General features: G+C 45.6%; 50 protein-coding genes and 1 pseudogene (1 of these 51 running past the window's edge). 7 read left to right on the plus strand and 44 right to left on the minus strand.

The annotated features are described in order from the left end of the window. The 24 genes from sigE to H532_RS0115035 form a co-directional block, all read right to left on the minus strand. On the minus strand, positions 1-701 hold the 5' portion of the coding sequence (sigE, locus tag H532_RS0114920) for an RNA polymerase sporulation sigma factor SigE (protein ID WP_027726127.1). 19 nt of this gene lie to the left of the window's left edge; only the first 701 of its 720 coding nucleotides appear in the window; its start codon is at positions 699-701; its stop codon lies beyond the left edge, outside the window. Between the two features lie 18 nt (positions 702-719). Next, positions 720-1,634, minus strand: coding sequence for a sigma-E processing peptidase SpoIIGA (gene spoIIGA, locus H532_RS0114925; protein WP_027726128.1), 915 nt, complete (start codon positions 1,632-1,634; stop codon positions 720-722). 325 nt (positions 1,635-1,959) lie between these two features. After that, positions 1,960-3,087, minus strand: coding sequence for a cell division protein FtsZ (gene ftsZ, locus H532_RS0114930; RefSeq protein WP_027726129.1), 1,128 nt, complete (start codon positions 3,085-3,087; stop codon positions 1,960-1,962). A gap of 35 nt (positions 3,088-3,122) precedes the next feature. Then, positions 3,123-4,409, minus strand: coding sequence for a cell division protein FtsA (ftsA, locus tag H532_RS0114935; protein ID WP_027726130.1), 1,287 nt, complete (start codon positions 4,407-4,409; stop codon positions 3,123-3,125). 254 nt (positions 4,410-4,663) lie between these two features. Beyond that, positions 4,664-5,446, minus strand: a complete 783-nt coding sequence (locus tag H532_RS0114940) for a cell division protein FtsQ/DivIB (RefSeq protein WP_027726131.1) — start codon at positions 5,444-5,446, stop codon at positions 4,664-4,666. Between the two features lie 91 nt (positions 5,447-5,537). After that, complete coding sequence (gene murG, locus H532_RS0114945; protein WP_027726132.1) at positions 5,538-6,632, minus strand: undecaprenyldiphospho-muramoylpentapeptide beta-N-acetylglucosaminyltransferase; 1,095 nt, start codon at positions 6,630-6,632, stop codon at positions 5,538-5,540. Positions 6,633-6,859: 227 nt separating this feature from the next. Then, positions 6,860-7,960: a stage V sporulation protein E gene (gene spoVE / locus H532_RS0114950; protein ID WP_027726133.1), complete on the minus strand. Its 1,101-nt coding sequence runs from the start codon at positions 7,958-7,960 to the stop codon at positions 6,860-6,862. A 33-nt stretch (positions 7,961-7,993) separates the two neighbouring features. Then, positions 7,994-9,346: a UDP-N-acetylmuramoyl-L-alanine--D-glutamate ligase gene (gene murD, locus H532_RS0114955; RefSeq protein ID WP_027726134.1), complete on the minus strand. Its 1,353-nt coding sequence runs from the start codon at positions 9,344-9,346 to the stop codon at positions 7,994-7,996. A gap of 28 nt (positions 9,347-9,374) precedes the next feature. Further along, positions 9,375-10,337 carry a phospho-N-acetylmuramoyl-pentapeptide-transferase gene (gene mraY, locus H532_RS0114960; protein ID WP_038112689.1) on the minus strand — a complete coding sequence of 321 codons (963 nt, stop codon included), beginning with the start codon at positions 10,335-10,337 and terminating at the stop codon, positions 9,375-9,377. A gap of 8 nt (positions 10,338-10,345) precedes the next feature. Next, positions 10,346-11,722 (minus strand): UDP-N-acetylmuramoyl-tripeptide--D-alanyl-D-alanine ligase, encoded by a 1,377-nt coding sequence (locus H532_RS0114965; RefSeq protein WP_027726136.1) that lies wholly within the window; start codon positions 11,720-11,722, stop codon positions 10,346-10,348. Then, on the minus strand, positions 11,706-13,187 hold the full coding sequence (locus tag H532_RS0114970) for a UDP-N-acetylmuramoyl-L-alanyl-D-glutamate--2,6-diaminopimelate ligase (protein WP_027726137.1): 1,482 nt from the start codon (positions 13,185-13,187) through the stop codon (positions 11,706-11,708). Before H532_RS0114970 ends, H532_RS0114965 begins: the two co-directional genes overlap by 17 nt. A 135-nt stretch (positions 13,188-13,322) precedes the next feature. Continuing rightward, the gene (locus H532_RS0114975) at positions 13,323-15,257 is read right to left on the minus strand and encodes a stage V sporulation protein D (protein ID WP_027726138.1); all 1,935 of its coding nucleotides are present in this window, start codon (positions 15,255-15,257) and stop codon (positions 13,323-13,325) included. A 115-nt stretch (positions 15,258-15,372) separates the two neighbouring features. Continuing rightward, on the minus strand, positions 15,373-17,544 hold the full coding sequence (locus H532_RS0114980; RefSeq protein ID WP_027726139.1) for a penicillin-binding protein: 2,172 nt from the start codon (positions 17,542-17,544) through the stop codon (positions 15,373-15,375). A 15-nt stretch (positions 17,545-17,559) separates the two neighbouring features. Continuing rightward, complete coding sequence (ftsL, locus tag H532_RS0114985) at positions 17,560-17,913, minus strand: cell division protein FtsL (RefSeq protein ID WP_027726140.1); 354 nt, start codon at positions 17,911-17,913, stop codon at positions 17,560-17,562. Between the two features lie 15 nt (positions 17,914-17,928). Next, complete coding sequence (rsmH, locus tag H532_RS0114990) at positions 17,929-18,864, minus strand: 16S rRNA (cytosine(1402)-N(4))-methyltransferase RsmH (protein ID WP_027726141.1); 936 nt, start codon at positions 18,862-18,864, stop codon at positions 17,929-17,931. A 28-nt stretch (positions 18,865-18,892) separates the two neighbouring features. Beyond that, positions 18,893-19,324, minus strand: coding sequence for a division/cell wall cluster transcriptional repressor MraZ (gene mraZ, locus H532_RS0114995; RefSeq protein ID WP_027726142.1), 432 nt, complete (start codon positions 19,322-19,324; stop codon positions 18,893-18,895). 176 nt (positions 19,325-19,500) lie between these two features. Next, on the minus strand, positions 19,501-21,135 hold the full coding sequence (gene bshC / locus H532_RS0115000) for a bacillithiol biosynthesis cysteine-adding enzyme BshC (protein WP_027726143.1): 1,635 nt from the start codon (positions 21,133-21,135) through the stop codon (positions 19,501-19,503). A gap of 72 nt (positions 21,136-21,207) precedes the next feature. Further along, a complete protein-coding gene (locus H532_RS0115005; protein WP_027726144.1) occupies positions 21,208-22,098 on the minus strand; it encodes a 2-dehydropantoate 2-reductase in 891 nt (296 codons plus the stop codon). Positions 22,099-22,332: 234 nt separating this feature from the next. Beyond that, a complete protein-coding gene (locus tag H532_RS0115010) occupies positions 22,333-23,862 on the minus strand; it encodes an acyl-CoA carboxylase subunit beta (RefSeq protein WP_038112691.1) in 1,530 nt (509 codons plus the stop codon). A 76-nt stretch (positions 23,863-23,938) separates the two neighbouring features. Further along, on the minus strand, positions 23,939-24,151 hold the full coding sequence (locus H532_RS20880; protein ID WP_027726146.1) for a biotin/lipoyl-binding carrier protein: 213 nt from the start codon (positions 24,149-24,151) through the stop codon (positions 23,939-23,941). Between the two features lie 27 nt (positions 24,152-24,178). Continuing rightward, positions 24,179-25,507 carry an acetyl-CoA carboxylase biotin carboxylase subunit gene (locus H532_RS0115020; RefSeq protein WP_027726147.1) on the minus strand — a complete coding sequence of 443 codons (1,329 nt, stop codon included), beginning with the start codon at positions 25,505-25,507 and terminating at the stop codon, positions 24,179-24,181. Between the two features lie 306 nt (positions 25,508-25,813). Beyond that, positions 25,814-26,386, minus strand: coding sequence for an RsfA family transcriptional regulator (locus H532_RS0115030; protein WP_027726149.1), 573 nt, complete (start codon positions 26,384-26,386; stop codon positions 25,814-25,816). Between the two features lie 264 nt (positions 26,387-26,650). Continuing rightward, a complete protein-coding gene (gene rpmF / locus H532_RS20060; protein ID WP_081412489.1) occupies positions 26,651-26,824 on the minus strand; it encodes a 50S ribosomal protein L32 in 174 nt (57 codons plus the stop codon). A gap of 22 nt (positions 26,825-26,846) precedes the next feature. Then, positions 26,847-27,365 (minus strand): YceD family protein, encoded by a 519-nt coding sequence (locus H532_RS0115035; RefSeq protein ID WP_027726150.1) that lies wholly within the window; start codon positions 27,363-27,365, stop codon positions 26,847-26,849. Between the two features lie 185 nt (positions 27,366-27,550). Here H532_RS0115035 and H532_RS0115040 point away from each other — a divergent pair, with 185 nt between their 5' ends. Continuing rightward, entirely contained in the window at positions 27,551-28,777 is a 1,227-nt protein-coding gene (locus H532_RS0115040) for a nucleotidyltransferase (protein ID WP_027726151.1), read from the plus strand. Between the two features lie 51 nt (positions 28,778-28,828). Here the strand turns inward: H532_RS0115040 and H532_RS0115045 are convergent, their stop codons facing one another. Beyond that, positions 28,829-29,872 (minus strand): SepM family pheromone-processing serine protease, encoded by a 1,044-nt coding sequence (locus H532_RS0115045; protein WP_051263367.1) that lies wholly within the window; start codon positions 29,870-29,872, stop codon positions 28,829-28,831. A 1-nt stretch (position 29,873) separates the two neighbouring features. Continuing rightward, the gene (locus tag H532_RS0115050; protein ID WP_027726153.1) at positions 29,874-30,659 is read right to left on the minus strand and encodes a patatin-like phospholipase family protein; all 786 of its coding nucleotides are present in this window, start codon (positions 30,657-30,659) and stop codon (positions 29,874-29,876) included. Positions 30,660-30,797: 138 nt separating this feature from the next. Here H532_RS0115050 and ylbJ point away from each other — a divergent pair, with 138 nt between their 5' ends. Then, a complete protein-coding gene (gene ylbJ, locus H532_RS0115055) occupies positions 30,798-32,024 on the plus strand; it encodes a sporulation integral membrane protein YlbJ (protein ID WP_027726154.1) in 1,227 nt (408 codons plus the stop codon). 49 nt (positions 32,025-32,073) lie between these two features. On the opposite strand, the gene coaD is transcribed toward ylbJ, so the two are convergent. From coaD to ylbD, 6 genes are all read right to left on the minus strand, one after another. Then, entirely contained in the window at positions 32,074-32,562 is a 489-nt protein-coding gene (gene coaD / locus H532_RS0115060) for a pantetheine-phosphate adenylyltransferase (protein ID WP_027726155.1), read from the minus strand. Between the two features lie 53 nt (positions 32,563-32,615). Continuing rightward, a complete protein-coding gene (gene rsmD, locus H532_RS0115065) occupies positions 32,616-33,179 on the minus strand; it encodes a 16S rRNA (guanine(966)-N(2))-methyltransferase RsmD (RefSeq protein WP_027726156.1) in 564 nt (187 codons plus the stop codon). Positions 33,180-33,488: 309 nt separating this feature from the next. After that, complete coding sequence (locus tag H532_RS0115075; protein WP_038112666.1) at positions 33,489-33,758, minus strand: YlbG family protein; 270 nt, start codon at positions 33,756-33,758, stop codon at positions 33,489-33,491. Between the two features lie 99 nt (positions 33,759-33,857). Continuing rightward, entirely contained in the window at positions 33,858-34,295 is a 438-nt protein-coding gene (locus tag H532_RS0115080; protein WP_027726159.1) for a YlbF/YmcA family competence regulator, read from the minus strand. A 275-nt stretch (positions 34,296-34,570) separates the two neighbouring features. Continuing rightward, positions 34,571-34,834 carry a YlbE-like family protein gene (locus tag H532_RS19115; protein ID WP_051263368.1) on the minus strand — a complete coding sequence of 88 codons (264 nt, stop codon included), beginning with the start codon at positions 34,832-34,834 and terminating at the stop codon, positions 34,571-34,573. A 5-nt stretch (positions 34,835-34,839) separates the two neighbouring features. Then, positions 34,840-35,274 (minus strand): spore coat protein YlbD, encoded by a 435-nt coding sequence (ylbD, locus tag H532_RS19120; protein WP_051263369.1) that lies wholly within the window; start codon positions 35,272-35,274, stop codon positions 34,840-34,842. Between the two features lie 131 nt (positions 35,275-35,405). On the opposite strand from ylbD, the gene H532_RS19695 reads away from it, so the two are divergent. Next, positions 35,406-35,906, plus strand: a complete 501-nt coding sequence (locus H532_RS19695) for a PaaI family thioesterase (protein ID WP_027726160.1) — start codon at positions 35,406-35,408, stop codon at positions 35,904-35,906. Positions 35,907-35,979: 73 nt separating this feature from the next. On the opposite strand, the gene H532_RS0115100 is transcribed toward H532_RS19695, so the two are convergent. Beyond that, the gene (locus tag H532_RS0115100) at positions 35,980-37,161 is read right to left on the minus strand and encodes a M20 family metallopeptidase (protein ID WP_027726161.1); all 1,182 of its coding nucleotides are present in this window, start codon (positions 37,159-37,161) and stop codon (positions 35,980-35,982) included. Positions 37,162-37,180: 19 nt separating this feature from the next. Further along, positions 37,181-38,206 carry a CAP domain-containing protein gene (locus H532_RS19130; RefSeq protein ID WP_051263370.1) on the minus strand — a complete coding sequence of 342 codons (1,026 nt, stop codon included), beginning with the start codon at positions 38,204-38,206 and terminating at the stop codon, positions 37,181-37,183. 225 nt (positions 38,207-38,431) lie between these two features. On the opposite strand from H532_RS19130, the gene H532_RS0115110 reads away from it, so the two are divergent. Continuing rightward, positions 38,432-38,806: a YugN family protein gene (locus H532_RS0115110; protein ID WP_027726162.1), complete on the plus strand. Its 375-nt coding sequence runs from the start codon at positions 38,432-38,434 to the stop codon at positions 38,804-38,806. A gap of 128 nt (positions 38,807-38,934) precedes the next feature. Here the strand turns inward: H532_RS0115110 and H532_RS0115115 are convergent, their stop codons facing one another. From H532_RS0115115 to H532_RS0115160, 10 genes are all read right to left on the minus strand, one after another. Then, positions 38,935-39,429 carry a GNAT family N-acetyltransferase gene (locus H532_RS0115115; protein WP_027726163.1) on the minus strand — a complete coding sequence of 165 codons (495 nt, stop codon included), beginning with the start codon at positions 39,427-39,429 and terminating at the stop codon, positions 38,935-38,937. Between the two features lie 67 nt (positions 39,430-39,496). Then, positions 39,497-39,961, minus strand: a complete 465-nt coding sequence (locus H532_RS0115120; protein WP_027726164.1) for a DUF420 domain-containing protein — start codon at positions 39,959-39,961, stop codon at positions 39,497-39,499. Positions 39,962-40,323: 362 nt separating this feature from the next. Beyond that, positions 40,324-40,656 carry a cytochrome C oxidase subunit IV family protein gene (locus H532_RS0115125; RefSeq protein WP_027726165.1) on the minus strand — a complete coding sequence of 111 codons (333 nt, stop codon included), beginning with the start codon at positions 40,654-40,656 and terminating at the stop codon, positions 40,324-40,326. Between the two features lie 2 nt (positions 40,657-40,658). Next, positions 40,659-41,279: a cytochrome (ubi)quinol oxidase subunit III gene (locus H532_RS0115130; RefSeq protein WP_038112668.1), complete on the minus strand. Its 621-nt coding sequence runs from the start codon at positions 41,277-41,279 to the stop codon at positions 40,659-40,661. Continuing rightward, the gene (ctaD, locus tag H532_RS0115135; protein WP_027726167.1) at positions 41,280-43,154 is read right to left on the minus strand and encodes a cytochrome c oxidase subunit I; all 1,875 of its coding nucleotides are present in this window, start codon (positions 43,152-43,154) and stop codon (positions 41,280-41,282) included. Between the two features lie 52 nt (positions 43,155-43,206). Beyond that, positions 43,207-44,238, minus strand: a complete 1,032-nt coding sequence (gene coxB / locus H532_RS0115140; RefSeq protein ID WP_027726168.1) for a cytochrome c oxidase subunit II — start codon at positions 44,236-44,238, stop codon at positions 43,207-43,209. A 113-nt stretch (positions 44,239-44,351) separates the two neighbouring features. Next, complete coding sequence (cyoE, locus tag H532_RS0115145; protein ID WP_027726169.1) at positions 44,352-45,290, minus strand: heme o synthase; 939 nt, start codon at positions 45,288-45,290, stop codon at positions 44,352-44,354. Between the two features lie 389 nt (positions 45,291-45,679). Continuing rightward, positions 45,680-49,138 carry a pyruvate carboxylase gene (gene pyc, locus H532_RS0115150; protein WP_027726170.1) on the minus strand — a complete coding sequence of 1,153 codons (3,459 nt, stop codon included), beginning with the start codon at positions 49,136-49,138 and terminating at the stop codon, positions 45,680-45,682. Beyond that, positions 49,138-50,268, minus strand: a complete 1,131-nt coding sequence (gene ftsW / locus H532_RS0115155; protein ID WP_027726171.1) for a putative lipid II flippase FtsW — start codon at positions 50,266-50,268, stop codon at positions 49,138-49,140. Before ftsW ends, pyc begins: the two co-directional genes overlap by 1 nt. A 143-nt stretch (positions 50,269-50,411) precedes the next feature. Then, positions 50,412-50,723, minus strand: a complete 312-nt coding sequence (locus H532_RS0115160; protein WP_425426308.1) for an Fpa/YlaN family protein — start codon at positions 50,721-50,723, stop codon at positions 50,412-50,414. Between the two features lie 264 nt (positions 50,724-50,987). Between H532_RS0115160 and H532_RS0115165 the strand changes: the two genes are divergently transcribed. The 3 genes and pseudogenes from H532_RS0115165 to H532_RS0115175 form a co-directional block, all read left to right on the plus strand. Then, positions 50,988-51,452, plus strand: coding sequence for a hypothetical protein (locus tag H532_RS0115165; RefSeq protein WP_027726173.1), 465 nt, complete (start codon positions 50,988-50,990; stop codon positions 51,450-51,452). Positions 51,453-51,615: 163 nt separating this feature from the next. Beyond that, positions 51,616-52,167: a YhcN/YlaJ family sporulation lipoprotein gene (locus tag H532_RS0115170; RefSeq protein ID WP_027726174.1), complete on the plus strand. Its 552-nt coding sequence runs from the start codon at positions 51,616-51,618 to the stop codon at positions 52,165-52,167. Positions 52,168-52,393: 226 nt separating this feature from the next. Next, positions 52,394-52,590: pseudogene (locus H532_RS0115175) on the plus strand (ISLre2 family transposase); the annotation flags it as partial.

The raw sequence follows: 52,590 nt of genomic DNA on the forward strand, positions 1-52,590 counted from the left end.
TCCTTTTGGAGACGGCGAATGATCCGTTTTTCTAACCTCGAAATATACGACTGAGAAATGCCAAGTTGGTCGGCGACATCTTTCTGTGTTTTTTCTTTTCCGCCTGATAGGCCGAAGCGTAGTTCCATAATTTCTTTTTCGCGATCATTGAGCATGAGAATGGCCCGCTTAAGAAGCGTCCGGTCGACTTGCCGTTCCATATCCCTCGTGATGATATCTTCATCCGTTCCGAGAACATCGGATAAAAGCAATTCATTACCGTCCCAATCAACATTCAGCGGCTCATCAAATGACACCTCCGCGCGCGTTTTATTATTGCGCCGTAAATACATTAAAATTTCATTCTCAATGCACCGGGAGGCATACGTCGCTAGTTTAATCTTTTTCTCTGGATTGAAGGTGTTCACGGCTTTAATTAAACCAATCGTTCCGATGCTGATTAAGTCTTCGATATTAATTTTCGTGTTTTCAAATTTACGAGCGATGTAGACGACCAATCTTAAATTCCGCTCAATGAGCGTGGAACGCGCCTCTTTGTCCCCCTGTGCTAATTTTTCCAACAGCGCCTTTTCTTCTTCCTTTGTTAACGGAGGGGGGAGGGCTTCACTTCCCCCTATGTAATAAATTTCCTTGGGTTTTAGGCCGATTTTTTCAAGCAGACGGTACCATTTTGTTTGAAGCAGAATCCAAATGCGTCTCATATTTACCCCTCCATTCAATTATGATGCCGGCAAGGCGGTACCTTGTTGGATGAGATCTGGGTGCAGGATGCAGTTAAAGTCGTCTTCCTCGGAAAGCTTCTGATTGGTAAAAGCCACGAGCACTTTCTGACACGAAAGCCGTCCTTCGGGATGTTCAATCACCACTTCATCGGGCCTGAAAGCGACGGTCAATTCGCTATGTCCGCTAACTCCCCGATATGGGAGAATGGAAACCCTCTTTACCCACGCTTCCGGGATTTGGCCGGTTGTTACGGCGGAGATTACATCCCCTGTTATTAAGGGTTCCGGTATAACCCCCAGAGCGGCTTTGTTTTCCACAAAAACAACGGGGAGTTGACGGGCGGGGTCATTGACTCCGTTTCCGGTATCAATCAATCCTTTGGCTTCAATCGTTTGATCATTAAAACGAATGGAGACAGGGAATATCCCATCGGTTTTCCATTTTCGTAGAGCGACATCCTCCATTCTTTTTCTAGAAAACCACCATAAAACCGGAAAACCGATGACAACAAGCGCCCAGCTGATCGGATCACCAAAACGCAGAGTACTGAAAGAAAGAAACGCCTCATATGATGCACTAGACTGAATGAAATAATGGATGGCAAATAGCGAGCCGCCCAGCATAAACGCGGTAAAATAAAACATAAAAAAATTCTTGATGAAAAAGGAAAAACGCCGGTAACCGAAAACGATCCAGACGATGATGGCGGAATAAACCAGCTTTCCGACCGGGTGATAAAAAACCGGAGACAGCGGTGTAAATAAAAATAAGACGATAAGAGAGCTAAACAATGTTCCAGCGGCTAAACGCCATGGCCGGACGTTCCGTTTCAGTACGATGGCTGTTAATTTTAATAACAAAAAATCAATAAAAACATTTAACAACCATACGACATCCAAGTAGACTATCAACCGCCTCACCCGCCGAATGTTGTTTGTCCTTAGTATAAACACGCGAACGGGAGAAGTCTGTCATTTTGGGGCGCGCATCAATTGTTATTTTGTAAAAATCGAAGGGGTTTTGTCGGTGGTTAGTTAGGTGAAGAAAATTGGTCTTTGAAAGGGAGAATTCTAAAAAATTTCCTCTGCCAAAATGCTAGCTCCGAAAAACCTTCTGAGCAAAGGTCAAGATCAATACTTTTTAGCTGGATTGAAAAATGATCGACATGCTTAACCGTACAAAAATAAATCACCCTTTCAAACCAAGGAGTTTGAAAGGGTGATCAATATCTTTTAATTAAGGACGGCGTCGGTTGCGATTGCGCAAGAAAGCCGGAATATCCAGCGCGTCCTCTTCATCATTTAAAGAAGGCGTGGTACGCGGCGCCTCATAATCATTGCGATATACTGGCGTTTTGTTGCTATTTACGGAGAGGTTTGGTCGTTCACGGCGGATCGGCTGTGGGCGCTCGGGAGACTCTTCGAACCCGGTCGCGATGACGGTAACGACGATTTCATCCTTTAAGTCTTCACTGATGACTGACCCGAAAATCATATTCACTTCCTGGTCAGCGGCATTCATGACGATGTCAGCCGCTTCATTTACTTCATAAAGACTCAGATTCGTACCGCCAGTGATGTTCATGATGACACCTTTTGCGCCGTCAATGGATTTTTCCAACAAAGGACTGGAAATCGCCTTTTTCGCAGCGTCAACGGCACGGTTTTCCCCACTGGCAACTCCGATCGCCATTAACGCCGAGCCACCTTCTGTCATGATTGTTTTGACATCAGCAAAATCCAAATTAATCAAACCAGGAACGGCAATTAAGTCAGAAATCCCTTGGACGCCTTGTCGCAGGACATTATCAGCTTCGCGAAAGGCTTCTAGCATCGGCGTGTTGCGGTCAACGATTTCAAGCAGACGGTCATTTGGGATGACGATCAGCGTATCGACTTTTTCTTTCAGATTGCTGATACCGGTTGCTGCTTGCATGCTCCGCTTACGCCCTTCAAAGGTGAAAGGCCGGGTGCAAACGCCGACGGTAAGCGCTCCAAGGTCTTTAGCAATTTCAGCGATGACGGGAGCCGCACCAGTGCCTGTTCCCCCACCCATCCCCGCCGTAACAAAGACCATATCTGCTCCGGCGAGCACAGCTTCGATTTGTTCACGGCTTTCTTCAGCCGCTTTTTTACCTATATCAGGATTAGCCCCGGCTCCGAGACCGCGGGTCAATTTTTCACCTAATTGCAATTTCGTTGGTGCTTTAGATAATTTTAAGGCTTGGGCGTCGGTGTTAACGCATATGAATTCCACGCCTTGAACACCGCTTTCGATCATGCGATTGATGGCGTTCGAACCACCGCCTCCGACCCCGATCACCTTTATATTTGCGAGTTGATCCATCTCCATATACTCCAACATGCTATTTCCTCCTATATAATAATTCCCTCGCAAGATTAATCGAAGAATGATTCATAGAGACTTTTCATTCTGGAAAGGACGCCGGCTTTTTGCTTTTTCGGCTCGGATTGTCCAGACCGTTTCGCGTTAAACCGCTTATGAGGCGTTTCACTACTATGCGGTGAAACGGCTTTGGCGACATCTTTTCCTTGTATTTTCACATTATGATAGGCAAATTTGATCAATCCAACGGAGACGGTATATTGTGGCTCACGAACCCCGATATAATCCGGGATCGCCACTCGTACATTGTGATCGAGTTCGTGTTGTGCTAACTCGAGAACGCCGGGCATAGCCGTCGTGCCCCCTGTCAATATGTAACCTCCGGGTAAATCATAAAAACCCATGCGCCGAATTTCTTCTTGGACCATATCTAGAATCTCTGCCATGCGCGGTTCAATGATATAGGCGAGATCCAGTTGCGTGCGAATTTCTTCGGCTGATGAACCAATTTTGGACACTTTCACCTTTTCATCAACAGACGCTAATCCGTAAAAGGCATGTCCATGTTTAATTTTTATTTTTTCGGCTTCTTCCATCGGTGTTCTTAATCCGATCGACAAGTCCTTTGTCACGTGATTACCGCCAACCGGCAGGACCGAAGTGGCCATCAAGATGCCTTGATCGAAAACGGAAATCGTCGTGGAACCACCGCCGATATCCACCAATGCGACGCCGATGTTTTTTTCGTCTTTTGATAACGCCACGGAACCGAGTGCAAGCGGTGAAAGACAAATATCCGCAATCTCGAGACCAGCCTTTTCCACGCAGCGCAATAAATTGTGGAGAATCGTCTTGGATCCGGTGATAATCGTTCCTTCCATCTCCAAACGCACACCGATCATGCCGCGCGGATCATTGATCTCCTCCAGTCCATCGACGATAAACTGGTGGGGAATGCAGTCGATGATTTCTTGTTCGGGTGGGATCGGGATGACCTGTGCTGCCTCAATAACACGCGCGATGTCTTCATCACCGATTTCCCTTGTCTCACTTGATACAGCCACGACACCGTGACAAGGTTGCAGATGAACGTGATTCCCACTCACGCCGACAATGACACTTTGAATTTTAAGACCTACCATTCTTTCAGCTTGTTCAACGGCATTCTGTATGGAACGCACGGTTTCATCAATATCGACAATCGAGCCTTTCTTTATTCCGCTTGATGGTGCCTTACCTATGCCAATGACATTGAGCGCATCTCCTGCCATTTCACCAATGATGACTTTAACTGTGGATGTACCGATGTCCAAGCTCACATAAATATCCTTGTTGTTCAATTCCCGGCACCTCCCTTGCCCTTTCGCTCATTTATATTCATGAGTCTTAAAACATCGAAATAGAGTCATAGAAAAATATTCAACATAGAGTCACGCGAATCCTTTTTTCTTTTATTATTTTTCTCATTGTTTCTCTATTATTTAAATGGATGTTCACTTCAGTTCCGTCATTGGGCACGATTTTCCATCCGCAGCTAAATACTAGTCTATACGAAGTTCATCACTGAGAAAATATGTCATTTGGTCATTTATTGTTATTTGCCACTAGTCTTTTTGTCCTTAGACTCAGAAAGCGGCCGCCAAGAAGCCCCCATCGTTAAATCGATCACGCCTCGACCCTTTTTATCTTCGGATAAAATGGTCATAATCCCCGGGTAAAGCTTCATTTTATCAGCCAAAGTTCCGATCTCTGCCAAAACTTGCTGACCACCATTCATATAAAGCACAATCAAATCTTCACCTTTCGCTTCATCGGCTGGTAAGATTTCCGATATCGTATGTACTAAGGCCGGCGGCATCCGGGTTAGCTGCTTCGCTAAACTTTCGAGGGCCGCACCTTCTTTAAATCCGTGTATAATCGGCGCATCCGTTGGTAAAATTTGTTCGGGATCCTGCTTGACAATCGCCCCATTTTCCAAAATAGGAATATAAACATCCCCATTTTTAAGATAGGCGATGCGGCGGTATTCCGTAATTCGGATATCAACGGTTGCCGGAAACTGTTTTCGAACGTCAGCCTCTTTGACCATGATTAATTTTTTTATATCCGCTTCCGCCTTTGCCGCGTTAACATCCCAAATTTTACTTTTTTCGGAGAGGTGGGCAGCTTTTTTCACCGCATCCGCCGAAATATGGTGATTGCCCTTAACGACGAGATGGCGGACATTGCTTATGGGAGAAACGAGGTAAACCAACACAGCGATAAGCAGAAAAAAAATCGTGGAATAAATGATGAGTCGGCGGTTGGCCTTTTGGCGGCGTCGTTCCTTTAATTTCGGTATCCGATCATCAAGGTGAATCACTTTTTTATCGGTCATAATTACCCCGTCCAAAAATCGTCAACATGTATATAGACTATTATAACATTTATTTCGGATCGCTTCTTGCATTTCTTGATCCATTTTTCCCCTAACTGTTCATAACGGTTTGAACAACCTGGTAAAGCCGCTCTGCCGCATCTGGGATGCCAACTTTACGCGCAGCGGTTTTCATTGCGGTTAATCGCTCTTCGTCTGTCAATATACGGCCTATCTCGCTTAAAAGGCGCTCGCCGCTTAATTCCTGTTCCGTGATTACTAACGCTGCCCCGCTCTTCTCGAGAGCTCTTGCGTTTTTCTCTTGATGATTATTCGTCACATAAGGGCTTGGAATGAGAATGCTTGGTAACCCGAGTGCTGTTAACTCGGCGATCGTTGTTGCTCCTGCTCTTGAGACAACAAGATCTGTCACCGCCAAAACGTCAGCCATATTGTGTAAAAACGGTTTAATGATGACGTTCGGCGCAAGACCGATTCTTTTTGCTTCTTCTATCACTTTATCATAATGAACATCACCGGTCACATATAAAATTTGGTAAGCTTTATCCTTTATTTTTCCGAGAAGTGCAAGGACTGCATCGTTAATCGGCCTTGCCCCGCGGCTACCACCAAAAATTAAGACAGTCTTTTTGCCTGGGACAAGCCCTGTGGCGTCATAGGCTTTTTTTCGGTCACCGTTCAAAATTTCAGATGCTCGCGGATTACCGGTGACAACGGTTTTTTCTTGCGGAAAATATGCCGCCGCTTCCTTCATCGATACAGCTATTTTATCGACATATTTACTTAAAAATTTATTCGTTAATCCCGGAACGCTATTTTGCTCATGGATGACAGTTGGCACACCGCTTTTGGCCGCTGCATAAAGAACAGGGCCGCAAACATATCCCCCGGTGCCAATCACCACATCGGGATTAAATTTATGAATAAGCCGCTTGGCTTTCGCCTGAGCGCGAATAAAGTTGATCACCGTCTTCACGTTTTCCAATGAAAGTTTTCGTTTAAACCCGGTAATGGCAAGCGATGTAAACGGGATATTATCGCGAATGACTAACTTTTGTTCGAGTCCATTACGCGCACCGATGTATAAAAACGATGCGTCGGGGTGGTGTTTTTGAATCTCGTGAATAAGTGCCAATGCGGGGTAAATATGACCGCCGGTACCCCCGCCTGAAACAATGATATTCATGTTCATCCTCCAAATTCTTAAGTCATGTCCTATATGTACATTCGTACGTACTAACTTTTTATTGTCTCAGATATCATCAAAATAGAAAAAACTTGGCTCTGTCGAGTCTTAAAGGCGATGGCAGAGCTATGCCCTAATGCTCGCCCAAAAAAATTATATACTTTTCTTACCAGAATAAACAAACCCTGTCCATCAACAGGGTTTGTCACATTAATATTACATATGTATTACAGCTTTGAAAAACGACTAATATTTAATAAAACACCGATCGAGACAAGAATGAGTGTGAGCGATGACCCGCCATAACTTAAAAACGGCAACGTAATCCCCGTCACAGGCATCAATCCAGTGACGACCGCGATATTGATCATCACTTGAATGGCGATCATGCCGATGATCCCCACGGCGAGCAGGCTTCCAAAAAGATCGGGAGCACCCATCGCAATGCGGATGCCGCGCCATAAAAGCAAACAGAACAAAAGCAGAACGAAAACGGCGCCGATAAAACCTAACTCTTCCGAAACGATCGAAAAAATAAAATCTGTCTGCGGTTCAGGCAAGTATTGGAATTTTTGCCGACTTTGCCCGAGCCCGAACCCTAGGAGGCCGCCCGGGCCAATCGCATAAAGCGACTGGATGATTTGAAAGCCGCTTCCGAGTGGATCCTGCCATGGATCCATAAAAGAAGTAATGCGTTGAATGCGGTACGGCGCCGATATAATTAAACCTGCAAAACCGATAAGACCCATGATCCCTATAAAAACGAAATGTTTGATTCGGCCGCCGGCAACAAAAATCATCATCATACACGTGACCACGAGCACCGTTCCGGTTCCCAGATCCGGCTGTAGCATTATCAATCCAAAAGCGAGAAAAACGATGCTTAAGGTGGGAACCAACCCTTTTTTTATGGTCGTCACATACTTCTGGTTTTCAGATAAATATTTTGCGAGAAAGATGATCAAACCCATCTTCATAAACTCAGAAGGTTGTATGGAAAAAGCACCGACGCCGAGCCAGCTACTCGCGCCACCTCGGACGCGCCCCACTCCGGGGATGAGAACAAGAATCAGCAATATAAAACAAGCGAGAAGCAAAACTTTCGACCACGACCGCCATGTCCAATAGTGGATATTCATCACGATAAACATCGCACCGATGCCAAGGCCGGCAAACAACAACTGCCGTTTGGCAAAATAGAAGGCATCATCAAATTTATATGACGCCCACACGGCGCTAGCACTATAAACCATAATCAGTCCGATGGACAAAAGCGTCAAAGTGACCGCAATCAGGAGAAAATCCGGTGCCGCTTTCGAATTCGGCATTTCGTACACCTCTTTACTGTAGAAATAGCCTGTCTACTTTAGCGTATGCACGGATTTTATAAACATGTCTCCTCGTTCTTCAAAGGAACGGTATTGATCCCAACTCGCACACGCCGGTGATAAGAGAATGATATCACCCGGATCGGACAGTTCAAAGGCGCATGGGACCGCCTCCGTTACATTATTGACAAATCGGATGGTTTTCACACCCGCTTCCTTTGCGGCCATGGCGATTTTTTCCTTCGTCTCGCCAAAGGCGATCAATGCTTTCACGCGGCGAAGATAAGGGACGAGCGCATCAAAGCTGTTTCCTCGATCCAATCCACCGGCAAGAAGAATGACGGGTTCCTTGAAAGCTTCAAGCGCTTTTGTCGTCGCCAGAATATTTGTCGCCTTTGAATCGTTATAAAACTTGCGCCCTGCAATCGTCTCAATAAATTGCAAGCGATGCCGAACCCCAGTAAAGGTGCGGAGCACGTTTTGAATAAATGGCGTAACCACCCCCAGGGTCTTAGCAACGGCGAGCGCCGCTAAGGCATTGGCGACATTATGAAGAACCGGCGGCATCGCCAGCTCCTCCCGCTTCAAGATGGGCTCATCTTTATAAAACAGCGTATCGCCCAATAAATAAGCGCCATCGACTTTTTCTTTAATCGAAAATGGCACTTTCTTTGCTTTCGTCGAACGAATAAAATGGATGACTCTTTCATCATCGGCATTGTAGACAAGATAGTCATCAGCCGTTTGATTCATCGTGATGCGCGCTTTCGCCTCGCCGTAGGCTTCCAACGTACCGTGATAATCCAAATGGGCTTCGAATATATTCAAAAACGCCGCCACCTTTGGGTGAAAGCGTTCCGTGCCTAATAATTGAAAGCTCGACAATTCGCTGACGATGATGTCATTCTCCCCAGCCTCTTGAACCACTTCGCAAAGGGCGGTTCCGATGTTTCCGGCAACAATGGGGGTTTTCTGTGAACCTTTGAGCATTTCTCCAGTTAGCATCGTTGTGGTTGTCTTCCCATTCGAGCCGGTAATGCCAACGAATGGACTTTCAGAAAGGCGGTAGGCAAGTTCCACCTCCGTCCATATCGGTATGCCGTAAGCGATCGCCTTTTGGACTAAAGGATTGGTATACGGTATACCGGGGTTTTTAATCATTAGATCCGTCGCATCTGTAATGATGTCATCCGGATGGCCGCCGCCATACACTTCAGCCCCGAGCGCTTCGAGTTCTTGCGCCTCTTTGGAATGATCAAGCGGCATCCGATCGTTGACCGTTACGGATGCCCCTAAGCGAAGCAGCGTCTTGGCAGCCGCATAACCACTTTTCGCCAAGCCCAGGACGACCACTTGTTTGTTTTGAAAAAGATCCGTTTGCTTCATCATTGACTCCCCGATTCTTTTCAGTCACTTACAGCCAAATTTTAACATAAATGCCAAGTGCGGCAAAAAGCAGTCCAACAAGCCAAAAGGTCGAAACGATTCGCCATTCATTCCAGCCGGATAAAACATAATGGTTGTGAAGCGGGCTCATTTTAAAGAAGCGTTTGCCCCCAGTTGCTTTAAAATAAGCGACTTGAATGATGACGGAAAGCGTTTCGATGACAAAGACACCGCCGATAATGATGAGAATGATTTCCGATTTCGTTAACATGGCGACACCAGAAAGCAAGCCACCAAGTGCCAGTGACCCTGTATCGCCCATAAATACCTTAGCCGGGTGGGCGTTAAACACAAGAAAACCGAGCAGCGCGCCGCAGACAGAAGCGGCGACGATCGCGACATCCATATACAGTTCGTGATAACTGATGATAGCAAAAGCAGCAAAGCTAATGGCCGCCGTACCAGAAAGGAGACCATCTAAACCGTCCGTTAGATTGGTGCCGTTTGATGTCGCAAGCATCATCAACACCGCCAATAGGAAATAGCCCCAATATAAATCAATTGAGAGACCCGTTCCCGGAAGTTCGACGGCCGTAGAAAAATCGAATTGCAGAAGCAGGATATAAAAAATCAAAGCGACGACAATCTGCCCTAGCAGTTTCTGCTTAGATGTCAAACCAAGATTGCGTTTCATAACAATTTTGATAAAATCATCCAAAAAGCCGATCAACCCATAACCTAGCGTGACGAACAAAAGTAACCAAACTTTATGCGTTAATAAGCCATATTTTGATGCCGTATACAACGCACCGACAATCAAGCCGAAGATGATGATAACCCCGCCCATTGTAGGTGTACCCGCTTTTTTTTGGTGGCTTTTCGGGCCTTCTTCGCGGATGTATTGACCAAATTTCAATGTTCTAAGAAGCGGTATAAAAATCGGTGCAAAGACGACGGCCACGAGAAAACTTACGATGATGGCCACAATCATTACCGTTGTCAAGAATGATTTCCCCCTTTAAGTGATGCGACCAGCGTTTCAAGTTCAGCTCGCCGGGACGCCTTAAATAACATAACCGTATCGGATGTGGCCAAAGCCTGTAAATATGGAAGGGCTTCTTCTTTTGTTTTAAAACTGCGTATATCCGTAGCCAAAGATTTTTTCCGTGCCGCTTCAGCAATCCATACCCCTTTGTCGCCGATAGTCACTAAATGGGTAATGTGGTCGGTGATATGGTCTGCGACTTGTTCGTGCATCGCTTTCTCCTCATGACCCAGCTCATACATATCCCCTAGAACGGCGACTTTTCTTTTATAACGGGTAAGTGCTGACAGCGTTTCAAGCGCTGCTTTCATAGATGTCGGGCTGGCATTGTAAGCATCATTGATCAAAAGCGTTCCCGCCGGTCCTCGATCCGCCTCCAACCGCATGCCTGTAATTTTCAATGTTGTCAAGGCGGTGCGAATAGCCTCTTGCGCCATCCCTAACCTGCGGGCCACGACAAAAGCATAAGCGGCATTTTTTACATTGTGCCGACCCATGATGGGAATATGAAGCGCCTCTCCATTTATCTTAAATGCCGTCCCGTTCTCATTAACTTGAACATCGGAGATGACCCAATCATTTCTAGCACCAAAACCGCAACGACTGACGCGAGCATCTTTTTGTTTCAGTGTGACATCACGAAGGAGGGCTTCATCGCCGTCAACAATGAGCCAACCGTCATCCTTCAAACCTTCTGTAATCTCTAATTTCGCTTTGGCGATGCCCTCACGGCTACCAAGAAATTCGATATGGGATTCACCAATATTTGTGATGATGGCAATATCAGGCTCTGCGATGGTGCTGAGCACTTGAATTTCTCCAAAATGATTCATGCCCATCTCAACGACTATCACTTCGCAATCGTCATTGAGCGCACATAAGGTTAACGGTAAGCCGATATGATTGTTCAGATTGCCTACATTTTTTTGCGTTTTAAAAGACGTTGCTAAGACGCTTGCAATCATATCCTTCGTTGTGGTTTTGCCGTTGCTGCCCGTGACGGCCACGACAGTCGGGTCAACTTCACGGCGCCTCTCTGAAGCGATTTGCTGAAGGGCCTTTGTTGTATCCGCTACGAAAAACAACGGAAAGTCATGGGCAAGCTGTGCCGGAACTGGGCGGTCTTTTTGCCAAAGCGCACAGACCGCACCGTTTTTGATGGCTTCTTCTAGAAAATCGTGGCCGTCAAAGCGCTCACCCACAATGGGAATAAACAAGCCATTTGGTGTGTGCTTTCGGCTATCGATAAAAACGGAAAGCGGTCGTAAATGATGATAATCTCCTCTCTCGGAGAGGGCGACCTTTTTTAAAATGTCAATGCGAATTCCCATTATTGAAGCGCTCCTTTATTGCTTCCTTAGCGACGAGGCGATCATCGAAATCGATCACTTTCTGACCGATGATCTGGTACGTTTCATGGCCTTTTCCAGCAATCAATACAATGTCACCGGCCTCGGCCAAATGAACCGCTTCCGTGATCGCTTCCCGGCGGTCGGAAATTTTGCGATAAGACCTTTCCGGAACGCCCTTTTCCATGTCACGTAATATGGCTTCCGGATCTTCCGTCCGCGGATTATCAGATGTGAAAATGGCGATATCGCTGTGATCAACCGCCACTTTTGCCATAATGGGTCGCTTTGTCCGATCGCGGTCCCCACCGCAGCCGACAACGGTAATCACCCGTTTCCGGGCGAATTCGCGTATGGCTTGCAATGCATTCGCGAGACTGTCCGGCGTATGGGAGTAATCGACGATAACGGTAAAAGGCTGAGGACCATCCACTGTTTCAAAACGGCCACTTATGCCTTCGACTTTTTCCAACGCCGTTTTAATTTGAGTTAACGATATCCCATTGAGGGTGCAGGCGCAAGCTGCGGCTAACGCATTATAGACGTTAAACTTCCCAACGAGTTTAACGCTAATCGCCACATCTCCAGCTGGCGTGACCATGTCAAAGCGCGTCCCAGAAGGTGTCATACGGATATTTTTCGCCATAAAATCCGCCTCTTGATCGATCCCGTATGTCCAAACCGGTACAGCTGTGGCCGCTTTAAGGGTTTCCGAAGCCGGGTCGTCATTGTTAAGGACGGAAGCCTTTAAACACCCCGTATCATATGTATTGCCCAATTGTGAAAAAAGAAGACTTTTCGCATGGAGATAGGCCTCCATGGTTTTATGATAATCGAGGTGATCTTGGGATAAATTCGTAAAGACGGCAATGTTGAAATCACAGCCGCGCACTCGTCCTTGAACTAAGGAGTGGCTAGAGACTTCCATCACGGCTGATTTGATGTCATGGTCGACCATCTCGCGGAAGGCGCGGTGAAGAACGGGCGCTTCGGGTGTCGTATTGCCTAGATCAACGGTTTTATCCCGATATTTTATACCTAATGTCCCAATGAGGCCTGTGGGAACATTCGCCTCATCTTGAATGGCTTTAATTAAGTGGGTCACCGTTGTTTTTCCATTCGTTCCAGTGACACCGATGACAGAGAGGTCACGGCTCGGATGACCGTAAAGCCGGTCGGCAAGAATAGCCATCGTGCGCCGGACATCCTTGACGATGATCATCGGAACATCAATCGAAAGCTCCCGTTCAGCGAGCAAAGCTTTTGCCCCTCGAGCGACGGCTTCCGCGGCATAGTCATGACCGTCAAAACGCTCCCCTTTGACACAGGCAAACAGACTGCCAGGGCTCACCTTTCGCGAATCCATCTCAATCGTCGTAATGTCCGGGTCTCCCTCACGGACCTGTTTATATAAGATGCCTGATTCGAGGAGACGACTAAGTTTCATACATCGAGCAACTCCTTTGGGCGTAACACCTAAATTCCATTATACACATCAATAGAGGGTCCCATAAGGACCGTCTTTGGAACCGATTGACGGACAGCCCCAATGGGATACCCTCATGAAGACTACATGAACATTTTAATCGCCTTTATCATTTTTGTCACCTAAGTATATTCTTATTTTTGACCCGCTTTTCACTTTGACGCCCGGTTCCGGTTGTTGTTTAATGACCGTATCGCCCGTGCCTTCGGCTTCAATTTTTAAATCATAGTACCCTTGACTCAAGCTTTTTTTATTTTGACCAATGAGATCAGGCACAGTGACCATGACCTCGTCACCCCAACGATACTCTTTTTCGAGACCGTTCGTCCGTTTTTGTACGCCCAAGACTTGCAAACTGTCACCGATAATCTTCCCGGCGATTGGAGCGGCGACCGTCCCACCGAATTGAACGATCCCTTTTGGATTATCAATAGCGACATAAACAATGATTTGCGGATCATCGGCCGGGGCAAAACCCATGAATGAAAGAATGTAGTTATTTTCCAAGTAACGCCCATTTTGGACTTTCTGAGCTGTTCCGGTTTTACCACCTACGCGATAGCCCTCGACGAAAGCGTTGCGCCCCGTTCCGTTAGCCACAACGCTTTCGAGCGCATAACGCACTTTTTTCGACGTCTCTTCTGAAATCACGCGCCGCTTTAATTGCGGGACATTTTGACTGACGACTTCACCGGTGTCGGGATCGATCCATTCTTTTGCCAGATAAGGTGTATAAAGATACCCACCGTTAATAGCGGCGCTGACGGCTGCAATTTGTTGAATCGGCGTGACAGACACCCCTTGTCCGAAGGCGGTCGTCGCGGCTTCTAGCGGACCCATTTTATCCGGTTTGAAAAGAATGCCCTTCGCTTCACCTTGAAGATCGATGCCGGTTTTTTGGCCGAAGCCGAATTTTGTAATATATGAAAGCAATCGGTCCTTCCCGAGCATTTCACCGAGTTTGACAAAACCCGGGTTGCACGAGTTTTCAACGACTTCGAGGTATGTTTCATGCCCATGACCTCCCCTTTTCCAACAGTGGAGGTCCGTACCGGCGACCGTGATGTAGCCGGGATCGTTAAACGTATCATTTTGTAAATCAACCAAATTTTCTTGGAGTGCTGCAGCAAGCGTGATGACTTTAAAAGTCGATCCGGGTTCATAGGTGCGCCATATCGGCAAATTATGGTTATAGACTTCCGGTGAAACGCTTTGATAATTTTCAGGATTGAAATTCGGTCTTGTCGACATGCCGAGGATCTCACCCGTGTTCGGATTCATCGCAATGGCGATGGCATTGTCCGGGTGGTATTTTTGTTCGGCAATGTCGAGTTCCCTTTCAATAATGGATTGGATGCGCTCATCAATGGTCAACACCAAATTCAAACCGTCTTTCGGCGGAATATATTGATCTTTCAATTGAGACATGCGGTTACCTTGCGCATCAGAAAAAAACGCCACATGACCGCGCTCTCCTTTTAATAGATTATCATAATAGGCTTCCAGTCCGATTAACCCTTGGTTATCGATCCCTGCGAAGCCAAGGACATGTGAAAGATGGCTACCGTGCGGATAATGGCGCTTATAATCTTCTGCAATAAAAACACCTGGCAGATGGAGTTTTCTCACTTCTTCGGCTTTCTCGTTCGATATTTTCCGGCCTTCGGGTTTGATGTAAACCGTCGAGACCCTCTTCGTAATATCTTTGTAGATTTTTTCTTTATCAGCATCAAGAACTTTCGCCAGTTTCTCCGCCGTCTTCGCTGGATCTCTCACTTGCTTTGGAACAACGAGTACAGAGGGCCGGCTGACATTGGTCGCCAAGATTTCGCCATTACGATCGAGAATATCGCCGCGCTCGGCTTCATAAGGAATCTGCCTGCTCCACGAGTCAAGCGCTTGTTTCGTCAGCCAACCATTCATAAAAAATTGAACATATCCTAAGCGGACGGCGAAAACGCCATAGATGATCATGCCAATAACAAGGATAAAGACTAGCCGCTTGCGAACGGTGACATTGGATACGCGCACATTTTGCCCCTCCAAACTTCACTAGGCTTGTATCACTATATGCGCATGTGGGACAAGGTAGAACCGCCCGAAAAGCAGCGAGAAATGAAAAGGGCCAACCCAACTAGGTCGCCCTTCATGATTTATTTTTATTTTCGGTTTTAGTATCCGGATTCTTTGCGTTTAAGGTTACCGTGATCGTCATGCCGTTTTTCACAAGACTCCCAGCCGCCGGGGATTGGGTGGTGACAAAACCATTGCCGGTTAACTTCGGTTTTGCATCAATCGCTTGGGCAAACTGAAGCACTTCCGTCATGGACCATCCCGTTAAATCTGGCATTTGGTAAGGTCCGTCACCGACCAAAACGATTTTCGTGCCGGGGTAAACTTGCATGCCATCGTAAAGCGATTGAGCTTTCACGGTTCCGCTACCAAGCGTCACGACATCGAGACCTAGGTCTGTCAATTGGGCTTTCGCGTCCAGCAAAGATTTTCCAGTGAAATCCTTCACAGTTATGGTTTTTACTTTCTTTTCATTGTTTTCCGTATCGTTTAATTTTGGTTTGACCTGCATGTACTGCAGGGCATTCGCCATAACCGGTTTAAAAACGGCGGCTACTGGTTCTGAGCCCGTCTCCAACGGTTTTAAATGCGGCCGATCAATGGCGATATAAACAATTAATTTCGGATCATTTTCAGGTGCCATACCTAAGAAAGAAAAAACATAATTGTTTTTCCCCGTCAGCAATTGCCCGTTAACGGTAATTTGGGCCGTACCTGTTTTTCCTATAATATCGTAGTTTGGAATACGGTAATTGCGCCCTGTACCATTTTTATCCCACACAACATCATGCATCATGGCCCGGACTTGACGTGCCGTCTCTGCCGTAATCGGCTCACCGACGACCTCTGTATGATGTTCTTTGACCACTTTATTCTCATTCGGATCAACAACTTTTTGTATGACATAAGGCTTAACCATTTTCCCGTCATTTGCGATGGCAGTGGCAGCTTGGATGATTTGAATCGGTGTCACGGCTGAGGCTTGACCGAAACTCGACATAATCTGGTCGGTTTTCCATTTAAAGTTGATTTTGCTATCGGCCTCATTTGGCAAATCAATACCGGTTTTTTTGGTAAAACCAAAGCGCTCTAAATAGTCGTAAAAACGGTTCGGTTTCAAATATTTTTCCTCAACAATCGAAAAAGCGACGTTAGAAGAACGGGTGAATCCTTCATTAAACGTAATGGTGCCCCAATTGCTTTGCCAATCGTGGACAACGGCGGCGGTTCGGCCTTTATCATTTTTGATCGCATAGCGACCCGATTGATAAGTTTTATTCCCCGGCCAAACATGTTCATTGATCGCCGCAGCCAGCGTAAATGTCTTCATGACGGAACCAGGTTCAAATGGATCGGAGATGGCGTCATTTGTCCAATCTTTAATATCCCTTTTATTCGGATTAAAAGTCGGGCGGTTAGCCATCGCCAAAATGGCACCGGTTTTTGGGTCAGCCACTATGCCAATCATCCGCTCCGGGTGATAGTCTTTATCCACTTTACTCATGGCATTTTCCAGAACGGTCTGTATGCGGCTGTCAATCGTAATATAGACATCATCACCATTATGCGGTTTTTTCAATTCCTTTGTTCCGTCGGGGAGGATATCGCCGTTTCGGTCACCATAAAATCGAATCGAGCCATCCTCTTCCGTTAGCATGTCATTTAAAGATTTTTCAAGGCCGACAATCCCTACATCCTTATCTAACTGATCGTTATGACTCGTAAAGCCGACCACATATGACGCAAATGTCCCGTTTGGGTAATACCGCTTGGAATCTTTGAAAAAACCGATACCAGGTAGTTTCAAAGCTTTAATTTTTTCCATTTGGTCAATCGTCAATTTCCTGCCATGGGAACCAAATTCCACCTGAAAGCGGTCTTTATTTAAAATGGCCAGAATATCGCTTTCGGACATGTGTATAATAGGGGCGAGTTCTTCGGCGGTTTTCTCTTTGTCAACGACATGAGATTCCGCTGTCGGACTTAACACGGCGTAAAGATTATACGCTGGCGTATCTTGAGCCAGCACATCACCATCACTTGAAATAATTTCACCACGCTCGGCATCAATCAACTTGGCATTGATCCATCGCTCTTTACCGATTTTCGTCATGTCATGGCCTTGAACGGATTTAGCTTCTGCCAAATAAACAAAACGGCTAAGTAAAACAAAAAAGAGCAGCGTAAAAGCGATCGCCAAAACGGCTGCCCATCGGTTAATGGTTCGGTTTTTTCGAGGAAACATGTCCATTCCCCACTTTTATTTAACGACTTTGACATTATCAATGTTTAAGGTATAGCCATGTTTTTCGGCATATTCAATGATCCGCTTCGGGTCCATGAGTTGTGTCTTTTGCACATGCAGTTTTTTATTATCATCAGCCACTTTTTCGATTTGTGATTGGACGTGAGATATGTCTCGATTTGTAAGGTAGATTTCCGCTTGTTTAGAAACAATCACCACGCTCAACATGAATAAAATGCCAATGCCTAATGCCCAGAGCCATTTCTCACCTTTTGTAATTTTTCGCCGCGGCGAAATGGCTGGTTGCTCCATTTGCTGTTGTTTTCGGTAAGGTTCTCTGACTTCCCATTGCCGTGCGAGTTGACTCAAAGCGTTCTCCTCCCCTTATTTTTTTATTTTTTCTGCCACCCGTAACTTCGCCGAGTGGGCGCGATGATTTCTTTCGATTTCTTCTTCCGATGGCAAAATCGGTTTTCGATGTATGATTTTCAGAATCGGTTCATACTCTTGCGGCAAGGCCGGCATTCCCGGCGGTAGTTCCGGCAGTTTGCTGTATTTTTGAAAAATCTGTTTGCACATCCGGTCTTCAAGGGAATGAAACGTGATGACGGCAAGGCGTCCGCCTTTTGCCGTGATGGTCACCGCTTGTTCCAAAGACTCCGAAAACGCTTGGAGTTCATCATTGACAGCAATCCTCAGTGCTTGAAAAACGCGTTTCGCTGGATGCCCACCTTTTCGCCGGGCGGGCGCTGGAATGGCCTCTTTAACGATGTTGACAAGCTCCTCTGTCGTTCGGATCCTCTCTTTTTGCCTTCGGGTTTCAATTTTGCGAGCAATTTGTTTGGCAAAACGTTCTTCCCCATATTGATAAAAAATGCGGACGAGGTCTTCATACGCCCATTCGTTCACAATTTCTTCAGCGGTTAAGTCACTCTCAGGGTTCATGCGCATATCGAGCGGTCCATCGAAGCGGTAGCTGAAACCTCTTTCGGCCCGGTCAAACTGCGGCGATGAAACGCCCAGATCGTAGAGCACGCCGTCGACTTCGAAGATCCCTCTTTGTTCGAGTTCCTCCTTAAGACGCCGGAAGTTGGCAGGTATTATCGTCAGTTTGTCGGCATATCGAGATAACCGTTTATGCGCTTCGCTGCGGGCATCCGGGTCTTGGTCGAAAGCCAATAACTGACCATCGGTTAAGCGTTCCAAAATCGCTTCGCTATGACCACCAGCCCCGAGCGTGCAGTCGACGTAAACGCCGTTCGGCTTAATGTTCAAGGCATCAATCGCTTCATTTTTGAGGACACTCATATGCTCAAACATGATGTCTAAATCCTTCCGTTACTTGCTTTTACAGCTCAAAATCCATTAAACTTTCGGAGATTTGTTCAAATGAGCTTTCGGATGCTTCGTAATAGCTTTCCCAACGCGATTTGCTCCATATTTCGATGCGGTTCGACACACCGATGATGACGCACTCTTTATCCAGCCCGGCATAATCGCGCAAAGATGGAGTGATGTTTACACGTCCTTGTTTATCGAGCTGGCATTCGGAGGCACCCGAAAAAAAGAAACGAGAAAAAGCGCGGGCATCTTTTTTGGTAAATGGGAGGGCCTTAAGTTTTTGTTCCAAAGCTTTCCATTCGTCCATAGGATAACCAAACACACATTGGTCCAAACCCCTTGTCAAAACAAACGTTGGACCTAGATCTTCCCGGAATTTGGCGGGAATGATGAGTCTTCCTTTTTCATCGATCGTGTGTTGGAATTCACCCATGAACATCTGACTTACCCTCTTCCTACCACCAGTCTACCACAATGCCCCACTTTGTACCACTTTATTTTAGTTATTCTCTCCCAATAAAAAAAATCCTGCTTTGACAGCAAGATTTTTCGAAAAAATTTTGTTAAATTTTGTCGCTTTCTCACGCGTCTTTTCTCTAAATTTCACACAAAAGGTTACAATTCGACAACAAACGCCTCGCCATCCATTGGATATTGATCGAAAGCCATCAAACGATCAATGAGCTCTGGTCCCCACCGATTCAGCAGAAAAATAACGCTCCAAGTGCGCTCCTGAAATTGTCCATCCGGATAAAGGGTCGCTTTCACACGATCAAAGCGCCTGAGTTCTGTCGTAAATTTATTGGTGATTTCCCGTTCAATGGCTTTTTTGATAAAAGCCAGTTGACTTTGGATATAGTCTTCGTTTTTCGCACACAGCCCGGGTAATACATGCGGATTGACTTCTTTAGCCAGCTGGTAGAGGGGCTGCACGGCTTTTTCCACTTCGAATTGCACATTCTTATAAATCCTGTCAATCTCCCATTCGTGTTGGTCGTTTAGCCAGCTTTGGCGAATGTCCGACCAATCACTGGTAAAGACATCATTCAGCGCCAAACCTTTTTCACCAAGCCAGCGTAAAATTTTTTCGTCAACAAGGGTTAATCGCAGCCTTGGCACAACAGGCGGCATGACCATGCCCATTTTTTCAAAGGCGCCCTTTAAAGCGGACCAATACGCCACTTCCCCCGGCCCGGCAATAAAGGCGACAGTCGGTAATAAGCATTCTTGCATCAACGGACGGGTGACAACATTATTGCTCAATTGTTCAGGAGCGGTTTTAGCGATTTCAAGCAATGCCTCACGTGTCAGCCGAACGCCTTTTTGCTCGTTGACAAAAGTTGTCGGATCTTTACGTTCTAATAAAATCCGCTCACCGCCACGGTGATAAAAGAGATTCGCACTTTCCGGCTTTTGATCCAAGGCGGGAGGATAGCCCAGATCTTTTAGGGCTGATAATTGTCCGACGACGGATTCGGCAAGGGAGGCATTGGCTTCAATCATGTGTGCAAAATAATCGGATTCCAGTTTCCTTAACGCATGATCACCGGAATCCAAAAGAACTAAACCGTACTCCCCGAAAAATTCCATAAGTATCGCCGCAAAAAAGTCAATCAATGTCTTTGCGTTGTCGAGTTTTGCCTTCACCTTTTTCAAAAGGATATCCGTATATTGTGTTTCACCGAAGCTCTGGAACGCTTCCTCCAGCCATTGTGTCAAACGTTCATGGTCGATCTGGAGTTGGGTAACGGAATCTCGTCCCGCACCCGGATGCCGATAGGCGTGTTTCTTAGGTGCACCGGATGCGTCGGGTATGAAAACATGATTCACTTCGTCAAAATCATGGTCTTCACCGGCGATCCAGAATACAGGGACGACCGGAACGCCCAAATCCGCTTCGAGCTTCTCACTCCATTTGATGATGGAAAGGCATTTATTAACGGTATAGCTTGGTCCAGTTAACAATCCCGCTTGTTGACCGCCGACGACAACGACAGCATTGTCATCTCGCAACTTTTCCAGCGACGCTATGACTTTTTCCGGCGGATGGTATTTGCCGTTAAATTGGCGGAGATACGCCACCAATTTCTCTCTTTCAAAGCGCCGTTCCTTTAAATAGGTGAGGCGGTCAGCATAGGTTTTTGGATCGCGGTAATCATAGGCAAAAAAAGGCGATAGTCGCTCATAATGATGGAGATAATCTTCCATTAAACAAGAAGGTTCGTCAACGTTCAGCTTATGTACGAGCATACGGTAACTTCCTCTCTCTGTCTGGTGCTTATTGAGTATAGCAAGAGTGTCTGCTTTACACAAAAAGGTTGCTCAACACTGAGCTGAGCGCATGTGTTCTTTTGCCTTTATGCTTTCATATAGAAAACGCACAACGGGAAGGTGCACAGAGCGCGCCTCGGCTCTTTTCAATATCGGTCCGAGAATGGCCCCAACTTCGGTCATTCGTCCGGCTTCTAAATCTTGCAGCATGCTTGAGTGGTTTTCGGATGTTTTTTGACACACCCCAACGACATGTTCCCAAGCCTTGCTCGGATTGGGAAGGGTGAGGAAAGGCATGATTTCATCAAATACCGTTCGCATCGCTCTTTTAAAATGCACATTGCTTAATAACTCACCGTTCCTAATGCCGTAAAGAGCGGTCAGCGGATTGATGATGGCATTCACCAACAGTTTTTCATCTAGCGCCTTTCGCCAATCGGAGACGAAGGTCATTGGAAAAGCTTCGTTTGCCAACAACGGGGCAACGCGTTGTCGGTCACCTTTTATAAGGGCAATTTTTATCGTGCCAACACCTTTATGGATCACGGTCGTATCAGAAGTTTTCTCCGCCCCATGTTCCACAAGACCAATGAAAAGATGTTCATAATGCAAATCCTCTAATAAGTCCAAATGCCCGGCACCATTTTGTAAAAACAAGAGCGTTTGATCGGAAACGGCTGCTTTGGGATGAGCGGCGAGCAAAGTTGGTAAATCCGGCTGTTTCACCGCCAAAATGATGAGATCTTCATCCCACGCCGATTCGCTTAATGCCACATGAACATCCCGGATGAAACCAGGACCGTTCGCCACAGTAAGCCCCTCTTTTAACAATTTATCTCTTTGCTCGGGCCGCCGGACATAGATCGTTGTCGGAAATATTTGACTTAAATAGCCGTAAACCAATAAGCCGATGGCCCCGCCGCCAACAATACCGATTCTCATGCCCATCCCCCACACGCCATGCTTTTTTAAAAATAGTAAACGTTTTTCCGTTTTTGTGCAATTCCCACGAATTACCTATTAAAACAGTCGGAATACAGGGATTTTGTTTAAGAAAATGTGACTCTACCAAACTTTTTGGATGAGAGCAGGGCGCTCGTTGTCCTTACTATACATTCTTCCAGTACGAAAAAACGCATTGAGATTGGTGACAATCCCAATGCGTTCCTATTCCAACTATACCGGGTAAACCGGGTGTTTTCTTTCGGAAAAACGCATGTCTTTTGACTCATACATGGCGAAGCGGTCGATGAGGACATTTCGCAGTTCATCACCTGAAACAATGTCATCAACGATGAGTTCTGAAGCTAGTTTATAAATATCGATCGTTTCTTTATATTCTTTTTGTTTTTCTTGAACAAACCGCACTCTTTCTTTCGGGTCGGTGATTTCTTGTATTTTATTGGAATAAACTGCATTCACGGCTGCTTCCGGTCCCATGACCGCTATTTGCGCAGTTGGTAAAGCGATGCAGCAATCCGGTTCAAAAGCAGGCCCCGCCATCGCATACAAGCCCGCTCCATAGGCTTTTCTGATGATGACCGAGATTTTCGGCACCGTCGCCTCACTGACAGCCGCAATCATTTTTGCCCCGTGACGGATGATGCCTGCCCGCTCCACTTTTGTCCCAACCATAAAGCCTGGCACATCGGCTAGGAATAAAAGCGGGATGTTAAAAGCATCGCACAATTGAATGAATTTGGCGCCTTTGTCAGCGGAATCAACAAATAACACCCCGCCTTTCGCTTTCGGCTGATTGGCAATGATGCCGATCACCCGGCCGTCGATGCGTGCCAAACCGGTGATGAGCTCTGAGGCAAATAACTTTTTCACCTCAAAAAAACTACCTTCATCAACGAGCGCATCGATCAACTCGTACATATCAAAAGGCGCGTTTTGATGTTCGGGGACGATTTCCGATATCTTGCGGCCTTCCTTCGGCAATTTGCCGCTCGTTTTCACGGGTTTATTCTGATAATGGCTTGGAAAATAGGACAAATACTTCCGAGCGGATTGTATCGCTTCCTCTTCCGTTTGAACGAGAACATCTCCACAACCACTGACCGTGCAATGCATTCTTGCGCCGCCCATTTCCTCAAGCGACACTTTTTCCCCGATAACTTTTTCGGCCATGCGCGGTGATCCGAGATACATAGAAGCATTGCCTTCCACCATAATAACGATGTCGCAAAATGCCGGAATATAAGCGCCACCTGCCGCCGATGGCCCGAATAATACGCAGATTTGCGGCACCATTCCGGACATTTTCACTTGGTTGTAGAAGATTCGACCTGCACCACGGCGGTTGGGGAACATTTCTAATTGATCGGTAATCCGAGCGCCCGCGGAATCGACAAGGTAAATCATCGGCACTTTTAGTTTCTGAGCCGTTTCTTGAATGCGGATGATTTTTTCCACGGTCCGTGCGCCCCATGATCCGGCTTTGACGGTCGAGTCATTGGCCATCACACAAACGGTTTGACCGTTCACTTGACCGATCGCACAAACCACCCCATCAGCAGGAAGATTCCCTGCTTCGAAATTGGCAAACCGACCGTCTTCCGTTTTATACGCGCCATCATCAAATAAAAGGCGCAACCGCTCGCGAACAAACAACTTATGGTTTTCTTTTAATTTTTGGTGGTATTTTTCAGCACCGCCCGCTTCAATTTTGCGAACCGCCTCCACCAATTGATCTTCTAACATTTTCGTCACACGATTCCCTCCTTAAGTTGAATGATAAACGGGCATCAGGGCCGTGCCTAGTGAGCGCTCGCTCGGTTTAATCTAAAACGATCAGAACGTCCCCTTCATTGACAAAATCGCCGGAGCCAGCTTTTATTTCAGAGACAACCCCATCAACGTTGCTTTCGATCGGAATTTCCATCTTCATCGATTCCAATAACGCCACGGTATCGCCCGCTTTGACGCTATCGCCTTCTTGAACCAAAATGTTTAAAACTGTTCCTGCCATCGTTGCTTCAATGTGCTTCATATTAAATCCCTTCCTATTCTTTTTCTTTTACGATTTTTTTAAAAGTGCCGTTGTATATTGCCCATCCTTAAATGAGGAGGCAGTCAATAAACGGGTAAAGAGCGGCTGATTGGTTTTCAAACCCTCTACTTTCATTTCCCCGAAAAAGGCCAGTGCCCGTTCTAACGCTTCCTCGCGGTTATTTCCTTGTGCAATGATTTTGGCAATCATCGGATCATAAAATGGCGTCACCTTCGAGCCTTCACCATACCCCGTATCCACGCGTATGCCCGGAACTTCGGGATAACGCCAAACCGCTAACGTGCCGGGGGACGGCAAAAACGTTTCCGGGTCTTCCGCATACAAGCGAAATTCAATCGCATGACCTTGTCTTGTAATCTCTACTTGTTCCAAGGGCAATTTCTCTCCAGATGCCACCCGTATTTGCCATTCGACAAGATCCAGGCCCGTAATGGCTTCAGTGACGGGATGCTCCACCTGTAGACGCGTATTCATCTCGAGAAAATAAAAGTTTTCTTCTTCATCCACAATAAATTCAATGGTACCAGCATTGCGGTAACCAACGGCTTTGGCCGCGCGAACCGCTGCCTCTGTCATTTTTTTACGCGTCGCTTCCGATAAAGCCGGCGATGGAGACTCCTCGATCACTTTTTGATGACGCCTTTGAACGGAACAATCCCTCTCGAACAAATGCACAACATGGCCAAACTGGTCGGCAAAAATTTGCACCTCAATATGCCGGCCATTTTCAATCGCCTTTTCGACAAACATGGCCGCATTTCCAAAATAAGCTTTCGCGCGATTTTGATTGGAATTAAAAGCGTTCGAGAGCTCCTCGCGATTGCGGCAAAGCTGCATGCCAATGCCACCGCCGCCGGCACTTGCTTTCAGCATGACGGGGTAACCGAGTGCTTCTGCCGCACTGCATGCGGCATCCACACTGTTACACGGTCCGTCACTGCCAGGAACGACGGGCACACCAGCTGCTTTCATGGTTTCCCGTGCCTTAACCTTATCGCCCATCAGCTCAACGACACGCGCATCAGGACCGATAAAAATTAGACCGTTTTCTTCGACTTTCCTCACGAAAGCCGGATTTTCAGAAAGAAAGCCGTACCCCGGGTGAATCGCCTCAGCCTTTGTCTGGATCGCCGCATCAATCAGGGCGTCTTGATTCATATAAGATTTTTGCGCCGGCGCCTCACCGATGCGAATCGCCTCATCGGCCTCCTTTATATATGGCAAATCGCTATCTGCATCGGAATAAACAGCTACCGTTTGAATAGCAAGCCGCTTGCAAGTTCGAATAATCCGGCGAGCGATTTCACCGCGATTGGCGATTAAGATTTTCTGCAAATGGTCTCCCCTCCTCACAAACATCGTTAACCTTTGCCGCCTAAAACCTTCATTAAAACGCTTACATTTTAATGTAAAAGCTTTTATAAGATTATTATAATATAAACATATTCGTTCGGAAAACCTCTTTCTATATCCAGCAGGTCGTGCTTGCCAAATGTTTGCCTATAAAATAAATAAAATTTGGCGCTGCCAAGGCAAAGGCAGAGCCTTAGTTGGTCTTTTAAACTGGTGTGAAAAAAGTATCGTTTCTCAAAGTAAAAAAGCCCCTTGGCGATGTGTAGGGACTTTTTTAAGTATAGGGTTTTAAGAACCATCAGCCAACTTTCTCGCTTTGTCCATAATCGATAACATCGTTTGATATTCCGATTGGAGCTCTGCCAAGTTGGTCAAAGCTTGATCGCGCTCACTCGCCAAAACTTCCAACTGCTTCTGATCCTTCTCTAGCTCGCTTTTTAATGCTTCAATTTCTGCTTTTAATTGGCGGATGCGCGCTTCTGATTGCTTCAAATCATTTAAATATAAAATAATATCATCAATGGTGATGCTTTGGCGATCTTCCCGCATCGGCTGCTCGCTTTCAGCCGGCTTCTCTACTGCACTTTTTAACTTCGCTTGACGGTTTTTCCTTTTTTCCTGCCGTTTTTGATTTTGTCGTTCTTTTCTTTCCTTCTTAGCTAAAGCGATGGCATCTTCATATTTTTTACGGACGAGTGAATTCCAGCGAAATCCGCAAGCTGCTGCCGTCCGCGATAATGCCTTTCCAACTTCTTCGAAAGCCATAAGTTGGGTGCTACCTTCCCTTATATGACGTAAAACGGTTTCCGCAAGTAAAAGGTCCTCATCTTCGGACCACGCATCTTGCCGCGTCTGAGACATAGAATCCCTCCAATCATGCTCTTTGTCATATATTATGCTTTTAGTAGGGAAGATAGACTTTAAATTCTAGCATTTTTCCGGGCGAACTTTTCCGCATCCAAGCTTGTGCAGTGAGTCAATGCAGAGCGAGCCGATTTTTGAGGAAAAAAACGGCTCTGCCAAAACTTTTGACTATGGCTACCCTTATTGCTGGGCTGAACAATTTTTTACTTCTTGTCAATAAAAAAAAGCAAGGGTGCAAAAACCCTTGCTTTTCTTACGGTGTTATTTTTCAATAACCGTTTTCCCTTTATACGATCCGCATGATGGGCAGACACGATGAGATAATTTGTACTCACCACAATTGTCGCATTGCACCATGCCGGGAACGCGTAATTTAAAGTGTGTACGACGTTTATTTTTGCGAGTCGTTGAAACTCTTCTCTTTGGTACCGCCACGTTAGCCACCTCCTTGATCGAATCACTCGTTGAACAAATCTTTCAATTTCTCGAAACGCGGATCCATTTGCTCCTTCTGTTCCGATTCCGTCATGAATGACCAGCCTTCACCGCGTGGGGCCGGCTGTTTTCGGTTATCTCCGCTCGTTACGCGGATTGGTTTGTCAACTAAGATGGCCTCTTTAATATAAGGCATCAGATCGATCGTTTCCGCTTCCACATCGTGAACCTCCGAATCGCTTGAAGACTCCCCGCCCATTGAGCCAGGAAGCAGGCGAAATATTTCCGAAGTTTGAATGTGAAAGGGATACGTCACATCTTCCAACGTGACCGCATCGGGGAGCGTTAACTTTCCTGAGATTGTCAGAAAAAAGGTGACGGTATGACGATTGATATCAGCATGGCCCTTTACGTGCACAGGTGATATCGCCCGGATTTCCGCATCCATTTCCCGCAAATCTTCAACCGATACGGTGGTATCAATGGACAAACCGTTACTTTGGTGTTCCATAATTTCCGGAATCGACCATTTTAAAGTCATTTCCGACCACCTCTAAAACAACAAGTGTAATTATAGATGACTCACGCATGATTGTCAATATGTTGCCCTTTACAGAGTAGGGTAAAACGCCTATTCTATTATCAGAAAACTTTTCGAATGTCCAAATGATCCTGTCTGAAACCAGACAACCGTTTTCTTACAATAGCAAATAGAGGAGGAAGGCCATGCGGATTGCTGGGGTCATCGTGGAATATAACCCGTTTCATAACGGCCATTTATATCATTTACAAAAAACGAAGAAACAAACCGAGGCGGATCTGGTCATTGCGGTCATGAGCGGCAATTTTCTTCAGCGCGGTGAACCAGCCCTATTATCAAAATGGACGAGAACGCGTCTGGCATTGCAAGCTGGGGCTGACCTCGTTGTCGAATTACCCTATGTTTACGCCACCCAAAAAGCGGATGTCTTTGCTTGGGGGGCTGTATCCATTCTTGATCTATTGGGCACAACCGATTTATGCTTCGGCAGCGAAAACGGGTCGACGGCACCGTTTTTGCGCACGTTAGAAGTGCTGGAAGAAAACCGAGACTTCTTTAACCAGCAATTAAAAAAGCGCATCGCCTCCGGCATCAGCTATCCGCAGGCGCTGAATCTCGCTTTTTCCGATCTCCATCTTACAGGGGACGATTTCATTGATTTATCTCAGCCAAACAACATTCTTGGGTTCCATTATGTTGAAGCGGTCGTAAAGCGCAAAAGCGCAATCCGCGTCTCAACAATAAAAAGGCAAAAGGCAGGGTATAACCAAGCGACGATCTCGGATGCCCATATTGCTAGCGCCACGGCCATACGTCGCGCGATCTTCAGCGGTGAAGACTTTAATCATTTACAAAATCTCGTGCCGCCATACACCTATGAAGCGCTCACCCAAGCCAGGCAAAACAGAACGCTAAGGCGGTGGGATGATTTCTTTCCACTTTTAAAATATCGCATTCTGACTACGTCCGCCGATGAGATCGCCGAGTTTTACGAAGCAGAAGAAGGTCTGGAAAACCGACTGAAAAAGCATATACGGCAAGCAAAAAACTTTTCCAATTGGATGGAGAGAATAAAAACGAAGCGCTACACATGGACGCGTTTGCAGCGGTTGTGCACACACATCTTAACGGGTGCGAAAAAAGCCGAAATGCGGCCAGCCGCTCAATTTGCCCCGCCAACATACATTCGGCTCCTCGGCATGAATGAATACGGTCAACTGCACTTGAATAGCATCAAAAAACGCCTCAACGTGCCGATCATCTCTAAAGTTGGTCGAAACGAGGAGGCGTTGATGGCAATCGATCTTCGTGCCGCGGATTGTTATCGACTCATCCAACCAGCTAGTGATCCTTCGGAGTTTGACTGCGTCCCGATCCGGTTTGATCATGCGAGCAAAACGTTTGTCCGATAACGAATAGAGCGGACCATCGCGAACATTTCGCCGCGATTGATCCGCTCCAATTTATTGTTTTGGTTTCAAAGTTTGTAAGTACTTCAAAGCATCATCAAAGGTTTTTACCGGTACGATTTTCATCTTTGACCCGATGTCTTTTGCGGCGGCCATGGCGTCTTTTGCTTCATGGTCACTTGCTGGGGCAAAAAAGATTTCCGCACCGGCTTTATCAGCTGCGACGACTTTTTGCTTGATGCCGCCGATCGGCCCAACGCGACCGTCAAAATCGATCGTGCCGGTTCCACAAATATCATAGCCTTTCGTTAAATCGGAAGGAAGAAGTTGCTCATAGATCTCAAGGGCCATCATCAAACCGGCAGAAGGGCCTCCGATACCTTGTGTATCGAAAGTGACAGGTGGCTGAACTTTTAAAGCCATGTTATCGCTTTGGAGGATCCCCAACCCAACTTTATGCTTCACATCGTTTGGAAGCCATTCTTTTGGAAAAGGAGCAAGGCGGGTTTTCACCTCTTTGACGGTTTTCCCCCTTTTTATTGTTAAATGCACAACATCGCCGGCTTTCAAGCCTTTGAGCATACCTTGCATGTCACTGATTCGCGTGACCGGTTTTCCATTAAAAACTTGTATGACATCGCCCGCTTTCAGCACTTTTCCCGCAGGCATTTGCGAATGGACATTTAAAATTAATACGCCGCGGTGTTGAATTTTCGGCTTTTTGCCCGCAGCTTTATAGGCGACATAGGCGGCGGTGTCTTGCGCGCTTTTCATATAGTCTAACTCGCGCACGGTCATCTCTTTTTCGTTTTCATCTGGATAAGTTATGTATTTTGCTTTCGTGACTTGTGTATAGGGATTGAAATCCCATTTAGCTAAAAGATATTGCCATGCTGAGGCTTTTCCTTGGTATATGGTAACAAGACGCAAGGTGCCGCTCTCTTTATAACCATGTTCGACATCAACCATTGGGCGGAGCGGGTCGGCCGTGCCCGGTTTTGAGACGAAATAAGGGACTTGTATGATATTTAAGGCTAGGATGATGAGAAGGATGACGATGACCACCATTGATAAAACTCGGCTTCTTTTCTTGGGCAATTTATAATCTCTCCTTCCACGCTCCGATCATTTCCCAAATCATCGGTAATTGCGCTCGTGCGGTTTCTTCACCAATCTCTACGAGGTGATCAATATTGGCCAAGGCTTTTGGCGAAAGCATTGCAACCGGCGGCTTTAAAACAATATCCGCGCTCGATTGTTGCAGTTTCACAATCTGCTCTTGCATAATATCAATGCTTAAGGTAATCACGTCAAAGATCGTCCGTATATCTTGTTTTGGCGTAAAACCGCCGACATCCACGGCAATGACGATATCGGCACCCATATCTCTTACAACTGTCGCCGGCACCCGGTCAATGACACCTCCATCCACTAAAATTTTTCCGCCAATCTTAACAGGGGTAAAAATTCCCGGGATCGAGATGCTGGCACGGACGGCTTCGTATAACCACCCCTTTTTAAAAACGACCCTTTCACCGGTCTTTAAATCAGTGGCCACGATTCCAATCGGTAAACGGCAATCTTCAAAGCGTTTTTGGTGGGTAATCGCTTTTATGAGACCGGTCACTTTTCGGCCATTGATTAAACCGGTTTTCGGAACCGTTAAATCCAAATAATGGAGGCGATTAAAGGCGATGGCCAGTTTTTTCATGCTCTCCCAATTGTGGCCGACCCCGTAAAGCGCACAGGCAAGTGCTCCCATGCTGGATCCAGCCATCATATCAATAGGTACGCCTTCTTCTTCAAAGACTTTTAATACACCGATATGGGCAAAGCCTTTTGCCCCTCCCGAACCAAGAGCAACACCAATTTTCGGTTTCTTCATCCCCAATTCCCCCGTAATTGGTCTAATTAAAGGATGTTCGCGTATATCTATCAATAAGGACAATCCTATCCGCTTTAAATAAACGTATGCCTGATTGCCTGTAACCATGAACAGGAGATCGTTCGAGAGGGGTTCGACATGTTGAAAAGCTCAAAGCTGAAAACCATCATCCTTGCATCATTTGCTTTATTTCTCGCTACATCCCTCGTGATTTATCCGAAAACATCCGTCGATGCGGCGCTCTCCGGTTTAAAAATGTGGTGGAACATCGTATTCCCATCGTTACTTCCTTTTTTTATTGTTTCCGAACTGCTGATTGGATTTGGCATTGTGACATTTATCGGGGTGTTGCTTGAACCAGTGATGAGACCAATCTTTAAAGTCCCCGGTGTGGGTGCTTTTGTTTTTGCCATGGGGCTTTGTTCGGGTTTTCCGGCTGGTGCCAAAATTACAGCACGGCTTTACGAGCAACAAAAAATTTCCAAAACGGAAGCCGAGCGCCTCGCCAGTTTTACAAACTTCTCGAATCCTTTATTTATGTTCGGGGTCATTGCCGTCGGATTTTTTCAAAATGCCTCTCTCGGCATCGTTTTCGCCCTCGCCCATTACATCGGAAACATTAGCGTTGGGCTCATCATGCGCTTGTATAAAAGAAATGAACAAAGTGAGGCGCCGAGCGTGAAGTTTTCTCCATCCATTCTTGTTCATGCGCTCGCCAGCATGCATCGCGAACGGATAAAAAATAAACGGCCGATCGGAAAAATGTTGGGGGACGCCGTGCAAAATTCTGTCAGCACCTTGCTCATGGTCGGCGGTTTTATCATTCTCTTTTCCGTATTAAACCAGCTTTTAATGGAGCTCGGCATCTCACAGTGGATCGCTATTTTCTTTCAACATCTCTTAACCTTACTGTCTATGGCACCAGAACTCGGTTCGGCACTCGTTCCAGGATTGTTTGAAATTACGGTCGGAGCCAAAAGCACAAGCGAGCTTCATGTTCCTTTAATTGAAGCGGTGATCATCGTCTCGTTTATCCTCGGCTTTGGCGGTTTTTCCATTCAAGCGCAAGTCGCAAGCATTCTTGCGGAAGTAAAACTCAATGCCAAACCTTTCTTTGTTGGGCGTCTCTTTCATGGTCTTATCTCAGCCTTTACAGCTGGGGTGCTCTTTCGATGGTTTGCCATTACGGACTCGACCGAAGAAACCCATAAAGCGATACCGGTCATCGGCTCGATTTGGCAGGACATCAGTGAAAAAAACTTATGGGGGTGGAGTGCCATCCAATGGGGGTCTTTTATTACGTTATCCACCCTTATTATCTATATCCTTTGCATCGCGGTTCGGCAATATAAACAAAGCGCGTGACGGTTCAGGAGGGAGACCTTAGAAGTCCCTCCCTTTCCTTTAAAGCGTCTTAAAGATAACCATATTTTTTCTTCAGCGCCAGCTCAACATGTTCTGGCACAAGGCCGGCGACCGAGCCGTTATATTTCGCCACTTCTTTCACAATGCTGGAACTTAAAAACGAATAGTGACTGCTCGTCATCATAAAAAAGGTTTCGATCTCTTCATCTAATTTCTTATTTATCGCGGTGATTTGCAATTCATATTCGAAATCCGAAACCGCCCGCAATCCTCTTAAGACGGCATTGACTTTACGCTTTTTGGCATATTCAATCATCAACCCATCGAAATAATCGACTTCCACATTGGGAAAAGCGGCGACGGATTTTTCTAGCAGTTCGACGCGCTCTTCAACCGTAAACAAGGGCTGGCTTTTTCCCGAGTTATGTAAAACCGCAACGATCAAGCGATCAAAGACTTTCGCACCACGCTGAATGATATCTAAATGGCCAAGGGTGACTGGATCAAAGCTTCCTGGATATAATGCGATGGTCATGATTTCACTCCCCAACGATGTGCTTTAGTTATATACAATGGCCAATAATGGCTTAGTTAAATTTGGACATGCTTGTAGAAAGTAACGGCGGTATACCCTTGATACACTTCCCGGCGCCACTGAACAATGCTTTCGCTCAACTGCTCCGGTAAGTCTAACTTTGCATCATGTTCGCAGACGATCATCCCTTCTTCTGAAAGCAAACCTCCTTCTGCAATCGCTTTAAAATCCCTGTCAAAAGCCGCTTTCGCATAGGGAGGATCTAAGAAGATTAATTGAAAGCGCTCGCGCCTTTTCGCGAGAATGGCTAGCGCTCTTCCCGCCTCTGTGCGATAAACTTCGGCACGCTCGGACATGCCGCAAGCTTTCAGATTTTCTTTAATCGTACGGACGGCGGGTGCCGATACATCAATAAAAAAGCCTTTATCCATTCCCCGGCTTAATGCTTCAATACCGAGCCCTCCCGTTCCAGCGTATAAATCCAAAACTTGACCACCGTCAAAAAAAGGACCGATGATGTTGAAAATCGTTTCCTTAACCTTATCGGTTGTCGGTCGTGTCAAACGGCCGGGAACGGGTTTTAGTGGCCGTGACTTACAGGACCCCGCAATAACTCGCAATGGTACCTTCTCCTTTAAATCAACAAGCTAAACTCTATCGCTTATCCTATCATAAATTAACGGACCAACAAACCATTTCAACGCATTGGCTTAAATTTTTATGTATAACAAAAAGCCTTTGCGTCCATAATGAAAATGACAACATCACCCATGATGTTGTTCCAACCGCGGAGACTTACGTTTCCCCATAAGTTTTTCCGCCGGTTTCTCCTCTCCCATTGTCTTGGCATACAGTACGTATGCGTAAAGACACCCGCAGAACGGTCTGCGGGTCCTTTTTTTATGCCAATATTGCCGCTTTAACTTTGTTTAATAAATTAATTCCTCTGTTTTCTTCAGCTCTTTATTGCTTCCGGCATAATCGGTCTTTAGTTCATTCAGATAGGAAAGCTCCACTTTTTTAATAAATTTTTGTTTCTCAAGGCGATTGATCACATACTGGGCTTGGTCGCTGTCACAATATAAAACGGCATAACCCATTTTTTTTGATACATAATGCACGATTCCAAACTTCTTTAATGCCTTTGCGTATTTTACATGATTCAGCCAAATAATAAGACCCGTTCGTCCTGTTAACATGCCCAACTCTCCATCTTTAAAAAATGTATCCGCTACCATTAGTATGTACAAAAATAAAAATCATAAAATGGGCGGCTTAAGGGCGAACCTTAAGCCCCATTAATGGCATCCGCATGCACCGCCAGCGCCACAACCGCCTCCGCAACCTCTGTCAAAAAAGGGATCACCGGTTGGAACTTTTATGGAAGGTGAGACCGACGTGGCGAGGGAGCGACTGATTTCAACCAAAAGCTTTTCAAAATCTTCTTCCGCTTTCTTATATGAAGCGATGGTATCATTGAGATCGAGCTCCCGCTTGACGTCCATCATTTGCCGAATCACCCGATCAAAATCCGGATGGTATCTTCCAAAGCGCTGGACTTCATTATATTTTTCACGCAGAGCAGTGAATTTTCTAATTAGTGTTTGGGCCTCTTCGTCTTCAGCCATTTGGACTTTACAAGCCCGATAGCGGGCCGCAATGTCGGAATTAGCTAACATATGAATGAGTTGATCGGCTTGATCTAATAGACGAAGATGGTCGGCCGCTACAAACATATGAGGTCACCCCCTGTTCCCATTCTACCATGCCCAATGAATTTTTCCTACTTTATCCTACGCTCAATAATATAGAAAACTCGGAAAAATTTTGATACAGAAAATGCGCTTGTGTTATGCATTGTATTTTCAAGAAAATGCTAAAACGAGTGCAGGTCTCAAGCAATTAAGGATGCCTTTCGAAAAAGATAACTTGCCTCTTTCAACCTATTGCCTGGCAAAGTCTGCGTTATTTTTATGCGATCCTCGACAATTTACCAGCACAAAAAAAGAGCCTATGACTCCGGCTCCACTTGACTTTTTGTATCGGTGCCGAAGGTCTGGGCTAAATCCATCAACAAATTGAGCATATTCAATTGTTCACTGAATTTTTCCATGCGTTTTTTGAAAGAGCGCCCGTAAAAGTCATCGGCTTCAGCCTTTAACGTCTGGATGAGGGTTGGATCCCGACTGAGCCGAGCGTACCAGATTGGGTGCATGCGGATAAAAAAGCGAATATCGGGATGTGCATCAAGAAAAGCAGTGAGTTCCGACCTCAAGGCTGTCAATCCCTTCGCCATTGGCCCGAACTTGGCGGCAAACCGTTAACATTCGGTGGCCCAAACCCTGGCATAGGCATGGGAAACTGCTGAGATTGCTGTTGCGGTTGCCAAAGTTGAATGAGTTCCTGAATATTGGTTAAGGCCCCGTTGATTTGTTCTAAATGTTCTTGGACGGCCTTGGCATCCAAATTACCGATAAAGTCAAGAATCCGCATGATTTCGGCAGCACCGGGCGGTTTTTTCATAATATGTTTTTTGACACCATAAGATTCCCAAATTTCATGGTCCTCGCCAAAAAGTACATATTCATCAAAAACATCTTTCCATGATTTTCCTTGTTCTTTTACCGCTTGTATAATTTCAGGATGGCTTCTTAAAAACGCCTTAAAGTTGTTGACCGCCTCATTGGTTTTTCGTCCCATCACGATCACCTTCATTATCCTTTCCTCTTTGTTATTATAAGTCATGAGGGGCTGTTACGTTCCAACTGTCCTAATGTTTAAAAATCCGGTAAGAAAATATTATGTTAAAATAAAAACAAAAAAATAAAAAATCAGGAGAGAAATCCATGAACAACGAACACAGCCAACTCATCGCGCTTTTTGAGAATATTTTGCGCGAGGCTCAGCCTGAAGAACTTGGCGTTTTAGAACGCCTGCTTTTCGCCATCCACAACGTCCAAACCGGACGGGAGAAAACGTATCTGCATGGGGCGTTTCGTTACAGGGGGGAAATGACCGGAGAAAACAGCTATGAAGCAACCATCGAACTCACGCCTTTTTTCTTAAATAATTTACATATTTTACATGGCGGAATAACGGCGACATTCGCTGACACCGCGATGGGGACATTGGTCGGCTTAAATTTGCCAAAAGACCAAACAAGTGTCACATCGGAAATCAAAGTCAACTATTTACGGCCAATAATCGGTAAAGAAATTCGCTGCAAAGCCGAGATCGTTCACCGCGGCAAAAGCCTATGGGTCACCGAATGTAAGATCTACGACCAAGGGAAAGAACGCCCGGCAGCTTATGCCAGTGCTTCATTTTTTGTCATTCCGAAAAAATAAGCGAGGCGATCCTCCTTACAATGAAAAAAGTCGGAACCATTGTCAGGTGTCCGACTTTTTATACAACCCTTCATCACGCATCCTGATTGAGGAAACGGAAGGTGGCACGGCTAAACAACGTAACCCCTTTTTCTAAGGCCTCTTCATCAATTGTAAAACGCTCGTGATGATGTGGATAAGTGCTTTCCTTCTCCGGATTTCCGGCGCCGATGAAAATAAATGTACCAGGGGCTTTTTGCTGATATGCAGAAAAATCTTCACCAACCATGCTCGGTGCCGTATAATCGATCGCTTCATCCCCATATATTTCACGAACCAGCTCTTCCATTATTTTAGTCGTTGTCTCCGCATTAATCACTGGCCGATACCCTTTGATATAGTTAAACGTATAATCTGCCCCGTGGGCTGAAGTAATCCCTTTTATAATCTGTTCCATCCGTTTGGCTACTTCTTCTTGCACCGCCGGATTGAAGGTGCGGACGGTCCCCATCATTTCAACGGAACCAGGGATGACGTTATGGGTTGAGCCGCCGACAAATTTCGCGACACTGATGACAAGCGGTTCGAGCGGATTATTGTTGCGCGAAACAATGTGCTGAAGATTCGTGACGACTTGCGCGCCAATGGCGATCGTGTCAATCGCCTCATGTGGAATGGCGGCATGTCCTCCCTTTCCTTTTATCGTAATCGTAAATGTATCAGGAGAAGCCATCATCGGTCCGTAAACGATGCCGATTTTTCCGATGGGAAGTGGTGACCAAAGATGGGCACCGATGACCCAGTCAACATCATCCATGACCCCTTTTTGCACGAGTTCTTCGGCTCCGCCGGGATAGAGTTCCTCCGCATGTTGAAAAATCAATTTCACCGAACCGTTTAATTCGTCTTTCAGTTGAGAAAGGACATAGGCTGTGCCGAGCAGCATAGCTGTATGGCCATCATGGCCGCAGGCATGCATGACACCAGGGTTTTGTGACTTAAAAGGGAAAGCATTTTTTTCTGTTATTGGCAAGGCATCGATGTCGGCGCGAATGGCCAGTGTTTTACCCGGGCGACCGTGGATTCGGCCGATAACACTTGTTTTTGTCGGGCGCTCCAATTCGATATTTCCGAACGACTGAAGCGTTTCATAAATAAATTGGGACGTTTCCACCTCATGAAAAGATAACTCAGGATGCTGATGAAGATAGCGTCGCCATTCCACCACCTTTGGTTGTACCTCTTCGGTTAGTGCCTGTAGTCGATCCGTGAACATCTCCATCTCCCCCTCAGTGCTAAAAGGCTTTTATATAATCCTGTGTATAGTATTTATGGTAAACACCGACACCTAAATCCGTATAATCTGGGTTTAAGACATTTTGACGATGGTTGTCACTATTTACCCAGCCGCAAACCGCTGCCAACCCATCTGGATAATCAGACGCAATATTTTCTCCGGCCTCCGTAAACGCAACATCCTCTGCCTGTAAGCGGGCGGTCAAATCCCCGGACCATTTGGATTCGTGGCCAAAATAATTTTTTTCATACATCTCTTTGCTATGCCCAAATGCTGCTTTGGTCGCCCCACTGTTCCAATTTAATGGGTCCAGGCCATTTCTCATTCTAATGATATTTGTCATATCAAAAATTTCCCACGCCTCGGCTTTTTCGACATCCGCCCATTGTAGATCAGTGAGTTTTGGCGGTTCGACAATGGTGCCGGTATATACAAAGGAATAAGGCCTCTGTTTGATTAAGATTTCCGGAGTGACATATCGAACAGCCATGAGGCGATTTGTAAAATGGTCAAAATAAAGTTGCACCCATACATTACCGAACTTAATGAGCGGATTCGTCATCAACTCGTCTTCTTTAAATTCAAATTCGATTTTCGCACCTTTATAGGTTAAAGAAGTCGTATCTGAAAGATTAACATGTCTTAAGATTGTATTGGCATCTTTTGTAATTCCAAACGGTTGTGTCTGCAAGTCTTTTCCGAGCGCAAAAATCGAAACGACTTTCCCATGCTCGATGCCAAATTGGACATATTTTTCCGAATGGCGCCCGTAAATCCACCATTCGTAGCCGTAGGCGGTCGGGTCAATTCGGTCGGGTTTGCCAAAATGTTTTGTCACGATCGATGAGGATTGATTCATAAAAGTGTGTAAACCTCTTTCGGGCACTTGAAAACCGTTTTGAACAATATGCGTTTTCGGTTCTTTTTTCGGCTTTTCTTGCGGTTTTTCACTAAAATCGAACAGAAAAGTAAATAAAAAAACGATAAGAGCAATAAAGAAAATCAAAACATTAGTGAGTCGCATGTCTTCACCTCCCCGACCGATGATCCTATAAAAGGGTTGAACATTCGTAACAGAACATTTTATCCTTTATTTTAAATTTTTATACGGTCTGTTTTTTTCAGTTTATCATTTTCGATTCAAAGCGAGAAAGAAAAAACATCGGTTCCCCTTTGAAAATCAAGATTGTTAATAATACTATTAATTTAGTATAATGAAAATGTTTATAAATGGAGGGAGGTTTCATACATGCAATTTAATCTGACCGGTATCGAAGGACGCGTTGTCCCGTTTCGTTTACTTGAAGATATTATGGCTAAAGTCGGCTTTATTAGGGGTGGAGCCTGGGATTATGAGCGCGTAACCTACGATTTTAAATTTGAAAAGAAACAAACCGGTGATGTTTATTATCTAAGGGTCCCTGGTGTGGCCGTCAAAGGTGAAATCGAGGGTTCAAACTGTATCGTCAAGCTTGGCGTCCCTTATCTTGGCCATCACTACTATCCGCACGGTGTTGAATATGATGAAGTCTTCCCGGACGATATTGTTGAAACATCCGAAGAGCGACTTAAGGTTCTAAAAGAAACGCTTGAAGAAATTAAAGATTATGTACCAGAAACCTAATTGAGGCTGACTCAAAAGGCATGGGGTCAGCCCCACCAAAACCATATTTAATGTGGTTCTTAAAGGAAACACCACGACCAGCGAACCAGGTGGGAAAGACCCCTCACGAGTCAACCTCTTTTCATTTTTTAAATCAATTTTGCCATATAATATTCGTCCACCGGTCGACCACGGACGATGAGCGCCTTTCGTCGTATGCCCTCGACATGAAATCCCGCGGTACCGTATAACCAAAGTCCCCGTTTATTAGTCGTCATCACCGTCAGCTCTAAGCGAGAGATACCGTGATCCTTAGCCCATTTTTCCGCTTCTTGCAACAATTTTTTCCCATAACCCTTACCCGTATAAGCCTCAAGAATGCCGATAACGAGTGATGCGCGGTGTTTGATGCGACTCAAGCTATCCCCAAAGACCGCCACATACCCCACTAATTCATGGTCGTTTGCCAAAACGAAGATGGCTTTATGAGGGTCATCGATGATCTGTTGGATCTTCTTTTCCTCGACCACGGGATCCTCCCCGATTTCTTCGGGTTCGTGAAGCATAAAGGTTGTCTCTTTCGCCAGTTGTCTTCTAAGTGTTAAAAACTTTGGCGCATCAGACACGTTAATCGCCCGTATCATCGGTTGCACCTTTATTCCCTCCGTTAAACAATCAGCCTTCATTCTCTTCTATGCTTGAATAAAAGCGTTAATGACCGAAAATCGCTTGCCAAAGATTTGTATCCATATGATACGATGGCCAAATGATAAATAAGATCAGATAGACGGCAATTCCAGTAGCGGCAGAGATGAACCAGATGATGGCCGTGTAGGGCGATACTTTTTTGTGGCTTTGAAAGCGGCCTGTGAATCCGAGATATAAACTGAAAAGACCCATAATCGCCCCGAGCGTCGCGAAAATAATATGTATTGTGAGGAATACAGTGTAAGCGAATTTAAAATTTTCCGGTCCATTATACATCACATTGCCAATGAAGACCGTACGTGTCATATAAATCATGAAAAACACCAACGCAAAAAGAGATGCGGTGATCATGATCGCCTTATGGCGGTTGCGATTTTTCTTAACGCGTATCGTATACCAGCCATACACCATCAATAAGGCAGAGATGAGAATGCACAAGGTGCTAATGGTGGCTAAGATAAATGACATGGTTTTCCCTCCGAATCTTCTTAGTAACTTCATCTTCTATAGAATATCAAAATCGGAGCTGAGGGCAAGTTTTGGCGCCTTTTTACACAAAAGTTTCAGAGATTGATGCCGTCATTTAAAGAAACAGGGCTCTGCCTAGCCAATTTGTGCGAAGGCAGAGCCTTTTTTGCTTTTATACGACGAATTTTAAACCAATACAAATCTTTTGAGCGATGGCAACGTCCCTATAGCCCTTATACACGTTTAAACAATGATGGAAATGATGGCTTGTCAAATGAAGACACCCATCTATCGACTTAAAATTTTTGAACAGCCATACATAAGAGGCTGCCGTAGATGACATTTGGCAGCCTCAAGAAAAATCAGGAGATCCATACGATCGTGACAAAGGAGAGCACTGTCACAAAAACGACGACGGCGCCGCCATAGAGAAACAGTGCCGGAAAACCGTGATCTTTCTCCTTCATGTGCATGAAATAATAAAGTTGAAAAATCACTTGTACAACAGCCATTGTCACGATGAAAAAGGCGATTAAATAATCATTGATGCTTTTCCGAAAATAAACGGCAAGAAAGGCGAGCACTGTAAACACAATCATTAAAGCAAAAGAAACCCAATAATGCTGCAAATCGCGTTTTCGCCTTTGTTTGGCAATATAGTCCAACATTTCCGATTGCCGATTTGCGGTATCCATGCTTACCCCCCCAATATGCCAAGTAAATAGACGATGGTAAAGATAAAGACCCAAACGACGTCAATGAAGTGCCAATACAGGGCAGAGACATAATATTTTGGTGCGGTCACTGTCGTGATGCCTTTTTTGTAAGACTGGATCATCAACGCCGAAATCCAAAGAACACCGAACAACACGTGGCAACCATGAGTGCCAACAAGCGTATAAAACGATGAAGAAAAGGCGCTGGTCGTATAGCCTAATCCTTCATGCACATATTCTTTAAACTCGGTGATCTCAAGTCCCAAAAAGGCGAGGCCAAGGACAACAGTCAGCCAGAACCATAGCTGCATTTGGCGAATCTTATATTCCTTCATGGCGAGGACGGCAAAAACACTTGTCAAGCTGCTCACAAGCAAGATGATCGTCGACAAAAAGGTTAAGGGCAAGCTGAACAGCTCTTGAGAAGACGGCCCCGTGGCGACCCGATTGCGCAAGGCAATAAACGTCGCAAACAATGTCCCAAACAGGACGGTTTCTCCTCCTAAAAAGAACCAAAAACCCAAAAATTTATTTTTTCCTTCTAATGTTGCGGTTTCGGGGTGACTCAGTGTTCGGATATCAACATGATTTGCACCGGACATTTATTCCGCCCCCTTTTCGATTTCGATGATCTCTTCCTTATGATAATGGAAGCCAGGATCATCTTTTATCGAGTGAATTAACATGAGTAACAGCATGAGCCCTATACCAAATGCAGCAATCACTAAGCAAAGCGGACGTGAAGCCGACGTCTGGTTAGCGAAAATAAACCCGTAAGCCGCAATCGTTAACGCAATCGACATGAGGAAAGGCAAAATCGTCGGGTTCGGCATATGAATGTCACCCAGCGGCTCAGCCGGCGTTACTTTTTTATTGCCTTCCATTTTTTCTTTCCAGAACGTATCGATGCCTTTAACTAAAGGTGTTTGGGCGAAGTTATATTCCGGAGGCGGTGAAGGAATGGACCATTCCAAGGTGCGACCAATCCCCCAAGCATCGCCAGCAGCCTTTTGACCTTTAGCGGTTGTTATGACGATATTGATGACTAAGACGATGGCACCGATGGCCATGCCAATGGCCCCAATGGAACTAATAAGGTTCCAAGTATTAAAACCTTCATCCGGAAAATACGTGAAATAACGACGCGGCATTCCGATCAATCCCAAGAAATGCTGTGGGAAGAATGTGAGATGGAAGCCGATAAAGAACGTCCAGAATGTAATCTTACCTAGCGTTTCATTCAAAATCTTACCAAACATTTTCGGCCACCAGTAGAAAAGGCCAGCGAGCAATCCAAAGACAACACCGCCAATAATGACATAATGGAAATGAGCGATGACAAAATAGCTGTCGTGGTACTGGGAGTCCGCCGACGGGACAGCGAGCATGACCCCAGTCACCCCGCCCATAACGAAAGTCGGAACGAAACCGACAGCAAACAGGTTGGCCGTCGTGAAGTGGATTTGTCCGCCCCACATGGTAAACAGCCAGTTAAAAATTTTCATCCCTGTCGGAACGGCAATCGTCATGGTTGCTAGCGCAAACAAAGAGTTAGCCATTGGACCGAGTCCAACGGTAAACATATGGTGCACCCAAACCATAAACGATAAGAATCCGATTAAAACGGTCGCAAAGACCATGGACGTATAACCAAACAGCCGTTTTTTAGAAAATGTTGCGACAACTTCCGAGATAATACCGAAAGCCGGTAATACAAGGATGTAAACTTCCGGGTGACCAAAAATCCAGAAAATATGTTCAAAAATAATGGCATTGCCGCCTTTTGCTGTATTAAAGAAATTAGCATGAAAGATGTGATCGAAAAATTCCAGGAAAAAACCGACCGTCAATGGCGGAAAAGCGAATAAAATCAATGTTGATGTAATTAAAGATGTCCATGTAAAGAGCGGCATGCGCATAAAGGTCATCCCTGGTGCGCGCATATTAATAATTGTCACCATGAAGTTGATGGCGCCCATCAATGTCCCCGCTCCGGACAACTGCAAGCCTAACAGATAGAAATCCGATCCGGTACCTAAAAATTCTGTCGTAAGTGGAGCATAAGCTGTCCACCCGCCAGCAGGGGCACCACCTAAAAACCAACTCGTATTAAGAACGATCCCACCTAAGAAAAACAGCCAAAAACCGAGCGCATTGACAAATGGAAAAGCTACATCACGCGCTCCAATTTGCAGCGGAACGACCGCATTCATCATGGCGAAAACAAGCGGCATGGCTGCTAAGAATATCATGGTTGTTCCATGCATCGTCACCACTTCGTTATAGGTCGAACCGACCAAAAAATCGTTTTGCGGGACGGCAAGCTGAATGCGAATCAAAAGGGCTTCAATCCCGCCAATCACGAAAAACAGCCCACCGCCGAACAAATATAGAATAGCAATTCGCTTATGATCGACCGTTGACAGCCACGTCCACAACCAAGACAAAAAGCCTTTTCTCTGATTGTAGGCGGCCAAAGCATGCGCATTTGCAGTCACTTTGTTTAACCTCCTTTATCCCGCGAAGATATTATTTGACTGACAAAGTGAAGAGGTAATCCGCGATCTTTTGGATTTGTTCATCTGTCAGATTTTTATTCATTCCTCTCGCCGGCATATTGGCACCCGGCTTTACGGCATCTGGATTTGTAATCCACTTAATGAGGTTTTCTTTGTTATGATCTAACGTTCCAGCAATCATTTTGCGATCCGCGAAATCCGTCAGATTCGGAGCTACCGGACCGCCTTCCTTGCCAACCGCGTGGCAACTCATGCAATTTTGTTTAAAGAGTTCTTGTCCTTCTTGGGCACTTGCTGTTGCCGGTGCTTCTGGGCCTTTTTTCATCCCGTCAACCCATTGGTCGAATTCGCTTTGGCTGACGACCTTCACATTGAAATACATTAATGCGTGCGAGGAACCGCAAAGTTCCGCACAGCGGCCGCGGTAAACGCCTTCATTTTCAGGTGTTAATTTTAACTTCGTCGTTTGCCCAGGGTTGGCATCGATTTTTCCTCCTAGAGCCGGTACCCAAAAGGAGTGAACGACATCAGCTGAAGTAATTTTAAAAATAACGGTTTTACCAACAGGAACGACAACATCTTGTGCGGTTTCAATTTTTTGATCAGGGTATTTAAAATCCCACCAGAATTGATGTGCCGTCACATCCACTTGCAAGACATCTTTTTTCTGCGATTTTGGCACATCGGTATCAGACTGTGCGAACGTTTGTTTAACAGTTGGAACCGCTATGATGCAGAGCAATAAAATCGGAATAACGGTCCACACGATTTCGAGAATTTTGTTTCCCTCGGTTTGTTTCGGTATGTAATCTTCCTGACCTTTGCGCTTGTGAAAACGAATCAGGACGTAAAAATAGATAGATGCTACGACTAATATAACAATGACCATAATCCCGAGGCTTAAATACATTAACCAAGCCTGTTCTCTTGCTTCTTTTCCCATCGGAATCAAAGCTGAAACGCCTTTGACTCCGCAGCCGCTAAGCAAAGCGACGAGCCCAGAGATCGGTAGAAAACGTAGCAACAACCAGCTTCTTTTCATGTCGGTACCCTCTCTTTCTTCTAAGTCTTGTTGTTTCTTTTTATTTTAAATGACTTGTAGCCTGCAAAATGAAAATGAGTCCTATTTGACGGCCGCAAGCCATTTGAAACCCATTATGATTTAAACAGCACGGAGACAATCATGGCAATAAATAAAAGCGTCATATAATTCAGCGATATCACAAACATTCTCTTGGACCACTGGGTGTAATCGGATGCCCTTAATCCTGATAAGGCGACAAAAAGCCATGATCCGCCAAGCAAAATGGAAGCTGCGATGTAAATAGGTCCTAAGCTATGAAGCATTAATGATGCCGGTAAGAGCAACGCAACATAGATGATCATTTGTCTTTTCGTAACCGTAAACCCAGCAACAACCGGCAACATCGGTATTCCCACTCTACGATATTCATCCACGCGCTTAACAGCTAAAGCCAAAAAATGCGGGGGCTGCCACAAAAAAAGGATTAGAAAGAGCAACCACGGGATCTGGCTAGATAAAGACGGATCAATGCCGGTCCAGCCGATCACAGGCGGAATGGCACCGGCTATACCGCCAACCACTGTATTAATGGAATGGGTTCTTTTCAGCCACATGGTATAAATGACGACATATACGAATAAACCCAATAGTCCGAAAATACAAGCTATGATTGAGGCATGAGCAAGAAGTATCGCCCCAAGGCTGGATAGTGTCATCCCCATCCAAAAGATTTGCCTTGCAGTAAATCTCCCTGTGGCCGATGGCCGATCCATCGTCCGCGTCATCAGCCGATCGATGTCTCGATCGATGTAATTATTAAAAGCACAGCCGCCAGCCATCACCAACCCGGCACCTGCAAGAATGGCTATAACTTTCCATATATTGCCCAAAAGAGATTGACCGGTAAAGTCCAACGCTAACCAAAGCCCGGTAAACGTCGTGATGAGATTAGAAATAACAATCCCCGGCTTTATAACAGTGAGGAAGTCCTGCCAGGTCACCGATGCTTTGTTCGTCTTTGTCTTAAGAAGAACACCGGCCGAATCATACGTTGTAATCGGTTTCGACATTTTTGTGCTTCCTTTCTAAAACCAAACACATTACAGCCATCTTTTATGAATGCCGGCTACAGTTTGATTTGTTGATAATCTTTAAGCTGCTCCTTACTTCCGTTAAAAACATCACAGTTTCAAAGGTTGTCGAAAAATGTTCATAAATAGATTCTTGCTTTATGCTCCGCCTTGTTCCTTTAGTTCCAATTATATACGAATCCAATGGCTTTGTATACGCTACACAAAATTGACACAAAATCGACAAATTCATGAACAAAAAAAGGAAGAGGCTGACTCCTTAGGGATCGGACGCCTGCCGCTTCCGTTTATCAAGCCGTTCTTTTTCAAACCGCTTTTATTTGGAGGTAAGCAGGGCCAGACCTTGTACAATGAGTCAGCCACTTATCTCATTTTGCATTTCCAGACGGCTCGATGACAATCAACAGATCGCCGGTTTGAATCGCCGTTCCGGGTTTCACGCAAATCTCTTCAATCACGCCATCGAAGGGGGCTTGTATGGTTGTTTCGATTTTCATGGCTTCTGTCACCATGAGGTGGTCACCCTTCTTGACTTTTTCGCCTTCTTGAACGAGCACTTTCATCACAGCCCCCGGCATGGTGGCCGCTAATTCATTCGGATTGTTTTTATCGGCCTTGCGAGCTGTCACAACTGAAACGTCCGCACTCCGGTCCTTGATGATGACTTCACGGGGCTGTCCATTTAACTCAAAATAGACGATCCGCGTGCCATCCTTTTGTACTTGACCGATAGAGACGAGTTTGACGATCAGCGTTTTCCCTTTTTCGATTTCAACCGCGACTTCTTCACCTAACCGCAATCCATGGAAAAAGGTTGGCGTATCAAGCACACTCATTTTCCCATATGCATCCAGGCGTTCCGAATAGGTCAAAAAGACATTGGGGTACATGACATAGGATAAAAGATCCTGTTTGCTCGGCTTGCGACCTATTTTTTGGGAAAGGGTTTCAGCAACTTCGGAGAAATCAATCGGCTTCATCTGCTCTCCGGCTCTGCCTTCAATAGGCGGTTTACCTTTCAGCACAATTTGTTGTAATTCTTTCGGGAAGCCTTGATGGGGTTGACCAATTTTCCCTTCAAAAAAGCTGATCACCGAATCGGGAAAATCCAATGAATCGCCGCGCTCGTAAATATCGTCTTCATTTAAATTGTTTTGCACCATAAACAATGCCATGTCGCCAACCACTTTCGAGGAAGGCGTCACTTTCACGATATCGCCAAACATCATGTTCACGCGCGCGTACATGTCTTTGATTTCTTCCCAACGGTCACCCAAACCAACGGCTTCCGCTTGTTGTTTTAAGTTAGAATATTGACCACCCGGCATTTCATGTTTATAGACTTCGGCGTGCGGCGCCTTCATACCGCTTTCAAACGGTTCATACATCGGCCGGACACCTTCCCAATAGCGGCTAATCGCATCAAAATGATCAATATTACCTTTTGGAAGACGCGGGGTACCCTCTAGTGCGTAATATAAAGAATTAAGGCTCGGCTGACTGGTTAATCCGGCCATCGCTCCCATCGCCGTATCGACAATATCCACTCCCGCTTCAATTGCCTTCCTATACATCGCGATGCCATTGCCGCTTGTATCATGGGTATGCAAGTGGATGGGCAAATCTACGGTTTCTTTCAGTTCACTGATCAAAACATACGCCGCTTCCGGTTTGAGAAGCCCTGCCATATCTTTTATGGCAAGGATATGGGCGCCGCTAGCTTCAAGCTCCCGCGCCATGTCTTTATAATAAGAAAGATTATATTTCGTTCGCGTCTCGCTTAGAATGTCACCAGTGTAACAAATGGCGGCCTCAGCAATTTTCCCCGCATCTCTAACCGCTTCAATCGACAGCGTCATGCCTTTCACCCAGTTCAGACTGTCAAAAATGCGGAAGACATCGATGCCAGCCGCAGCCGCTTCTTTAATAAAAGCGACAATAACATTATCCGGATAATTTTTATAACCGACGGCATTTGCCCCGCGGAATAACATTTGAAATAACACATTTGGAATGAGGCGGCGTAATTCCATCAGACGCTCCCACGGGTCCTCCATCAAGAAGCGCATCGACGTATCGAACGTTGCCCCGCCCCACATTTCAATGGAAAATAACTCCGGCAAAAGCCGCGCGACGGGCCCAGCGATTTTTTTCAGATCATAGGTACGCATCCGTGTTGCCAGCAAGCTTTGATGGGCATCGCGGAACGTCGTATCCGTAATTAAAACCTCTTTTTGTTCCTTTATCCAGCGGACGACCCCTTCCGGCCCTTGTTCGTCAAGAATCTGCTTCGTTCCAGGTTTCGGCTTCTCAGATAACTTGACATCGGGAACAGCAGGCGGATCAAAAGCCGGTTTCTTCTTTTTCGGAATTCCCGGAAACCCATTAACTGTCGTATCCGCGATGTAGGTCAACATCTTCGTGCCGCGGTTTTGACTTTCCGGAAAAACAAACAGTTCCGGTGTTGTATCAATGAAAGTCGTATCAACATTACCGGCAAGAAAATCGGGATGTGTCACGACATTTTCCAAAAAGGCAATGTTGGTTTTGATGCCGCGAATCCGAAATTCCTTTAAATTTCGAACCATTTTTGCTGCCGCATCCTCGAAGGTTAAAGCATGCGTTGACACCTTGACGAGCAACGAATCGTAGTAAGGCGTTATGACCGCGCCCTGAAAGCCATTTCCGGCATCAAGCCGCACACCAAAACCTCCGCCGGAGCGGTATGCCATAATTTTTCCTGTATCCGGCATGAAGTGGTTTGCCGGATCTTCCGTCGTCACACGGGCTTGAATCGCATAGCCAATGGGATGAATGTCCTTTTGTAACGGTATATTGATCGGCGGCTCATGGAGTGTAGCGCCTTCTGCAATGCGTATTTGCGTTTGCACGATGTCAATGCCTGTGACCATCTCTGTGATGGTATGTTCTACCTGAATGCGCGGGTTGACTTCAATGAAATAATATTGCCCGTCGGGTGTCACAAGAAATTCGACCGTTCCAGCATTGACATAGTTCACGCTCTCCATGAGCTGAACGGCTGATTGACAAATTTCATTTCTCAAGCGTTCCGAAAGATTGCGGCTCGGTGCCACTTCGACGACTTTTTGATGCCGTCTTTGCACGGAACAGTCTCGTTCATAAAGATGGATGACTTCACCTGAACGGTCGGCCAGAATTTGCACTTCAATATGTCTCGGATGGTCTAAAAATTTTTCCATGTAGACATCATCACTGCCAAAAGCGGCCTTAGCCTCGGACTTTGCGCGTTCGAAAGCATCCGCAAGTCCTGCTTCGCTGCGGACGATCCGCATCCCGCGTCCCCCGCCACCGGCAACCGCTTTAATCATGACGGGATAGCCGAATGCTTTGGCGAGTTCCTTCGCTTCTTTTAGGCTGGAGACAGGGCCGTCACTGCCCGGAACGACTGGTAGGCCGGCGCGAATGGCTGCTTCACGGGCTTTGGCTTTATCGCCAAAAATCTCAAGATGGTTGACATTCGGCCCGATAAATGTAATCCCTTCTTCTTGGCAACGCCGGGCAAATTCGGCATTCTCAGAAAGGAAGCCGTACCCCGGATGAATGGCATCGACGTCATTGGTCCGGGCGATTTCCAAAATGCCTTCGATATCTAAATAGGCTTCAATCGGTTTTTTACCAGCTCCTACAAGATAGGCTTCATCGGCTTTATACCGATGATAGGAGCCTGAATCTTCTTGGGAATAAATGGCCACCGTACGAATGCCCAATTCGGTACATGCCCGAAATATGCGAATGGCGATTTCCCCACGATTAGCTACCAATACTTTGCGGATTTTATTCCCCATTAAGCTGCCTCCTCTTTAGCTGACTTTTGTTTCAAATTGACAAAGGCTGAAATATTAATCAATACGCCAACGGAAAACATCATCATGATGAGTGAGGAACCTCCATAACTGATAAACGGCAATGTCACCCCAGTAATGGGCAGAAGTCCTGTCACCGCCCCAAGGTTGACAAAAGTTTGGACGGCGATAAAAGCCGATATGCCGATGGCAAGCAAACTGCCAAAAACATCTTCACATTTAATGCCGATGACGATTCCCCGAATCACGAGATAGGCAAGACATAAAAGAACAAACAATACCCCAAAAATGCCGAGCTCCTCGGCGATAATTGCGATGATAAAATCGGTATGCGGCTCCGGCAGATACCCCGCTTTTTCTATGCTATTTCCGAGACCTTTTCCCGTTAAGCCACCGTTTGTGATGGCTATATACGAATTGATGAGTTGATAAGCATCCACTCCCGGTGCAAATGGGTGATAGGCTTCTGAAATTCGGCTAGCTTGTTCTTGGCTCAATGAGGACGTAAAAATGATCGCGATCGCCACGCCAGCAAGACAAAGCAGCATGACAATATGCTTCAACCGAATCCCCGAACAAATAATCACCGCTCCGGATATTCCAGCGACAATCATAGCAGAACCAAGATCGGGTTGAATGGTAATTAAAAGAAAAATAAAAGATACCACGAGTAACGGTGGCAGTACGCTGGATTTGAAGTCGGAAATATACGCTTGCTTATTGGAAAACACCGATGCTAAATAAATAATGATCGATAGTTTCGCCACTTCTGCCGGTTGGATGTTAAAGCCGCCAATGCTAAACCATGATTGGGCGTTTTTGTGTGTCGCCCCAACAATGAGCACCAAAATTAATAGGAGGATTGTCCCAAATAAAATCGGTTTGACAAGGGGCTTATACATTTTATAGGGTATCGCCATTCCGAAAAGCCCTGCCAGTATGGCCAGTCCCGCCCAGATTAGCTGCCTAATAAAGTAATAATTGCTGGGTAAATCAAAGCGAATGACAGACCAGATGCTACTCGCACTATAGACCATGACAATGCCAAATGCGGTTAACAACAAAACGGTCACTGCGAGTGAAAAATCATAATGCTTCCATAATCTTTTCAATCATATTACTCCTAACTTGATACTTCTTTATATTAATTTCGTTTACTTTTTTAGAATTCCTGCCGTAAAACCTTAAATATTCTTGAAAATTTTCCCATTAAAAAACTCAAACCACCAAGACGACCGGGCAGTTTGAGTTTCTGTTACTTGTCTTGAACGACCGCATCATGCAGCGCCGTCAATTGTCTTTCGAGCGATTCCAACAAGGCTTTTCCGTCCTTCTCTTCAACTAAGCCAAGGCGGACGGCAAAGTCTATTTCCCGCGAAAGACCGAACATTTGTGTATCAAGAACCTCTTCATATAAAGGACATTGCGGCATCGTAAGGTTTTCCATCTGAACTTCAATCAATTTCAGGATCTTTTGGGCATCGGCCTTTAAAATTTCGTAAGCCTTCTCCCGGTGTCTTGCCTCAAGTTCGGTCGACAATCCGATCCCCTCCGTTCCAGTCACCATCCTATGTTCATCTTAGCTTTTATGGGCGGAAATTGCAAGATATTCTTATATGATCTTGCTTCTAAACCTTAACCCTACATCTGAATTTAATATGGAATTTTGTCCATTTATCCGAACGTAAACATCCCACTTCATATACCCAGGGACGCTCTCGGTTGCCGTACATCCACAAAATAAAACCAACGGTGTGACAAGAGGCCTTTAGAGCTTTATACTTAAAGATTGGTAACGTATTAATATAAGCCATGACAGAAAGGTGATTCGATGAAAATTGTTCCGATCCTCGGTCACGTCAAATATCATATTACCTTAGATCCGAGCAGCTGGATTTTTGATGACCGGAAAATTTCAGTGGAAGATTATGACGACCCGAATTTTGATCTCGACGAATTCCTTAAAGCACAGAAAGACGAACGGGCCGGGGCTGCCCTTCCTCGCCTTGCCGCTTCCAAGCGAAAATACCGGAAGGAAGAATGGCTGACAAAGTCATTTGTCATGCCCGCTAAAATCTTTATTCAAAATGCAGAACCACTGGAAGAGGCCACCGCCATCCAGTTCAGCTTGACGAATGGACAAACCGCAACCGTACCATTAGAAGAAATGGAAGAAGGCGCTTTCCAATTCAGTCGTGATGGCAAACTCTTAACAGATGAAGGTCCGCTGATTTTCTTATGCCGCGGTAAAGATCGGGAACCGGTGGCTCAAATTGAAAAAATCACGGTCATCTAACGGTGTCGATCCTTTTATTAAACATAGGAGTAACCGCATCTGACTGCGTACTAACAAAAATGAGATAGCACGACCCTATTTTTCGATGACACGAAAAGAATAATGGCAGACGACCTTGCGGAAACTAAGGGATAAATTCGATCCTTTACAGGAGGCCAGGATGATGTTTAAACGATTGTTATCCGCAAGTGTCGCTATCACTTTTCTCGTCGGCTGTGGCAACCAAAATGCTGACATGCAACAACAGAATAACGCGGTACACGAGGTCAAGCAAAGTGTCAATGAGCCGGCGAAAAAGCTCAACGGGCGTGAAATTTCCAAAAGACTCGTCGGGATTGCCACAGACATACCCGGTGTGAATCACGCCACAGCTGTCGTTGCTGGGGATTATGCCGTAGTGGGAATCGACGTCGACAAGAATTTAGATCAGACCCGGGTAGGCAGTATAAAAAATGCCGTTGCCAATGCCTTGAAAAATGATCCTTATGGTGCGAACGCAGTCGTCACAAGTGATCCGGATATCTACCAAAGATTGCGCAATATCGCAAAGCACATCCGCAATGGCAAACCGGCGTCGGGCATCGCCGAAGAATTATCCGCCATTGTCGAACGTATCGTCCCTGAAGTCCCCAATCGGCCGCTCACACCGAGCCAAAACATCGAAAATAAGCAACCACGCCCGTCCATTGACGAAAACCCCAAAAGAGCACGTTAAAGCATTAAATGAAGCGTTTGGCCCACATATCCCGGTCAAACGCTTTTTTCTTTTTTGCTGATAGCAAGGTAAGTCGCAAGAATCCACTTCTCTTATTTATCCGCAAAGAAGAACCTGCTAGTATGTGTAAAATATTTCTCGAAGCAAAATGATGGAAAAAAATAGAGAAGGCACTCTAACATAAATGTATGCCACCAAGCAAATACATTTGAAGAGAGGCCTTCTCATGGAAAACATTATACCAAAAATATACCAATTGTTAAATGAAACTCGCGATTTTATTTCGTTTGAAGAACAGCTTAAACGGCTGATGTACAGCACATTTGCCGACGTGATGGGCATTGTCTTTGGTCAACTCGATGAAGCCATTGTGAATGAAAAAAGAAAAGAAGGATGGAAAAGAGAACGTAAAGATAAAAAGAC

This window comes from Tuberibacillus calidus DSM 17572 (assembly GCF_000430685.1).
Classification (GTDB): domain Bacteria; phylum Bacillota; class Bacilli; order Bacillales; family Sporolactobacillaceae; genus Tuberibacillus; species Tuberibacillus calidus.

Bases quoted from the DNA above. Each gene is read 5' to 3' on its own strand.
- H532_RS0114980 (WP_027726139.1), bottom strand. From the start codon at position 17,544: ATGTTTCCTCGAAAAAACCGAACCATTAACCGATGGGCAGCCGTTTTG.
- H532_RS20880 (WP_027726146.1), bottom strand. From the start codon at position 24,151: ATGAAGCACATTGAAGCAACGATGGCAGGAACAGTTTTAAACATTTTG.
- H532_RS0115030 (WP_027726149.1), bottom strand. From the start codon at position 26,386: ATGTCTCAGACGCGGCAAGATGCGTGGTCCGAAGATGAGGACCTTTTA.
- cyoE (WP_027726169.1), bottom strand. From the start codon at position 45,290: ATGTCGAAACCGATTACAACGTATGATTCGGCCGGTGTTCTTCTTAAG.
- H532_RS0115035 (WP_027726150.1), bottom strand. From the start codon at position 27,365: ATGACTTTAAAATGGTCGATTCCGGAAATTATGGAACACCAAAGTAAC.
- bshC (WP_027726143.1), bottom strand. From the start codon at position 21,135: ATGCTCGTACATAAGCTGAACGTTGACGAACCTTCTTGTTTAATGGAA.
- pyc (WP_027726170.1), bottom strand. From the start codon at position 49,138: ATGGGGAATAAAATCCGCAAAGTATTGGTAGCTAATCGTGGGGAAATC.
- H532_RS19695 (WP_027726160.1), top strand. From the start codon at position 35,406: ATGAACAACGAACACAGCCAACTCATCGCGCTTTTTGAGAATATTTTG.
- ftsZ (WP_027726129.1), bottom strand. From the start codon at position 3,087: ATGTTGGAGTATATGGAGATGGATCAACTCGCAAATATAAAGGTGATC.
- H532_RS0115040 (WP_027726151.1), top strand. From the start codon at position 27,551: ATGCGGATTGCTGGGGTCATCGTGGAATATAACCCGTTTCATAACGGC.
- H532_RS19130 (WP_051263370.1), bottom strand. From the start codon at position 38,206: ATGCGACTCACTAATGTTTTGATTTTCTTTATTGCTCTTATCGTTTTT.
- spoVE (WP_027726133.1), bottom strand. From the start codon at position 7,960: ATGCCGAATTCGAAAGCGGCACCGGATTTTCTCCTGATTGCGGTCACT.
- H532_RS0115160 (WP_425426308.1), bottom strand. From the start codon at position 50,723: ATGGTGACTGGAACGGAGGGGATCGGATTGTCGACCGAACTTGAGGCA.
- H532_RS0114965 (WP_027726136.1), bottom strand. From the start codon at position 11,722: ATGGGAATTCGCATTGACATTTTAAAAAAGGTCGCCCTCTCCGAGAGA.
- H532_RS0115130 (WP_038112668.1), bottom strand. From the start codon at position 41,279: ATGTCCGGTGCAAATCATGTTGATATCCGAACACTGAGTCACCCCGAA.
- H532_RS0115125 (WP_027726165.1), bottom strand. From the start codon at position 40,656: ATGGATACCGCAAATCGGCAATCGGAAATGTTGGACTATATTGCCAAA.
- H532_RS0115110 (WP_027726162.1), top strand. From the start codon at position 38,432: ATGCAATTTAATCTGACCGGTATCGAAGGACGCGTTGTCCCGTTTCGT.
- mraZ (WP_027726142.1), bottom strand. From the start codon at position 19,324: ATGTTCATGGGTGAATTCCAACACACGATCGATGAAAAAGGAAGACTC.
- H532_RS0115080 (WP_027726159.1), bottom strand. From the start codon at position 34,295: ATGTTTGTAGCGGCCGACCATCTTCGTCTATTAGATCAAGCCGATCAA.
- coxB (WP_027726168.1), bottom strand. From the start codon at position 44,238: ATGAAAAGAAGCTGGTTGTTGCTACGTTTTCTACCGATCTCTGGGCTC.
- H532_RS0114940 (WP_027726131.1), bottom strand. From the start codon at position 5,446: ATGACCGATAAAAAAGTGATTCACCTTGATGATCGGATACCGAAATTA.
- H532_RS0115010 (WP_038112691.1), bottom strand. From the start codon at position 23,862: ATGTTAGAAGATCAATTGGTGGAGGCGGTTCGCAAAATTGAAGCGGGC.
- H532_RS0115050 (WP_027726153.1), bottom strand. From the start codon at position 30,659: ATGAAGAAACCGAAAATTGGTGTTGCTCTTGGTTCGGGAGGGGCAAAA.
- H532_RS0115170 (WP_027726174.1), top strand. From the start codon at position 51,616: ATGTTTAAACGATTGTTATCCGCAAGTGTCGCTATCACTTTTCTCGTC.
- H532_RS0114970 (WP_027726137.1), bottom strand. From the start codon at position 13,187: ATGAAACTTAGTCGTCTCCTCGAATCAGGCATCTTATATAAACAGGTC.
- H532_RS0115100 (WP_027726161.1), bottom strand. From the start codon at position 37,161: ATGTTCACGGATCGACTACAGGCACTAACCGAAGAGGTACAACCAAAG.
- H532_RS0115075 (WP_038112666.1), bottom strand. From the start codon at position 33,758: ATGTTAACAGGACGAACGGGTCTTATTATTTGGCTGAATCATGTAAAA.
- H532_RS0115165 (WP_027726173.1), top strand. From the start codon at position 50,988: ATGAAAATTGTTCCGATCCTCGGTCACGTCAAATATCATATTACCTTA.
- ylbJ (WP_027726154.1), top strand. From the start codon at position 30,798: ATGTTGAAAAGCTCAAAGCTGAAAACCATCATCCTTGCATCATTTGCT.
- mraY (WP_038112689.1), bottom strand. From the start codon at position 10,337: ATGATTGTGGCCATCATCGTAAGTTTTCTCGTGGCCGTCGTCTTTGCA.
- H532_RS0115005 (WP_027726144.1), bottom strand. From the start codon at position 22,098: ATGAGAATCGGTATTGTTGGCGGCGGGGCCATCGGCTTATTGGTTTAC.
- murG (WP_027726132.1), bottom strand. From the start codon at position 6,632: ATGAATATCATTGTTTCAGGCGGGGGTACCGGCGGTCATATTTACCCC.
- H532_RS0115120 (WP_027726164.1), bottom strand. From the start codon at position 39,961: ATGTCATTTATCTTAGCCACCATTAGCACCTTGTGCATTCTCATCTCT.
- H532_RS0115115 (WP_027726163.1), bottom strand. From the start codon at position 39,429: ATGATACGGGCGATTAACGTGTCTGATGCGCCAAAGTTTTTAACACTT.
- rsmH (WP_027726141.1), bottom strand. From the start codon at position 18,864: ATGTTTGAGCATATGAGTGTCCTCAAAAATGAAGCGATTGATGCCTTG.
- murD (WP_027726134.1), bottom strand. From the start codon at position 9,346: ATGAAGCAAACGGATCTTTTTCAAAACAAACAAGTGGTCGTCCTGGGC.
- ylbD (WP_051263369.1), bottom strand. From the start codon at position 35,274: ATGAAGGTGATCGTGATGGGACGAAAAACCAATGAGGCGGTCAACAAC.